Raw genomic sequence first — 57,170 nt, 5'->3', positions numbered from 1 at the left:
AAATTAATCTATTTTTTTTTAGGGTCCTGCTTCTTACCTTCTATTAAAAAAACAAATTTAGATAAAATATAACCAAAAACTGGTACCCAAAATCTTTCATAAAAAAATTTCATAAAAATTAAGCAGCTAATGATTCCTCATCTATAGTTTCATTTTTATTTATAAGCTTCAAATCTAAAGAATTAAATAAATATTGCATAAGAAGAAAATCAAGTTCCCCTTTTAATAAATTAACATCGGATGAAAGTAGATCATCAACAAAATCATCAAAAGTATCTGAAAGAAGATTCACAATAAAAATTTATTTTTGCCATTATCATCGCATTCACAATAAAAGTCAACCAAATTTAAATATTAATTTTTGATCTTTTTTTGAAAATTAATTAATTAATACTTAAAAAATTAAATAATAAATATAAACAAGCAAAATAACAGGTTTAATATCAAGCTTAAGGTTTTTGAATTAAATTTCATTTATCTCGCTTTCCTTAATTTAATATCACTCCTAATGTGCATTATCAAAACGATAATACACATATTTGCTAAAAAGAAATTTAAAGAATGCATCAACAAACCTTTTAATATATTTATAGCAAGACTATTGATGTGCCAATTAGGAAAGAATCACTAAAAAATATTTTAAAAGTAATAAATTTTTATAGCAATAAAATTTGATATTAATAGCTAATTTTAAATATTATTTTTTAATTAGCTCGAAGTAACCATTTTTATTTAATAAGTACTTATCAAACCAAAGGATTAATAGATTGTCTAATCCTATTCCATTCATTTTATTTATTTGCGAAGTCTTATAGTCTGAGAGTGCAAGCAATAAATACGGAAAAATCAAATCAGAAACTCCTTTTGGCAGTTTTTCTAAAGGTACTCCATGCGCTCTATCCCATAAAATTTGCATATCCTGAGAGAACAAAGAACTCCAATAACTAAAATTACAATATAACTTTTCTGGAGGAAGTAGATTTACAGATAGAACTGGGAGGGATGAATTCATAGGAATAAATATTTTTATAGATTGTTGAATTTAGATTTTTGAAATGGTGAAATAATTTTTATATGAAAATCTCCTAGAAAGTACAAATTAAATTTAACGCACAGTGCATCACTTATCAACACCTTATTAAGTGTTATATTTATCCATCATTTCCTGAAATTTTAGGAATGATAAAAACTTTTTATAAGTTTGCAAGTCAAAAGCCTCCTGATTCTCTTCATTTAAATAGGTTGATTTACTAGAAATAAAATGATTTCCTAAGTTAGTTTGCATTGAGAGTTTTGCATTATCTGGAAAGTCACCAGAATTATCAAATGAATTATTTGAAATATCCTCATTTGATTGATATGATTTGGTTACTTTACCATTTTTTTTATTAAATATACCTCTTTTAGAAAGTGCTTCTTCTACCAAAATACTTATTATTTTTGAATTACTTAAATTATTCTCTGTGCTTAACTTTTCAATTATTCTCATAACATCTTCTCTAGGAATAAAACCAACTCGTTTTTTCTTGGTAGGCATTTAAAAATTAATTAAAGTTCAGCACTTGACTGTAATAAGTGTTGCACTATATTCATTATAAGTCAATTTAATGCTAATGATTTTACCAACAACATTACTCTTAGGAGCCCTTGGATATCTATTCTATACTTCAAAAAAAGAACTTTCACTGGATAACCATGAACTTATAGAAAACCAAAAAGAGCATGATGATTTGTATAAAGATTTGGAAGATCTATTTATTTAAAATAACCTTATATGCATTAAAGAACTTTGTTTCTTGACTAAAGATATACAAAACCTTAAACATAATTAGAATTAAAGTAAAAAAGCTATTAATTCAATGACTGTCCATCAAGATTACGAAATAAAAATCAATCTAAATGAATTGATCGAGAAGAGAATCCCATGTTGTGATTTACTTCATCCAGATCATTGTCTAACAGAAAAACAAGTCTCTGAAATTGCACATGATATTCGTATGGATTTAAATTTGCATGATCTTTACAAGCAAGTGGATCGACATATTATGAATTATGTAAATGCAGCAGGAATTGATAACAAAGATCATTGGGTAGAACCTCATCTTCCAGATTTGGAGAGAGATTTAAAAGAAGAAGTTGGAATAGAATTTGATTAATCTTTTTTCTTATAAAAGAAATCAATATATGTATTTTTTTTCCAAATCATCTATTAATTTATAAATACTTTTAGCTGATCTCTTTCTTTTATTTAATATTCTCAATACTATAAATCCAATCAATAATGCAAAAATAGGTGTAAAAATAATAATTTCACGAATCATAACCCATCAAACAGAAGCCTATTATTTAAATTATTAAAATTTCTTCATCAATAAAATAGGTACTTTATACAAATATCCTTCGCTATAAATAATTAAGATATTCTATAAATAAGTGAATGGATACAAATTTTTTCATAAATTATGTAGAAATAAATTTTAAATCAATAAATATAATGATTAATTATTTTGCTTTAACAGTTACTGAGATGGGGATCGGTAAAATAGAGTTAGCAGTTATTGGCGCAGTAATTTTAATATTTCCAATTTTATTTATTTATGCTTCTAAAAACCTTGATGCCAAGGGAGTTTTCGAATGGATGATGGAGAAACCAAATGATTGGATAGGAAAAAAATAAGACTCATACAATATACATTTTCTAGTTAATCTTCAAATTTTCTAAATTACTAATATCGAAATCATAAACCTGGCAATTATTTTCTAAATCATTAACTATTGAATTTTTTAGTAAAGAATAATCTATCAACTTATTGAGTTTATTATTTTTAAATTCCTTATTAGTTTCTCCAATAGCAAATGCCAAAGCTCCTTCATAAGAAATACCGAAGTTGGAAGTGTTGCAGTAAGTTCTAGTGAACTTGCTAGAAATCTTTTTAGTATACTTTTCAAGAGTTTTTGAAGAAGTATCTAATGAGTGAACTGGACTACTAAATAGAAAAAGAAAAGTTAAAGTGAATATCGCAAAAACCCTTTTGATCATAAAATTTCAAAAATTGCAAATTTAATATAGTTTAAAATTTAACTTTGCCGACTATGTTTTATTAAAAATTATAGAAATTAAAAATTTATTAACCAGAACAGTTATTTCATATTTTGGATGATAAAAACTCTCTAAATGAGTATTTTATAGTTTGAATTTTTTTTGGTAATTTTTTTAAAAAACGCCTAAATGCTTTTGGCATCAAAAATCCATATCAATAATTAATAGATAACAAATAATACATGGGTATTCAATAAATATTTATATAAAATAAGTAAATTAATTATTAAATATATGTATTGAGCTATGGAAATGTATTTAAACATGAATTATTTTTAAATTAAGTATTAAATACAAAATTAATATGGCATTACCAGAACTTATTTATGCTCCTATAGATGGCGGAACAATACATAGATATGAAATTAGTGGTGGAAAGAGAAAATTTTTAAGATTTATAGGTTGTTATTTGGGTCAATGTAATTTCCACAAAAATATTGATGATGCTATTGATTACATAAAAAATTTGAAAGAATCACAAAAGATACAAAAAATATGAAATAAAGATACATAGATACGATAGAGACTCAATATTTTTCTATAGCTACATAAATATTGCTACAAATAATAGAGAATTTTCTTTTTATAAGAAATTGATTATTTACTTGGGTTATAGTTCCGAAAGATAAACAGTCATTTAAAAAAAGAAATTAATTTATGGAAAACAGACAAATTAATTTTTTTAAATCAAAAGACTTTAATACCGTTCTTAAGCCATTTAAAAAAGGAACGGTAGTAAAAATTGACTCGTTTGATATTAGAGAAACTCAAAAAGATTTAAATATAGGTTTATTTGGTTGGTATGCAATTTGTCCCTCTAAAGAACTAAAAAAAAATAAGTTATATTATTTTTCACTCTATGATGAGCCTCTTGTTCTTTATAGAGATGAAAATAAAAACGTTAGGTGCATTAAAAATATTTGTCCACATAGAGGGGCCTCCTTTTTTGGAGGGACATTATCAGATGGAGTAATAACCTGCCCATATCATGGAGCTAAATTTTCATCTAGAGGAAGTTGCCAAAATCTCGACAGAATAACATGTCGCCATATAGTTGATAATAACTACGATAACTACGCCAAAAGTATTCATTTATCTCAATACAAAACTTCAGAAAAAAATGGATATATTTTTGTACATTTTTCTAAAAAATCTGAGACTGATTTAAATAATATAAGTGAAGATACACCTATAAGTAACTACGAATTATATGAAAATGGTTTTTCATATATGGATTATGTCTTTGAGGAGGTATTAGTCGACTTCAAATGTGATTGGTCAAGGATCATTGAAAATCACCTAGATATCCTTCATATCTTTTGGGTTCATGGCGATACAATCCCAGATAAAGATGTGAATAAAAACGTATTAGTTAGTTTTACCCAGAAAATTAATATTAATCCCTCATACATTGAAAGTATTTATTATTACAAGAATGACCCTAAAAAAGAATTTATTCGCATTAAGTACATACCTCCAGGAAGAATATTAATTTACAAAGGCGATCCTTCCTCATCAAGATATTTACAAGTTTTAGATCATATCCCTCTAGGAAACAACAAAGCAAGAGTGATAGTAAGACATTACAGGAAATTTCTACAAAATAAACTACTTAATAACCTCTTATTATTTAAAGAGACTCAAAGAAAGATTTTTTATAAGATCTTCGATGAAGATTATATGATTTTAAAAACACAAACATATAATCACGATATGGGATTTATAAGTAAGGATGAAATAAAATTATTGGGAGAAGATAGGATAATAAATTATTTTTGGAAGTGGTACAAGAAGTCTGAAGATAAAGATGAACCATGGAAAAATATTAACAAAACCCAAAATCTTGATGTATATGACAAAGTTATATTGAAATATCCTCCTGAAATAAAGAAGTTAGAAATTGCAAATAATATAGATATTATTAGAAAAACATTTGTAAGATTTGCTGCTCCGCTTATATTTTTTATGTTAATAATATAATCCATGAAGAAAGTAGATAGACCTTCATGGTTGAATTGGCTTTATCTCTTTATATTTATTTTAAGCTCGATTCAATTGATTATATTTTGGAGTAATAAGTTTTAGTGTTTAATAAATTTTGGTTTGACGCAAAAAATATAAATTGTTTTAGAAATGGCTTTAGAGTAATTAAAGATTTAAATTTAAAGATATCTTATTCAGAAAATGTAATATTAATTGGACCAAATGGTTCAGGTAAATCATCTCTAATTGAAATAATTAATAGAAACTTATACCCAGTAGTAGCTAATGAATCGAAACTGAAGATATTTGACAAAGAACTTATAAATTTATGGGAACTTAGAAAAAAGATAAGTACCGTAAATAATGATATAAAAAATAGAATAAATCCAAATTTACAAGTATTTGATTTAATTTTAAGTGGACTGTATGGCAGATATTGTTACGTACAAAATAAATCTGATAGAGATTCTTATAAGGTGGAAGAAATCATGAAGAAAATGAATATATCAAATTTATCTAAAAAGAATTTTTCCTATTTATCTGATGGAGAAAAACAAATTTCCCTTATTGCAAGGGCATTAATCAAAAAACCAGAAATCTTAATCCTAGATGAACCAATTGCAAATTTAGATTATAAATCAAAGTTTTTTGTAGTTGATAAGGTTAATGAATTGTCAAAATTAAATACAAAAATTTTATGTGTCACTCATGATATTTCAACAATTACAAAAATTTATGATCGAGTCATAATGCTAAAAGATGGCAAAATAATCGCCGATGGAGATCAAAATGAGGTTATAAATAGTGAAAATCTTAATAAGTTATATAGTATTCAAGTAGAGGTTACTAATAATAATGGAATTTGGAATATAAACAGATTATCTAAATAACAATTATAAAAATAGCTATCGCAATAGCAAGAAATACTAATTTTTTACTTTTTAAAAATGAAGAGGATTTATTTTTAAATGAAGAAGATCCACATTTAGAGCATACAATCCTACCTCCTAAAGATCGATCTGAGACGAATGAAGAACTTCCACAATTAAAACAAACTCTATTTGCGCTCATAAAGAATAAAAAGTTTAGTAATTCTATCTAAATTATATTCCTAAAAACTATGTAAAGAAAAACATCAGAATTGTTATGATAATGAGAATCTATTGCAATAAGTAATTTTTTAGTCCATAATTGATAATAATTCTCATTATCAAATTTAAATTAATGAATTTCCATAGTTATGGAGAATCTCCGTCAAAATCGGTAAGGATAATAACTGGACAATCCGTATTAATAGATCCTTCATCAAGACCAAAAGGGACATGCTTAGAAGTTGAAAGTGGAATTGCAAGAGTTTATTGTCCTTGTGAAGAAACTGAAGGGATGACACTCGCATTTTTACAATCAGGTGATCAATTAAGAACGGACCTTTTATGTAGTGAAGGGGTCTGCGTTGAAGCACTAACAGATTTGTCGTTTCACAGCAATGTAAATATTGATGAGAATATCGGTTTCGATGCAGTAAATGAATGGACTTTGCAACTTCTTAGAATTAGACACTTAGGAAATGCAGAACAGCGATTACAAGCGTTGTTTTCAATACTAGTAAATCGTCTAGGTAGAAGATGTGGTCAATGGTGTGAGTTACCTTTTAGGTTAACTCATGAAAGGATTGGTGAATTAATCGGTTCTACACGAGTAACATCGACAAGATTAATTTCTAAATTAAGATCATCTGAGTTATTAATAGCTCCTATTGGAACCCAAACAGTAAGTGTTGCACCTTCTTTTATTGAAACATCGCCCCTATAAAAATATGAAGGAATCACAATCACTTACTAACAACTTGTTAATGGAAGTTGATGTTTTATCGAATAGACTCAGAAATATCAAGCAATCCTACAAAACCACAGAGAATAAAGCATTGAAGGGAAGGTTACTTACTGAAAACAAAAATATTTTTAAAAGAGTAAATGAGATTCATAAAATAGCTGAAACCTTAAATAAAAATAATGAGAAAATCAACTTTTCGAATTTACTTTTTGAAATAACCAAAAGGACATTGAATGAAAATAAATTTGAAAGTAATTTATTTTTTCTTTAAATCACTATCTATTAATAAGATCGCCGAAGGTTGATTAGAAGCAAACTTTACTTTGCCCAGTATGTTGGCAAATTCATCTTCTGATTGTGTTTGAGCCTCTATAATTGGATCTAAAAATACGTTAGTTCTTGTATCTGAAATTCTTTCTGATATTGAATAAAGTTGTTGTAGAGATGAAGTTAAATCAGCCTCCATGTTGAAAGAATAAGAAATCAGCTCCTCTATTGAATCCCATGTTTGAACGGGTGCAGGAATTTCATCTAATTTTACGCTTTGTCCTCTTGCGATTAAGTAATCTGCAAATTTCTGAGCATGTTCCATTTCACCTTGTGATTCACTTAGAAAATGAGAGGCAAATCCATTTAAATCACGTTCTTGAAACCATAGATACATAGAAAAATATTGAACATTGGCATATCTTTCCATTGTTAGATGTTCAAAAATGTTATCCAATAAACTATTGTCTATTGGTTGAGCGACAGCTCTTCCAGATGGACCAAAATTAATTAATTTCTTTGTTTTTAAATTATTTTCATTCATTTTCAGATAAGTATCTAACTAAATAATACAACATTTTGTATAAATTAGTAATTAATAAATACTTTAAATTAAATTAAATAATATGATAATGAAAATCACTCGCAATACTATAAATGAATTCAGAGTACAGTTTTTCTGAACTGCTATTAACTAAAAAAATATATAAAAGTAAAAAAAAGAAATGTAAAAAGAAAAAATGCTCTAATTGGAAGGGAGGCAAGTGTAATTGCCTATAAATAAATTCTATATATTTACCTTATGTGCTCCAGGATATAAAAAATAAAAACTATTTTTATTTATAGAAAGAGAACATTTATCACCATTATTTAGAAGATTATTAATATCAGTTCTAACCCGCAATATGTTTCCATTAATAGATACTTTATATATAAGAAATTCTCCAAGAAATTCTTTAGACATAACAATCGCCTCACCAGATTCTGATCTTTTAATTGAAATAAATTTAGGCGAAATTGACATACTTTTGATACCTGTATTTTTCAAATACTCTGAACAATTTATTTCACCTAAACAAGAAATATATGAATTACCATTTTTTTTGAGATTAATAATATTATTACCCAAAATAAAACTACTAACAAATATGGTCTTGGGATTATTTAGAAGGTTAATTGGCGTATCAATTTGATGTATTTTCCCATCATTCATAACGGCGACCTTATCACAAATTGACATCGCTTCTTCCGGATCATGAGTAACCATCAATCCGCTTGCATTACAACCTTTTAGGATATTAGGGAGTTCACTTCTCAATTTTAGTTTGACATGCATATCAAGACTACAAAAAGGTTCATCTAATAAAATAAAATTTGTACCTGGAGCAAGAGCTCTCGCAATTGCGAGTCTTTGTTTTTGGCCTCCAGACAGTTCATGTGGGTACCTTTCAACAAAATTATCAAGACCAACAACATTCAATAAATAGTCAACTCTAGATCTGTCTTTTTTGTTTTTCAACCCAAAAATTACATTTTCCAAAACAGTTAAATGAGGGAAAAGTGCATAGTCTTGAAAAACCATACCAATATTTCTTTTCTCAGGACTAAGAATTTTTTTCCTACTAGAAATTTCCTTATCATTTAGAGAAATCCTCCCTTTAGAGGGATATTCGAACCCCGCGATTAATCTTAAAAGAGTAGTTTTTCCGCAACCAGAAGGACCAAGTAACCCTAACAATTCGCCATTTTCAATTTTCAGATTAATTTCGTTTAATATCCAATTTGAACATTCTCTCTTATCGTATTTATGATGCAAATCATCAATTGTTAACGCATCATTTTTCACTAAGTTCTTCTTATTCAAATATATTAAGGTAGCAGAAAATATTCACCTAAAATATCCCATGTATAATTTTATACACCATTTTATTTTTAAATTTAATGAGAAAGTCTGAAAGAGCAGAAATAATACGCAAGGAACTCAAAAAGCTATATCCATCGCCTCCAATACCCCTTGATCATACAAATGCCTATACTCTTCTAGTCGCCGTAGTTTTAAGTGCTCAATCAACAGATAAGAAAGTTAATGAATTAACAAAAAGCTTATTTAAAGTTGCAGATAATCCAGAAAAGATGATACAGCTAGGTATTAATGGCATTTACGAATACATAAAATTTTTAGGTCTATCTAATCAAAAATCAAAGAACATCTATAACTTATCTAAATTATTGATTGAGAAGCATAATGGTACGGTCCCAGATTCTTTTGAGAAGCTTGAATCTCTTCCAGGGGTAGGTCATAAAACAGCCTCAGTTGTAATGTCTCAAGTGTTTAAAATACCCTCATTCCCAGTCGATACTCACATACACAGGTTGGCACAAAGATGGGGTCTATCAAATGGCGATAGCGTAGTTCAAACAGAAAAAGACTTAAAAAAAATATTTCCTGTTAATGATTGGAATAACTTACATTTGCAAATAATCTTTTATGGCAGAGAATACTGTACAGCAAGAGGCTGTGATGGAACAAAATGTTATTTATGTCGCACTCTTTATCCCAAAAGAAAAAAGAAATTTATATGTAAAAAGCCTTAAGAAATTTATATAATATTTAAATTAGTTCTTTAATCATGAAAATAGCAATTACTGGTGCATCGGGGAAAACAGGTTATAGAATTTCCGAAGAAGCAGTTAAGAAAGGATATAAAGTAAGGCAAATCATCAGAAAGAATTCAAAAGTCTCAGCAGGACTAGAGCGTTTAGAAACAATTAGGATTTCATTAGACAAAAAAGGAGAACTTGATGAAGCGTTAAAAGATATTGATGCTTTGATAATTGCGACTGGAGCGAGAGCATCATTAGATTTAACTGGTCCCGCAAAGGTTGATGCATTAGGTGTATACAGGCAATTAGAGAGTTGCAAAAGAGTTGGTATTAAAAGAGTTATTTTAGTTAGTTCCCTTTGTACTGGTAAATTATTTCACCCATTAAACTTATTTGGCTTAATTCTTATTTGGAAGAAATTAGGTGAAAACTTTCTACGCAATGCAAATTTTGAATGGACTATTATTAGACCTGGAGGATTAAAGGAAAATGAAGATATTAAATCAGAAAATATAAATTATTCAAAAGAGGATACTCAAATTAATGGATCAATCCCAAGGAGATTAGTTGCGCAATGTTGTATAGATTCTTTAAAAAACAAAGAATCCATAAATAAATTAATAGAAGTTACAAGTTCGAATGATAATAAAAAGATATCTTTTAAAAAAGCTATGCAAATGATTTAAAAGATGTAAATATATAAATTAAAACTATGAAAATAAATCCCAAAATTGATGCATTACAATTAATGCTTACTGATTTAAGAACTAGAAATGAGCCAATAAGACATAAAGCTGCATTTAAAGGCTGTCAACCAGAATTTCAAAGTCTTGTATCAAGATTAATAAAGCAGTTAGAGGACGAATTAGTTGCTGAAAAGCTTACTAATCGTGATATTTAAAAAATTTAGATTACTTAAATGAAATTAAGTTATCCAATTTTGCTTGTTCTGAAAGTTCATCATATCCTCCATAAAATTTATTATCCAAAAATATTTGAGGGAAAGTATTATGGCTACTTTGAGCCATAATTTTTTGAAAGCTCTCATCATTGTCTATTAGAGTAACTTCATGAGGGATAGATAAAGAATTAAGCAACCTAATTGCTCTTTTAGACCAAGGACAATCCTTTAAAATATATGCTTTTACACGTGATTCATTAGTGATTAAATCATGATTTGAGATATTAATAATTTTCTGTTCAAAAGAAAGTAATAATACATCAGTACCTTTTTTTACAATACATCCCTCCTCAAGATGCCCGCCAAACACATTACATCCCTCATCTGCAAAACTCAAATGTAAATGAACATCTCCTTTATTAAAATGTCCATTTAAAGAAACTATCTCTAGATTTCCTTCAAATTTATTTATCTCTTGATTACCTGGGCATTGAATACAAACTGTTCTAAGATTACCAACCACTCCAGAAACATACCCGTATAAATTATTCGATAAAGAATATTCTTTAATTGAATTTATCAAATCAGATTCTGGAGATAGCTTTAGGCTATGAGGCTGCATTAGATATAAGGAATAATTTTGTAATATAAAACATCATCATTCATAAAGAGAAGTTGAGTTTATAATCTTTAGGATTCATATTTAAATTAAATTTTAGAATCTAGAATCAAAAACCATCTAATATTTTTCCTAAAAAATTAAGCTTGTTGAGAGTGTAATATATTTTTTATATACAAAAACTAATTTGTTATTAAGAAAAAATCTTAAAAAATTGGCATTGAATATTCCAAATTTACTATCGATATCTCGACTTTTCCTTGTATTTCCATTAATACTTTTTTTAGAAACTAACAGACCTTTTTATGTCTTTATATTGATCATTATTGGAGGCTTAACTGATTATTTTGACGGGTTAATTGCAAGGAAATTTAATCTTAAAACCAGATTAGGAGCTATCCTTGATCCCTTAAGCGATAAAGTATTCTATTTAATTCCTTTGACCTTCCTTTGTAAAAATAATTTTATACCCTTCTGGTCTTTGTCATTAATTTTATTTAGAGAATTAATTATCTCTAGCCTAAGGAACTCTACAAAAGACGGTTTACCAGCATCAATGTTAGGAAAATATAAAACATTTTTCTTCTTCATTTCAGTAATTACCTTCTTTACACCATTAAAAATTAGCTTCTTTAATAATTTGGCTTTAATTTTTTATTGGTTAGGGTTCATCCTGACTTTTGTGACTTTATTAGGCTATTTAAGAATTAAAAAGAATATTATCTGAATTTTCATCAAACTCCTCACTCTTTTTAATATTAAAATCATTCACAAAACTATCCTTTAGACCATTAAGTAAATCAAAAGTAGGCGCCCACTCTAAATCACGTTTTATCTTAGATATATCAGTCTGATAATGATTTAATCTAATTGGAAATCCCTTTCTAGACTTAGGATCTAATTTTTGATAATCAAATGTTCTTAAAGAAATTTCATTTTGGTTTAATCCAAGAACATTTGCACAGAAATAAATTAAACCCTTGATTGTTACTCCTTTTTCACCTGAACAATTGTAAATATTATTTTTGGAATTTTCAAAATTTATGCACCTAATCATTACATCAGTTAGATCCGAAACATGGCCTAGCTGAGTAATTAAAGAACCGTCACCAGGAATTGGAATTGATTTTTTAGTAAATAACCTTTCAAAAAACCAATTTTCAATTTTATTATAATTTCCTGGTCCATAAATATAAGTAGGTCTAAAACTTGTAAAAGGAATTTTTTGGTTTTTTAACCAATTTTCTGTCTCAAACTTTCCTTTGTGCCTACTTTCTGGATCAATTGGATCAACTTCGGATAAGGGTAGTTCACAATTATCTTTATAAACACCTGCAGAGCTTACATATATGTATCTCTCGAAAGAGTTATCTAAATTTTCTAAAAGAAGTTTGGTTTGTTCTAACTCTCGTCCAGAAATATCAAAAACAACATCATACTTTTCATTTCTTAGCTTGACGATATCTTCTGAATTATTTCTATCACCCTTAATTAAATTTGTTTTTTCAGGATTACTTTTATTACCTCTCGTGAAAATATCAATATCATAATTTTTACTTAATAACTTTCCAACCAAAGACTTGCCAACAAATCTAGTGCCGCCCATTACAAGAATTTTCATATTCAAAAAATATTTAACTGAAGTAGTAATCTTAAATAGAATTACATATTGAATAGTACTACTAATAAGTAATTAATGAAAAGGATGATTCTATGGACCTAATACCAGCAATTGATTTAATGAATGGTAAGTGTGTAAGGCTTTTTAAAGGCGACTTTAATAAAAGAAAAGACTTCACAAAAGAGCCTCATGAGCAAGCTAAATTTTGGGAAAGCGAAGGAGCCAAATATATACATATAGTTGATTTAGATGCTGCAAAAACTGGATCCCCAACAAACGATAAATCAATAAAAAAGATTGCAAAAACAGTTAACATACCAATTCAAATAGGTGGGGGGATAAGGTCTCAAGAAAGGATAGAACAATTATTTTCTTATGGTATTGAGAAAGTTATCATGGGAACATCTGCAATAGAAAATAAAGAACTAGTTAAAGACTTATCAAATAAATTTCCAGGAAGGATAATTGTTGGGATAGATGCAAAAGATGGAAAAGTTAGTACAAGGGGTTGGCTTGAGCAATCTAATATTTTTGCCACAGATCTAGTAAAGGAGTTTTCTTCATTTAAAATTGCTAGTTTTATTGTTACAGATATAAATACAGATGGGACTTTAGAAGGGACAAATGAAGAATTCATAAAAAGCATACTTGAAATTACAGATATCCCAGTAATAGCCTCAGGAGGTATAGGTTCAATTTCTGATTTATTATCGTTACTAAAATATGAAAACTCTGGACTCTTTGGAGTAATAGTAGGTAAAGCTCTTTATGAGAATAAATTCACGATAAACGAAGCGAATAATATATTGTCAGAAGAGAGACTAAATGACTTTGATTTAAACACAAATTACTACGCTTAAAAGAGTATAAAAATTGATTTAAGGCTGGTGTTTGCAGTAATTGTTAGTTAATTTTGTATAAGAGATAAGAAATCTAGTCTTGGAATTAATTTCAAAAAAATCGATATTGATTATTGCTCCAAGCTTAATAGCAGAATCTTTAACGCTTAAGTTAACATCACTAGACCAAAATTTAGAAATTAATTTTAATAATGGAACAGGTGAAAAAACTCCAGATTTAGTTATATGGAATGTTCTTAATTTTCAATCAGAAGATCTTATAAGGTTAGAATTATTAAAATTAAGAGAAAGATATGATGAGTCAAAGTTTCTTATAATTCTCTCTGGCGAACTTGTTTATGAAGCAAATACCCCTCCATCGTTAAATGCTGAAGGTTTTCTTTTAAATCCCAGTGCAGAAAAAGTTCTTGAATCTATTGATACCATTTTAAATGAAGGAAGGGTATTTGATATTGAAAATAATTCCCAAGTTCAATTAAACAAAAATAAGCCTCTCTCTTTTAGTCAAAAAATTCTAACTTCAGGTCTTAAACAAATAGATTCTGAAATTAACTATATATTCAAATATGTCAACTCTGATTCAACACCAGAATTTTATAAATTCATTTTAAAAGGAAGATTAAGAGAACTTATTACTGCAAAATCTTTTCTAATTTTCTTATGGGGTAATTCACTAGAACTTTATACAGAGGCAGTTTACACTGAAAATAAAATTAATCTTGAAAATAAGAACACTGTTTTCATTAAAGATAAAAACACTGCAGAAATATGGAATTTGATTTTAGATAGACTAAAAGAAAGGTATAGCTCAACTAACTTACAGGTTGAATTTAATAATTCATCAATAATTCTCTCTGGAATAAAGAAAGAATTCATTTCGCGACTAATTTGCAAAATGTTAGATGAGTTAGATAATTTAGTAAAAAATATTAAGGAAAACTATAAGGCGAAAGATTTTAAAGATGACTTAAATTCTCTTATAAAAGAACTTAAAGTTAATACAATTTCAAATATCACAGACAGTTATTTTCGATTAAAAAAAGGAGGCGAATCGATTTCAATAAATGATTTTATTTATAGTGAGGTAAGTTGCGAAGAGATAGATAGAGAATCACATGAATCGATTATGTTTATTGAGCCAATTATCAAAAATGAAGCTCTTGACTATGATGGGAAATTACTCCCTCTATATGAAACAGAATCGTTTTTGATCCTTGAAAATATAATTTCAAACTGGACAATAAGGAACTGTAATTTATTAGCTTCTGAAATCTTTAATATTTGTTCTTCTTGGCCTGAATTAAGAACTGTACTTATAAATCCCGAATTACAATCCACAAGAAATTTTGAAAGATTTAGAAATAATATTAATAACTACAATCGCTGGCATGACTATATTTATATGCCTATCTACTTGTATGAGAGTAAACGAGAATATATTGATATTATCGATAAAAAATTTACCCGTTACTTTAAAAATGAAAATAGGGAAAAAGAATTAGAGAATCTAGAATGGCTACAAAAACAAGTTACATTGTTAGTTGAGATAAGAGATGCCGTAGCACCGCAGTTAGAAGTTGCTGTAAAATATATCGGTAATCTTTTCGTAACTTTCCTTACAAAGGTCGTTGGCAAAGCTATCGGTTTGGTTGGGAAAGGAATCCTTCAAGGATTAGGAAGATCAAGTTCAAAGTAAGTTTTTAAACTTTAATGAAAATAATTCAATGGATCCTAATAGCATTAATTTTCTTAAGTCCATATAAAGCAAATGCCTCTAGAGATTCTGATAGTTACGATGGCAACATCTTTCCTATATACGCAGGTAATGGGGCTATAGTTCCTCCCCAGACGACTCTTGATGAATCATTAAAAAATAAAAGAGTCGCAGTTTTATTTTTTTATCTTGATGATAGTTCAGATAGTAAAGCTATGGCTCCGATAATATCTGGTTTAGATTTGATATGGAGAAATAATGTAGATATCATTGCTCTAACTACTGATGAATTACAGGATAAAGAAAAGTCTGATCTTAGAAATGAACCTAATTATTATTGGAACGGATTAATTCCACAAACCATTATTTTAAATAGTGATGGAGAAGTTAAATATGACAAAAACGGAATGGTTAATATCGATGAATTAAACAAAGTTATAGGTGATCTAAAAGGAATAGATATAGAAGATACGACATTTTCTGTAGAAAGTTTTAATGAATACAACAGTATCATTTCTGAAAAAAAGATAAAAACAAAAATTAATTAAAAAAATGATATTAATAAATATCCTCTTACTTCTTTTAATTTTTTTAATTTTTTCAGATATATATATTAAATACTCACCCAAATCAAAGTTAAATTTGGTCCCTATAAATTACTTCATCAAAAAAAAGGATAGTTTAAGCGAATTAATTATTGATTTAAAAATAACTAATAAAAGTAAAACCAAAGAGACGATGGTATCTAATATAAATTTTGAATTAGATTTTTTTAAAAGTAAAGGGAACGAATATTGCCAAAATTTTAATTACCAAGAAAATATTTATATATATGAAAATAATAAAATTAAGAATTTAAATAATTACTGGCCAACAACAATTATCAAGTCAAATTCAGAATTATTTTTAAGAATCATATATAAATTTAGCAATAATAATTTTAGAAAAAAAATAAAATATCTATGGTTAAAAGTATATTGGGAGAACTATGGACATTTTGGTATTTCAAATAATAAGGATTGTTTGTTAATTAATTTAGATGGTCAAAAACAAAGGCCGAAAGAAGTTTTTGAAATTCCAATAAATAATAAATATAAAGCTTTTGCTATTAAAACTGATTTACTTGGTTGCTTTGATAACCCAGTAAATACTGTGATTGAATACTGCGAAGGAATTATAGAAAAAAATGATATTTTAACAATCGGTGAGAGTCCGCTAGCGATTATGCAAAAAAGATATATTTCCCCTCAAAATTTAGAATATAGTTTTTTTTCGAAAGCTTTATGTTATTTTTTTCACCCTACAAGCAGTCTTGCAACAGCTTGCGGCATGCAATTATTAATAAATAGAATCGGAGTCACAAGAATAACCTTTGCACTATTTGTTGGATTTCTCTTCAAATTACTTGGTATTAAAGGTATGTTTTATAGATTAACAGGCTCAGAATCATCCCTCATTGATGATATAAGCGGTACAGTTAAACCTTACGATAAGAGTATAGTTATGGGTCCTCTCAATGCAGATTTTTTTTGTAAGGAGGTCTCGAACTATCTAAATATAGATGTTGCTGTTGTGGATGTTAATGATCTTGGAGGTGTGAAAGTCTTAGCTAGTTCAAATAAAAAAGTAAATAAAATACTCAAAAGAAACTTAATATCTAATCCAGCTGGCAATGGAGATGAAAAAACCCCTATAGTATTAATAAGAGAAAAAAAGTAAATGAAAAAAGATACCTCTTATTCTTTTCAATCTAAAAAAGGAATGGAAGTAACTTTTGAAGAACTCCATATAAGGCATATTAACCTTTTAATAGATATAAAAAATAAGGAATTGAATAATTGGCTTTTAAAGATGGCAATTATAAATACCTTTGATGACTTAAAAATTTTTTTAAATAATCTAAAGAAAAATAAAAATAAATGCATAATTTCTATATATGGAAACGAAATTATTGGTTATTTGAATATTTTTCCATTAAACAAAAAAGAGACTTGCTTAAAAATATCTAAGCCAAATTTGATTAACGACAAGTGTTCCTTAACAGATAAACAATTAACTTTAGGATTGATAAAAAAATCTATCTCAATAAAAGAAATCCAAACTTCAAGTTGGATAATTAATTCTGATATAAATAATGTTGACCTCATATCAACCTCAAGAGAATTAGGCTTTCAACCTTTAGGAGAGATAATCCTTTGGGATGGTTCCGATCTAAATAAATCTATAAATCAAAATACCAATGCCTATCCTTTAATTAATGAATTCCAAAACATTAATAAACAAAATATAATAAAAATAGTTAATTTTATAAGATCAAATCAATCTCCCTTAATAAGAAATATTTTAGATTTTGATCAGGACGACATTCTTAAAAGAAATAACTCTAAAAGTGGTGCCTTAATATATGAAAATTCAGTTTTATGTACAATTTTAAAAGATATAAATTATCAAAATGAAGAAATTTATACTTTAACTATAAGTAGATATTGGGATAAAAGATTCAATTCTATTTTAAAAGAATTTATAAAAAGATTTTTTGAAAAATCACCTGTTTCATATTTAAAAACCTATAAAGAAAATTCTCAATTAAATCTTTTTCTCGAAGAATGTAATCTCAAAGAAAAAAATCAAGAAATAATTCTTATCAGGAATACAATAGTTAAGAATGAAGCCAAACAAGTAAATATAATAAATCAATCTTTGGAATCAATCTTTGAAAAATTAAGTCCACAAGGTAATCCATATCCATCTCCTTTTCCATTAAAAACAAAGTGAAATTTTGCAAACCCAAACCAAAGTCAATTTTGAGTTTGGATATAGGTACCAAAAGAATAGGTTTAGCTTATTGTGATCCCCTCTGCATAACATCAAATATACTTCCAGCAGTAAAACGGTTTGAAAATAATCAAGAGATTAAAATCATTAGAAATTATATAAATGAATTGAATTTGACTGGGTTTATTGTGGGTATTCCACTAGATGAGAAAGGTCAAATGACCACTCAAGCTATTGACTGTAAAAATTACGGTAAATTACTTTCAAATGAATTAAAGCTTCCATTTTCTTACGTCAACGAACATAGTTCAACTTGGGAATCTTCAGATAGATTTGGAATAAAAAAAGATAAATCGGGATTGATTGATAGTTTCTCAGCAAAAATAATTCTTGAGCAATGGATCAAAGAAGGTCCTGAAATAGAAGAAATAGCTGGTAAACGTCAGATAAAATATTAGTATTAAAAAGGATAGATAATTTTTAAATGAAAGAAGCCAATTCAAATGATAATTATGATGCACAGACTCTTTTATTAAATGACTCAAATGGAAACGAGCTATTTTGTTATCTTGAACAATTAGTAAGTGTTGAAGGCCAAGAATATGCTTTATTAACGCCAGTTGATACTCCGGTAAGTCTTTTTAAGATAAATGAAAAAGATGAACCTGAATTAATTGAGAAAATAGATAAAAATGAACAAATACTAAAAAATGCTGAAGCAGTTCTTCAAGAACATGATTTAAGACTTATCAGATCAGCAGTTACATTAACAGTATCAGGAGAACTTGAAGAACCAATTTATGATGAATTAGAAGAAGATTACGTAGATGATGATAGTGAGAGTTATGAATTGCTTGTTAACTTTAATCTTTTTGACCAAGAATATGGCTTATATATACCACTAGATCCTTTTTTTATTGTGGGTAAATTAAAAGACAAAGGTGCCTTACTGGTTGAAGATGATGAGTTCGATAAAATTCAACCTTTGATTGAAACTGAGCTTGAAAAAAGTAGTTCTTAAAATAAATGAGATCTATCCTAAAAGTCAATTGGGATTCAAACTTACCAATATATAATATTTCTCAATCTGAGTTGCAAAAAAAAGGAATTAATTCTTTATTGCTAGACGTGGATGGGACTCTAGTAAATAGAAAATCAAATATGATCCCAAAAGCTGTAAAAAATTGGATCATAGAATCTAAAAAACTTTTCTCCTTATATCTAATAAGTAATAATCCATCAAAAAAAAGAATCGCAAAAATAGCGAAAGAATTAAATTTAAGGTATAAATACAATGCCTCAAAACCAAGAAAAAAAGTAACTTTGTCTGCTATCAAAGAAATTGGCAGAGAGTCAAAAAATATAGCTATTATTGGCGACAGGATTTTTACAGATATTATTGTTGGGAATAGATGTGATATAAAAACAATATTAGTTAAGCGATTAAATAAAGATGGCTTGCCTATAAAATTTAATTTAACTTTGACTATAGAAAAATTAATTTCTCATTTTATAAAATGAAAACTTGGGTTATAAAAATTGGTACTAGCATTTTAAGAGGAACAGAGAAAACATCTACTGAAGAAGTTATTGAAAACCTTTCTAGATCCTTTACAAGTTTTCTTTCCAAAGGAAACAGATTAATTTTAGTAACTAGTGGAGCGGTTGGGTTAGGTTGCCAAAAATTAAATATTAAAACGAGACCAAATGATTTAAGTACCCTTCAAGCTACTGCTGCAGTAGGTCAAGTTAATTTAATGTCCTTATACGATAAAGTATTTAATAAATTAGGTCATAATATTGCTCAAATTTTAATAACTAAAGCTGATTTTAATTCACGAGAATCCTTTAATAACGCTTCTAAAACTTTAAAAAAATTAATTGATTTGAATGTTATTCCAATAGTAAATGAAAATGATACCGTAGCAAATGAAGAGCTTAAATATGGAGATAATGATACCCTCTCTGCTTTAGTTGCTTTGGCAATAAATGCTAACAAGCTTATTTTATTAACCGATATTGAAAATCTATACTCAAAAGATCCACGTAATAATAAAGATGCGCAACCTATTAAAGAAGTTCATAATAGTGAATTAAAGGAAATTAAAGATAAAAATATTCAAAACTCAAATAATGAATGGGGAACAGGAGGAATTTCTACAAAATTAATTTCTGCAGAAATAGCAACAAAAGGAGGAGTAGAAGTCCAACTAGTTGATGGAACTAATAAAAAAAACTTAATTGAAATTTTTAATGATAATAAAATTGGAACTTTATTTTATCCAGTAGAAAAACCTATTGGAAACAAAAAAAGTTGGCTTTCACATGCAATTCAAACAGTAGGGAAAATTACTTTAGATGATGGCGCTTCTTTTGCAATTAAAAAAAAAGGTGCCTCACTTTTAGCGGTTGGTGTTAAGAATGTAGAAGGAAACTTTACGATTAATCAGGCAGTTAAAATAGTAAATACAAATGATAAAGAAGTTGCAAAAGGTTTAGTATCAATAAGTAGCGACAAATTAAGAAGTATCTTAAATAATAATGAAAATAATAACTCCTCGATAATTGTCGTACACAGAGATGTTCTTGCTCTCTCTTAGAAAAAAATTAAAACTGAAAAATGCTTTTAAGTGATTTAGTTGATCTAATAAAAAAAGGAAATTCAAATTTTATTAGTGCCAATATTTTTGAAGATTTAAATATACAAGATGCTGCCTCACTTGATGCTGCAATTAAACATCAAATATCTTTTTTAGAAGAAAATAATATCCTCAAAGAAAAATTAGATCAAACTAAAGCATCAGCATTAATAACTAATAACAACGATGAAATCGTTAGTACACTAAAGAAACTCAATATATCAAACATAATCGTTAAAAATCCAAGAATTGCATTTGCAGAAGTATTAGATTGTTTATATAAAACTATCAATTTCAAACCAGGAATTCACGCTTCAGCGGTTATAGATAGAACAGCAATAATTGGATCAGATTGCCATATTGGACCTAATGTCTATATTGGAGAAAATACTGTAATTGGAGACAATAATCATATTCTTCCGGGATCATCAATTTTAGGCAATGTTCGAATAGGAAACAATAATATAATTCATCCAAATTGTGTTATTTACGAAAATACCACTCTAAAAAATAATTGTGTAATTAATTCAAATTCTGTTATTGGATCAGAGGGGTTTGGTTTTATTCCTAAAAATGGCAAATGGGTAAAAATGCCTCAAAAAGGTGGTGTAAAAATAATGAGTTTTGTAGAAATTGGAACGAATTGTTGTATTGATAGACCCGCAGTTGGCTTTACTTTTATTGATGAGGGAACAAAGTTGGATAATTTAATACAAATAGGTCATGGAGTAAAAATTGGAAAGAATTGTGCATTTGCAGCTCAAGTTGGTATCGCTGGAGGAGCAAATATTGGAGATGGTGTTATTTTGGCAGGGCAAGTAGGAGTGAATAATAGAGTAAAAGTTGGTAATAATGTAATAGCAAGTTCAAAATGCGGAATTCATTGTGACATAGAAGATGGCAAGGTAATTAGTGGTTTCCCCGCGATGGAAAATAAATCATGGCTAAGGAGTTCAAGCATTTTTAAAAAATTACCAGAATTAGCAAAAAAACTTAGACAATCAGACAAGCAATAATTTATTGTTCTATTAAACAAAAATTTAAATGAAGAAATATAAGATTGTTTTATTGTCAGGAGACGGAATTGGACCAGAGATTTCAGAAGTTTCAAAAAGAGTTTTAAAAAAGCTTTCAAAAAATCATAATTTCGATATTGAGATTATTGAAAAATTATTTGGAGGGATAGCTTATGAAAGATATGGGACTCCTGCCCCAGATGAGACAATAGATCAATGTAAAAAAAGTGATGCTGTACTTTTAGCATGTGTTGGAGATATTAAATATGACTCTCTTGCAAGAGAATTAAGGCCAGAAAGTGGGTTACTAAAGTTAAGATCTGCCCTAAACCTTTTCGCAAATATCAGGCCTGTCAAAATTAGAAAATCTCTATTAGATGCAAGTACATTAAAAAAAGAAATCGTTGAGCATGTAGATCTTATTGTTGTAAGAGAATTAATAGGGGGAATTTATTTTGGAAAGCCAAGAGGACATATAACAAATACAAAAATCCCAAAAGCTTTCAATACGATGATTTATGATTCGGCCGAGATAGAGCGAATAACTGAAATAGCAATAAAAATTGCTAACCAAAGAAATAAAAAAATATGTTCTGTTGATAAATCAAACGTCCTTGAGGTTAGTCAATTGTGGAGAGATACAGTTTTAAATATCACCTCAAAAGATAAAAATATATCTCTAAGCAATATGTACGTTGATAATGCAGCAATGCAATTAGTTAGAGATCCTGGTCAATTTGATGTAATTTTAACAAGTAATTTATTTGGAGATATCTTAAGCGACTTAGCCGCGATGTTAACTGGTTCTATTGGTATGCTTCCATCTGCTTCTCTAAACAATAATGGCCCAGGAGTTTTTGAACCTGTTCATGGTTCGGCTCCTGACATAGCTGGTAAAAACATAGCGAATCCTATAGCAATGCTTTTATCTGCTTCCATGATGTTAAAAATTGGATTAAATGAAGAAGAAGCTGCAGAAAATTTAGAAACTGCCATTGATAAAGTTTTATCAAAAGGATTTAGAACAGCAGATTTAGCTGATGGGTCTTCTGAAGTTTCATCTTGCAGTGAAATCGGAGATAAAATAATGGATGAAATTTAAAAAAAATTAATAAATAAAAAAATATTTTTAAGTAAAACATAAAGTTGGCATATGACCTGTCAGAATCATGAGATATTGTTTTTAAAAAATGTCAAAACGTCATCCAGTAGTTGCTGTAACAGGATCTTCAGGAGCAGGAACAAGTACAGTAAAAAGAGCCTTTGAGCATATTTTTGCCAGAGAAGATATTGTTCCCGCAGTTGTAGAAGGTGATAGTTACCACAGATTTGAAAGAATGCCTATGAAAAAAGCTATGGCAGACGCTCTTTCAAAAGGTGAAAATTTCTCTCATTTTGGTCCAGAGGCTAATCTTTTTGACAAGCTAGAAGAACTTTTTAAAATCTATGGTGAAACTGGAGGAGGAAAGAAAAGATATTATCTACATAGTCTTGAAGAAGCAGAAGAACATAATACAAGACTTGGGACAGCCTTGGAACCTGGACAATTTACTCCATGGGAAGATATTCCTGAGGGAACAGATGTACTTTTTTATGAAGGTTTGCATGGCGGGGTAGAAGGTGATGGATACAATGTGGCATCTTATGCTGATTTACTTGTTGGTGTTGTTCCAATAACAAATTTAGAGTGGATTCAAAAAATCCATAGAGATAACGCAGAAAGAGGTTATTCAGCGGAAACCATTGTGGATACTATATTGAGAAGAATGCCTGATTATATAAATCACATTTGCCCACAATTCAGCAAAACCGATATTAATTTCCAAAGAATTCCCACAATTGACACTTCTAATCCTTTTATATGCAGGAATATCCCAACCCCTGACGAGAGCTTTGTGATCATACATTTCAGAAAAGGGGCAAGAGAGAAATGGGGGATTGATTTTCAATACTTGCTTGGAATGATTAACGATTCATTTATGTCAAGTCCTACAAGTATCGTTGTAAATGGAGGGAAAATGGGTTTCGCAATGGAACTAATTCTCACTCCAATAATTCATAAAATGATTGAGGAGAAAAATAAATAATAATTAATTTTCGATTATCAACTCAAATAATTATATTTTTTAATTTTAGGAGTTTTTAATCTATAGGATCTCAAATTTTTATATATCTTTCTTGATAAAAGTACCTTATTTAGATTTAAATAGAAAAAACAGGAAACGTTGTGTCATTAATCGACTGGTTTGCCGCAAGGCGTAAAGATCAATTTGTTGGGAAAGTTTCGCAAGATACTGATGAGGGAGATGGTTTGTGGGTTAAATGTTCAGAATGTTCGCAAGTAGCCTATAGAAAAGACCTAATTTCAAATTACAATGTTTGTAGTAATTGTGGACACCACAATAGGATTAATAGCGATGAAAGGATAAATATAATTGCTGACAAAAATTCATTCGAGGAGTTTGATAGTTCACTAAGTCCTACAGATCCTTTAGGTTTTAAAGATAGAAGAGCATATGCTGATCGAATTAAAGAAAGTCAAGCAGGTACAGGTTTAAGAGATGGAGTCGTAACAGGTATCTGTTCTGTAAATTCAATGCCTTTAGCATTGGCTGTTATGGATTTTAGATTTATGGGAGGATCCATGGGTTCAGTAGTTGGTGAAAAAATTACAAGGATAATTGAGAGAGCAACTTTAGAAAATTTTCCAATTCTTATTGTTTGCGCATCAGGGGGAGCAAGGATGCAAGAAGGTATGTTAAGTCTCATGCAAATGGCAAAAATATCTGGAGCACTAAAAAAACATAAAGAAAAAAATCTTCTTTATATGCCCTTGTTAACTCATCCAACCACTGGAGGGGTAACAGCAAGCTTTGCAATGTTAGGTGATTTAATTTTGGCGGAACCTAAAGCTCTTATTGGATTTGCGGGAAGAAGGGTTATAGAACAAACATTAAGAGAAAAATTACCCGATAATTTTCAAACAGCTGAATATCTGCTTGAGCATGGTTTCGTTGATGTAATAGTTAAAAGGAAAGATCTCAAGGATACTTTGACTAAAATTTTAAAAATTCATGGTGTAAAAGAACTTGCAAAAGCAAATATATAAAATGAGAATTATTTCAAATTTCTTTTATTTTTCTTTAAGCCTTTTATTTTTTATTTTAAATTTTGCGCCATATTCTTATGGGATAGGTAATGTTGACTGGGTCCTACTAAAAGAGAATAATGAAGGGAAAGAATGGCTTGATAAAGGAAGTATTAAGCCGCTTCCAAATGGTGAAATAACTGTCTTAACAAAGTTCTTCAAAAATCCAACTGATTCTGATGATGATGGGGTGTTATCACTTTATGTAATGAGAATTAATTGCGATGAAAAAAAGTTTAAAGATACTTCCATAAATGGAATACCTCAATTCAATTCAAAATGGCAAACTTCCAATAATGATGAACTAATAGATGTAGTTATTGAAAATAGCTGTTCAGAGTTTATAAATGGATAAGAATGAATTCTAAAAATAAAAAATTAAAAATAGCAATCGCTGGTCTAGGTTTTGGTAAAAAAGTACATTTAGAAGCGTTAAAAGAGTCGAATTATTTAACGCCTGTTGCTATTTATCATTATGACAAAATGCAAAAATCAATTCTAGAAAAAGAAACTGGTTTAGAGTTTTTTCATGATTGGGAAGGCTTAGTTAAATCTCAAGAAATTGATGGGATTATTATTGCTACTCCTCCTGAATCAAGATTTGAATTAGCAAAACAAGCTCTTGAGAATAATAAAAATTTGCTACTAGAAAAACCTGTTTCAATATCGTCCTCTGAAATAGAAGAGCTTCAGAGGATATCTTTGATTAATAACTTAAGCGTATGTGTTGATTTCGAATATAGAGCAGTACCCCTTTTTCTTCAGACAAAAAAAATTATTGATGAAAATATTTTAGGAGAAATATATTTAGTCAAATTAGATTGGTTAATGGGTAGCAGATCCGACCCTAAAAGGGCTTGGAATTGGTATTCTTTGGAAGAAAAAGGTGGAGGAGTTATTGGCGCCTTAGGTACTCATGCATTCGACATGTTGAATTGGTTTTTTGGAGAATCAATAAATGTATCTGGCAAGTTAGCAACATCGATCAAAAAAAGACCTTTAGCTAATTCATCTGATTTTAATGATGTTACTAGCGAGGATGTTTGTCTGGCTAATATAGAAATATCAAACTTTAGCTCCAATCTTATTCCATGTCAGGTATCTCTATCATCGATTTCTAAAAATGGTAGAGGTTTTAGTTTAGAAATATACGGAAGCGAAGGTTCACTTATTCTTAAGAGCGAGAACCAAAAAGATTACGTCCATGGTTTTAATTTGAAATATTCAAACAATGAAAATAAAATACAAAATCTAACTGCAGATTCGAGATTTAATTTTGAAAAAACATGGTCAGATGGAAGAATAGCTCCAGTTTTAAGAATTCAAAATTTATGGGCTGAGAGTATTTTTAATCAAACACCTATCATTCCAGGATTATGTGAAGGACTTGCGAGTCATAAAGTTTGCGAAGCCATAAGAGAATCTTCGAAAAGCGGATTAAGAATCAAAATTTAAAGCTATACATCTATAAGTAGCAATTGTCACCTGATAAAGTATTCGATTGATTTTATTTTTTTTTCATATTCTGGAAAAATCAATTGAACTGAACTATTAAAGAATGGCTTTAAATTATTACAAAAATGAGCTTAAAGAGAATGCTCAATTACTAGCTTCTAAAGGGAAAGGGATATTAGCGGTAGATGAATCCACTAAAACAGTAGGTAAAAGACTTGCTGGAATTGGCGTTGAGAATACTGAAGACAATAGGAAAGCATATAGAGGAATGCTTTTTACTACAGAAGGTCTTGGGAAGTATATAAGTGGTGCAATCCTCTTCGAAGAAACTCTTTATCAGAATCACCAAGATGGCGAGTCAATGGTTAAAAAACTAAATGATTTAGGTATTATTCCAGGTATAAAGGTCGATAAAGGTCTAAATCCACTTCCTGGAGGAGGAGATGTAGAAACTTTTTGCTCTGGCCTTGATGGCTTAGTTGAAAGAGCAGCAAAATATTATGAACAAGGTGCAAGATTTGCAAAGTGGAGAGCAGTTCTGCAAATTACAAATGATGGTTGTCCTTCAAAACTATCAATTCAAGAGAATGCCTGGGGATTAGCAAGGTATGCAAGATCCGTTCAAGAATCTGGTTTGGTACCAATTATTGAACCTGAAATCTTAATGGACGGCGACCATACTATTGAAAAAACTGCTGAAGTCCAAGAAGAGGTAATAAAACAGGTTTATATTGCCTGTCAAGCAAATGGAGTTTTTCTAGAGGGAACTCTATTAAAACCTTCTATGTCTGTTAATGGAGCAGATTGTTCAACAAAGGCTGACCCTATGAAAGTTGCTGAAATGACAATAAGAACTATGGAAAGGTGCGTTCCTGCATCTGTTCCTGGAATAGTTTTCTTATCAGGAGGGTTAAGCGAAGAAGCTGCCTCTGTCTATTTAAATAATATGAACACTCTTTACAGGAAAGCTTTATGGAATGTTTCATTCTCCTATGGAAGAGCATTACAGCACTCATGCTTAAAAGCCTGGAAAGGAAGCGACGTTGAAGGTGGGCAAAAAGCATTAATAGCAAGAGCCCAGGCAAACTCTGAAGCTTCAAAAGGTGCCTATGTAGCAGGATCTCAACCTTCATCTGATGAGCAATTGTTTGTGGCAGGCTACACTTATTAACTAAAAAATCCTAAAAATATACTCTGGGTCATAAAATTAGTATCTTTAATTTAGTATTTTGTATATCTAATGACGTGACATTTGATACCTCTTTATACTAAACTCTCGGAAACATATGCTTTTTACAGCATTTAACTTATTTTAATTATGGCCCTCGTTCCACTAAGACTACTTTTAGATCACGCTGCTGAGAATGGTTATGGTATTCCAGCTTTCAATGTTAATAACCTTGAACAAGTTCAAGCAATCATGGAAGCAGCATATGAAACTGATAGTCCTGTAATCCTACAAGCTTCAAGAGGGGCAAGAAATTATGCAGGAGAAATTTTCCTACGTCATCTAATCCTTGCTGCTACAGAAACATATCCTAATATTCCAGTGGTAATGCACCAAGACCACGGTAATGAGCCATCAACATGTTATTCAGCAGCAATAAATGGTTTCACATCAGTAATGATGGATGGTTCCCTAGAAGCAGATGCAAAAACACCTGCTAGTTACGAATATAACGTTGCAGTTACTAAAAAAGTAGTAGATTTTGCTCATTCAGTTGGAGTTAGTGTTGAAGGAGAGTTGGGTTGCTTAGGTTCGTTAGAAACAGGTAAAGGAGAGGCAGAAGATGGTCATGGATTTGAAGGTGAACTTTCTACAGATATGCTTTTGACTGATCCTGAAGAAGCGGCAGATTTTGTTGCTAAAACAAAAGTTGATGCATTAGCAATTGCTATAGGTACAAGTCATGGCGCATATAAATTCACAAGGAAGCCTACAGGAGAAGTTCTTGCAATAAGCAGAATTGCTGAAATTCACAAAGCACTTCCAAATACGCATCTTGTAATGCATGGATCTAGTTCAGTGCCTCAGGAATGGTTGGATATCATTAACAAATATGGCGGTGAAATCCCTCAAACATATGGTGTTCCTGTTGAAGAGATTCAAGAGGGGATAAGAAATGGAGTTAGGAAAGTCAACATTGATACCGATAACAGACTTGCTTTCACTGCCGCGGTGAGAGAGGCAGCATTTGCTGACAAGGCAAACTTTGACCCAAGACATTTCAACAAACCTGCTAGAAAATACATGAAGCAAGTTTGTCTTGACAGATACAAGCAGTTCTGGTGTGAAGGTCAAGCAAGTAAGATCAAGCAAAACAGCACCAATTACTTTGCTGATCTTTACGCTAAAGGTGATTTAGATCCCAAAGTAAAAGCTACTGTTTAACTAATAACGGAATCAAACAAAAAAGACCTCTAAAATTGGGGGTCTTTTTTTATTTCAATATTAATGATTTTAATGTAAAGAGACCATCAGTCCCACCAATTGTCTCGTCACATGCTCTCTCTGGATGAGGCATTAAACCTAGAACATTACCCTTTTCATTAGTTATGCCTGCGATATCGAATGAGGATCCATTAGGATTATTTTTATATCTCAAAGCGATCAATCCATTATCTACAAGTTTTTTTAAAGTATCAGAATCACAATGATATCTTCCTTCCCCATGCGCTATGGGTAACTTAATAGTTTGTTTTTCACCTCCATCATTAAACCAACCTCCTTTTGAAGAAACAATATCAAGTTCAACATCATCACAGATGAAATTAAGATTTTTATTTGCAGTAAGGGCACCAGGCAAAAAGCCTGATTCTGTCAAAATTTGGAACCCATTACAAATTCCTAAAACTCTTCTTCCACTTTTCACAAAGTCATCCAAAGCATTTATTAATGGAGAGAATCTCGCTATTGCTCCGCATCTTAAATAATCACCATAGCTAAATCCTCCGGGTAAAACTATTGCATCTACATCGCTTAAATCTGAAGACTCATGCCACAAGTATTTTGTTCTTATATCTAAACAACCTTCCAATGCCCATGAAACATCACGATCACAATTAGAACCAGGGAAGACAACAACTCCTACAGTAAAATTATCCATCTTATAATTTTTCTAGTGAATACTCATAATCTTCAATAACAGTATTTGCGAATAACCTATCACACAATAAATCAATTTTTTCTCTTACTTCGTTTTCACCATTACCTTCTATTTTTACCTCAATCATTTTTCCTATACGTAATGATTTTATTCCCTCGGCTCCAAGTTTTATAGACGCAGATTTGGTAGCTTCCCCTGCTGGATCTAAAACTGAGGGTCTTAGTCTTACAAAAACTTTTACAGCAAATTGGTCCAATTAAAAATTAATTTCTACTAGAAGATTAGTTTAAATTTTAATAAAAAGAACTATTGATTAATAAACAAATATTTTTACCTTTAGGTTTTCTGAGTTATTAAATGTTTATGTAGCCTCTACCAAAACAAACTAAACAAGTTCTCCTTGAATTTTCATGTGTTTTAAAATTGCCTGCCCCTCCACATTTTGAACATTTTATTTTATCAATTGATGTAACTTCGTTAGAGATTATTTGTTTTAAAGTAATTTTTGGATTTTCCATCTTGGGCTGTCTACTGTAGTTAGTATCCCGACAGCTAACTATAAAGTCAAATTGCTATTTTTGGGGAACTTAAAATCTTAAATTTCTCTTTAATTTTTCTATTGAAATTTTTTATAGATTTTTCATCAAAGGATATTATTACTAATTCAAGCCCAGCATTATCATTTGGTCTCCAACAATTGTCTGGAGCTTCTTCAAACCAAGTATTAATTTTCTTTCCAACAATTTGTATTTGTAAAGGCAATGATTTGTTTGGTATCCAAATACGTCCTTTTATTCGAAGAATGTTTAATTCATCCAAGATTTTTGACATCTCATTTTCAAAGTCATTTTTTTCAAGGAAATAATTTAATTTAAATGAATCTGATACAAGCTCAACATGATTATGGTCATGTTCTTCCGTTAAAAATTCTTTAAAAGTCTCTTTTTTAAAATTAAAGTCAAATAGATAATTTAAATCAATTTTGCCATTCTTGGATTTAAGGACTGGTGTAGATGAGTTTAGACTTGCTTGAATTTTATTTTTTACAACTTCAAACTGATCATGATTTAAGATATCTGATCTTGAGACTAAAACGATATCAGAAACTTCTAGTTGCTCCTCAAAAAGTTCATCTATAGTGGCGTTGTGATCAATTTTATCTGTTTCACTATATTGTTTTGTTATTTTATTTAAATCATTAATTGGTGAACCATTAAGCATTGATTCTCCATTAACGATACCAACAACTACATCAAGATAGATGGAAGACCTAATCTCAGGCCAGTTAAGTGCTTGAATTAAGGGAATTGGTAGTGCCAAGCCACTTGTTTCGATAATTATTGATTCGATGGGAGGATTAAATTCTAGTAGAGCTTTTATTGATGGAACAAAATCATCTTGAACAGTACAACATAAACATCCATTGTTTAATTCGATAACGCAGTCGTCTTCAGATTCATCACATTTATCACAACTTTTAATCAAATCACCGTCAATTCCAACATCACCAAATTCATTAATTATTAAACCAAATTTTTTATTACTCTCTTTTAATAGATATCTTAGAAAAGTTGTTTTACCCGAACCAAGAAATCCCGAAACAACAATAACTGGAATTTTTTTTTTCATCTTTGATGATTAACAACCTAAACTATATTCTGTACTCTCTCCTGTAGAACTATTTGTGCCATTAGCAATCGCACATAATTGTTTTTGTTGTGTACGACTAAGAACAGCATCAGTAAAATCTGCACCATCTATTTTTGCTCCTTCAAAATTACTCTCCATTAATAAGGCATTAGTAAAATTAACATCCGAAAGATCAGCATCTGTAAAGTCTGTTGCATAAGCTAGTGCATCTCTTAAATTTGCTCCAGTAAACTTTGAGTTTTGCAATTTACTATTATTGAACACTGCCCCTTCTAAATTACTTTCACTGAAATTAAACCCATTCAAATCAAACTTAACGTATTCGTTACCGCTTAAGTCTTGACCATGCATATCTGGCTCTAAATTAAGGTCTTGCTGGTTTCTAATCTCAGGAGGTCTTTTAGCCCATGCAGAATTTACAGAATTGAAAAATAAAATTCCAACGAATAACAAAGTAATTAATGCATTCTTTAGTGAGGGGAAAACAATTGATTTAATCATAATAAGACTGTATTTTAGAACTTAAGTATTTAAAGTTTGTAAGAGTATCTTAAAGGAAAATATATGGCAATGTCACTAAAGGTTATTGTTCCTCCTCATCCATTAATAAAACATTGGCTTTCAATATTGCGAGAAAAAAATACTCCAAATATTTTGTACTCAACAGGATATGAGCAATTAGGGAAATGGCTTACATATGAAGCATTACGTAATTGGCTGCCATATAAAAAAGAAATAGTAAATACTGATAATGGAGACGCAGATGGATTCTTTATTAATAATGATTATCCAATAAAAGTGCTCGCAATGTTGCCCGAAGGGTTATCTCTTTGGTTTGGATCTAAAGAAGTAATTCCTAATTCAACTGTCTCATTAGGAGAACTTCCTAAAACTATTGAATCAAATGAAGGAGTTATATTTTATTCAGAACAAATAACAACAAAATCAGCAACATTAGAAACTTTAATTAAATTAAAGGAATTAGGTGTTGATTCAAATAGGATTCTTTTAATAACTGCTATTTGCTCAAATAAAGGGTTAAATGAAATTGCGAAATTACTCCCTAATCAGGTAATTTACACTTCTTGCATAGATGAGGAAGACGAAAAAACACAATTATTAGTACCGGGTATTGGGAATCCTCTTTTGCGTTTAAGTACTATATTTCAAGATAAGAACTAATATAGAATATAGGAGTAAATATTTTACCAATGTCTGAATACAGAGATTCGTCTTCAAATAATCTTTTATCATTAATAAGCGGTGCTTTTATTGGAGCAGCAGGTCTAGCTTGGTGGTTAATATCCGAAGCAGACAAAAGAAAGGAGGAAAAAAAACAAAAAGCAATGATGTATTCCTCTAGAATTCAAGACGGCTCAGAAGCGATTGATTCAAGTGAAAATATAAATGAAGCTGAAGGAGAGAATCTGGAGAAGAAAGTTGAGCAACTTAATTCTGCAATTGCTGATGTGAGGAAGCAACTTGAAGAGTTGGGGCAATAGAATAAAAAAGGTTCTCAAATAATATGAATAAACTCAGATCATCTGCAATAACCCAAGGTGTGCAAAGATCCCCTAACCGATCGATGTTAAGAGCTGTTGGATTTAATGATGAAGATTTTAATAAACCTATTATTGGAGTTGCAAATGGATACAGCACCATAACACCATGCAATATGGGTTTAAATAAGTTAGCTCTAAAAGCTGAAGAGTCAATAAAAAGATCAGGTGGGATGCCTCAGATGTTTGGGACTATAACAGTAAGTGATGGCATTTCTATGGGAACAGAGGGCATGAAATATTCCCTAGTTTCAAGAGAAGTTATTGCTGATTCAATTGAAACAGCATGCAATGCTCAGAGTATGGATGGAGTACTTGCTATAGGTGGATGTGATAAAAATATGCCGGGTGCCATGATTGCGATTGCAAGAATGAATATTCCCTCAATTTTCATTTATGGAGGGACAATAAAGCCTGGGAAATTGCATGGAGAAGATCTTACTGTTGTTAGTGCATTTGAAGCTGTTGGACAATTAACATCAGGCAAAATTAATGAAGAAAGGCTAATCCAAGTTGAGAAAAATTGTATTCCTGGTGCAGGTAGCTGTGGAGGAATGTTTACAGCCAATACAATGTCTGCGGTTATAGAAGTATTAGGGTTAAGTCTGCCTCACAGTTCCACTATGGCTGCTGAAGATCTTGAGAAAGAACTAAGTGCAGATAAAAGTGCTGAGATATTAGTCTCTGCAATAGAAAAAGATATAAGACCTCTAGACCTAATGACAAAGAAAGCATTTGAAAATGCAATATCAGTAATTATGGCAATTGGCGGATCAACAAATGCGGTATTGCACATCTTAGCTATTGCGAATACTGCAGGAATAGATATCAACATTAATGATTTCGAGAGAATAAGACAAAAAGTACCCGTTATTTGTGACCTTAAACCGAGTGGTAAATATGTGACGGTGGATCTTCATAAGGCAGGTGGGATTCCACAAGTAATGAAAATACTTTTGAATGCAGGATTAATTCATGGCGATTGCAAAAATATTGAAGGGAAAACCATCTCAGAATACTTACAGAATATTCCAGACAAGCCTCCAACAAATCAAAATGTCATAAGAGAAATAGATGACCCTCTTTATAAAAAAGGACATCTAGCTATATTAAAAGGTAACTTAGCGAGCGAAGGTTCTGTAGCCAAAATTAGCGGAGTAAAAAACCCTGTATTAACAGGTCCCGCAAAGATTTTTGAAAGTGAAGAAGATTGTTTAAAATCGATATTAAATAACGATATCAAAGCTGGTGATGTTGTTGTTATTAGAAACGAAGGTCCTGTAGGAGGCCCAGGCATGAGAGAAATGTTAGCTCCAACATCTGCGATTGTTGGTCAAGGGCTAGGAGAGAAGGTGGCTTTAATTACCGATGGCAGATTTAGCGGGGGTACCTATGGTCTAGTTGTGGGTCACATAGCTCCAGAGGCTGCTGTAGGAGGAAATATTGCTCTAATAAAACAAGGTGATTTAATTACAGTAGATGCTGTAAAACAACTAATTGAAGTTGATTTAACCGACGAAGAATTAGAAAAAAGAAAAAAAGATTGGGTAAAACCTATTCAAAAATACAAAAGAGGAATACTTTCAAAATATTCGAGAATCGTAAGCACATCAAGTTTAGGGGCTGTTACTGATTTATAAATCAGCTCAATTTTTATTTTCTTAATCAATAAAACTTTTTATCCTATTTGCTAAATTTTCCAATCTAGCGCTGTATTTTGGTGAGTTGCATTTTTTCCCATTATTGCTATCCATCCATAATGTTTTAACTCCACACCATAATATTGGTTCATTAGGGAAGTTAAGCTTAGAGATTACTAAAACCAACTCTTTATTTGATTTAAAAAGTTCTAATTCAAGATCATAAATTTCTAATCTTTTACCTTCTTTATCACGACATAAGATATTAACTGTTAAATCAATATCTTCATCTTCGAATTCGTATTCGCCATTTATTTTTACTACAGAATGAACAAAAGGTTTATTTGTTAAATCTGCTGACTTAGCGATTAAGCTCTCTATATTTTTAGGCGGATTTTCAAATAACACTTATTGATTTAATTAAAACTTTTATGGAACCCTGTCTAAACTCATTATTAAGTAATCCATCATCACCGAACTTAGAGTGTAGTAGTTGCAATCTTTTAATTTTAGATGGCTTGAATTTAAATGGAAAACGTACTTTATTAGCTCTTACTGAAGGTTTTAACTCACTAAAAGGAATTTGAACATTTGTTGTCCCGAATTTTTTTGTTGGGAATGATTTAATCCATCTAAGTCCACCCGGAATAAATTCGGTTAGTCCTAGTAGATCATCTTCACAAGCGACAGCAAATTTAAAAGTTCTTCCTTGTCCATCAATATTTAATTCAAAGGATGAATAATCAGATACATTTAAAGAAGGTTTATATATAGACGATCTACAACTAACAAATCCTCCTGCTTTCTCGACAATATTACCCTTTAATATCAAACCAGAATTTGAAATTTCACAAAAAGCTGAACTTGATCCGCCCATAACAGTATCATTTAATGTTTTCCAACCATCGAACTCCTTTTTCTGGAATAAAAATTTTTTCTTACTCATTAAATAATTTAAATTATTAATAGACTTTAACTAAATTTCTAATTCTTTTGCTGATTCTTGATCACAAAATATTGAAATTTGATTAATAGATTTTATTAATTTTGATGGTGTTCTATTTGGTGGCTCTTTTTCATCTAATAACCTCTCAAGAGCAATTCTTTTAGAAGCTCCACTAACTAAAAATACTATCTTTAAAGAAGCTGAAAGAACCTTTGGAGTTAATGAAATTCTTTTTAAACCCTTACCTTCATTAAAAATAACAAAATCATCTACATTATTATTTTTTTGATAAGGGAATAATGATGCTGTATGACCATCGTCTCCAAGACCTAATAATGTTAAATCAAAAATTGGAGGATTTGATCCGCATTTTTCAAATAGTTTAGAAATAAATTGATTTTTTGTAGCTTCATCATCAGTATTTAAATCATTGAAAATTTCATAAAAAAAAGCTTTGGATCCAAAATTAGTCAACAATGAATTCTTCAACATTAACGAGTTACTCAATTCTGAATTTGGATCAACACATCTTTCATCCCCTAAAAAGACGTCAACCATATCCCATCTAAGATCACTTTTTGATAAAAGCTTATAGACAGATTTAGGAGTTGAACCTCCACTTACACAAAATTTGAACCTGTCTTTCTTTTTTAAAGTATGAATAATGTGACTTTCAATAAACTTAAAAACCGCTTTAGATAGCTCTAACTTGTCTTTGTAAATGTTAAGTGTATATCCATTTTTAACCTTTTCAATCATTTCATCCATTCAGTATGAAAACTACCTTCCTTATCAATTCTTTCATATGTATGAGAGCCAAAACAGTCTCTCATTGCCTGAACAAGGTTCTGAGGAAGTCTATTGGTTCTATAACTATTCAAATAATCTAGGGTACTGGATAAACATGGGACTGGTATACCAGCTTTTGTGGATAAAGAAACAACTTTAGCTAAGTTATCTAATCTTGTCGCAATTTCAATATTGAACCAATCATCAAAAATTAAATTTTTTAGATTAGGATCTTTGTTATAAGCATCTTGAATTTTACTTAATAATTTTGATCTAATTATGCAACCACCTTTCCATATTTGAGCAATTGACGGCATATTCAAACCATAGTTATATACTGCAGATGCTTCTCTTAAAATGTCCATACCCTGGGCATAGCTAGCTATTGTTGCAAGGACTACAGCATCAAATAAAGGTTTCATTCCATCTGATATATTTCCTAAATCAAAATCTTCTATCTCTTTAGATGGAATAGTTTTTTCAATCTCACTACGTTGCTCTTTTAAAGAACTCATTACTCTTGCATTTAAAGATGCATAAATAGTTGGGACTGATACCCCAAGTTCTAGAGCACTTACAACAGTCCATAACCCTGTACCTTTCTGGCCAGCTTTATCTAATATTTTTTCCACAACATCATCTCCAGTTATCTCATCTTTTGTATTTAGACAAATCTCTGTTATCTCAACAAGATAAGAAGCTAATTCATCAGTATTATTCCAAATACCAAAAACCTCTGACATTTGCTGACCGTTCATACCTTTGACTCTCTTCATAAGGTCATAAGCTTCTGCAAGTATTTGTTCAATTCCATATTCAATTCCGTTATGAACAGTTTTCACAAAATGACCTGAGCCTCCTGGTCCAACATATGCAACACATGGTCCGTCTTCAACTTTGGCAGCCATTTTTGTTAATAAGCTTTCTATTGCATCATATGAAGCCTTAGTACCACCGGGCATCATACTTGGACCCTCTAAAGCTCCTTTGGCCCCTCCAGAGACTCCCATTCCAATGTATCCAAAACTTTTACTTTCAAGAGTATTCACCCTTCTTTCTGTATCTTTAAATTGAGAGTTGCCGCCATCTATTAACAAATCTCCTTCCTCGAGATATTCAGAAATATTATCAATGACAGCATCTGTTGCGGGCCCAGCTTTTACCATCATTAGAATTCTTCTAGGTCTCTCTAGCTTATTAACAAATTCTTGAAGAGTTTCAGCTCCTTCTATATTCTTCCCAAGGCCACGACCTTGTAAAAATTCTTCAGTTTTTGAATAAGTCCTATTAAAAACTACACTAGAAAATCCATTTCTCTCTGCGTTAAGAACTAAATTTTCGCCCATAACACCAAGACCTATTAAACCAAAATGTGCCTTGGACATAAAAAATTAAAAAACTCAATAAATACAGTGTGCCTGCAACTCAAAAAAATTGCTCAAAAAAAATACTTATGTCAGCGAAAAATGATGGAAAAGATTTAAATAACAGTTCCGTTTGCAATAGTTGCATTTTTAACTACTACAACAATTCCATTTCTGATATAAAAGCCTAATTCTGGCTTATCTGCTTCTTCTACTCGATCTTTATTAATGATCACGACATTATCACCAATTCTAGTATTTTTATCAAGAATTGCTCTTTTGACAGTAGTCCCTTCACCTACTCCAAGAGGCGTTCCGCCCCCTTTTCTTAATTCAATCCTCTCTTCAGGAGATTCAAAGAAATCGGCTCCCATAACAAGAGTATCCTCAAGAACCGAGTCACTTTCAATCCTGCTTCTTACACCTAATACACAATGTAAAATACTGCATGACTTCAAGATTGTGCCTTCACAGACAATTGAATCAGTAATTTGAGCATCTACAAGTTTAGAAGGGGGTAAAAATCTAGGCCTAGTATAAATTGGAAATTTCTCATCATAAAAACTGAATGGAGGTTTTGGTTGCTCAGTCAATGCAAGGTTTGACTCAAAGAATGCCCCAATTGTGCCGATATCTTCCCAATAATCATCGAATACATAACTTTTAAGAGTATCGCCTCTATTGAGGGCTTCTGGAATTATGTCCTTACCAAAATCCGTATAATTTGGAAATTTATTTAGAAGATCGAAGAGAGTATTTCTACTAAAAACGTAAATCCCCATAGAGGCTAGATATGGTTTTTCCGCAGCTGACTCCTTACTTAATCCAAATTTTGAAGTATCTACTGCCATAGCCTTCAACTTCTCTCCAGTAGGCTTTTCACTAAATTCTTTTATATTTCCTACATCATCGGTTCTCATTAGGCCGAAACCTTCTGCTTGAGCTTCATCAACAGGCAAAGCTGCAACAGTTAAATCAGCACCATTATCTCTATGATGTTGAACAAATAAACTGTAGTCCATTCTGTACAGTTGATCACCTGACAATATTAAATATTCATCAACATCCCATTCTTGAAATAACCATTGGTATTTTCTTACAGCGTCAGCAGTACCTTCAAACCATTTAGGACTATCTGGAGTCTGTTGTGCAGCTAAAACCTCCACAAATCCTTGGCCAAAGGGGCCATTTAAATTATAGGTTCTTCCTATATGTCTATTTAGAGATGCACTATTGAACTGGGTCAATACGTACATTTTTTCAATGCCTGAATTTATACAATTACTAATCGGAATATCTATCAAACGATACTTACCTGCCAATGGCACAGCAGGTTTAGCCCTCATTTTTGTTAGAGGGTAAAGTCTAGAACCTTTTCCTCCTCCGAGGATTATGGCCAACACACGCTTCATTCAATCTAATGGAGGTAGATATACAATTATTTAAAGTAACTGATTATGGGCATATTTAGAAATACAAATGGTCAGTTTACAAAGGTATTTCGATAAATCACTGGAAAAACTTAATATAAACCGAAGAAAGTTAGTTATTTTTATCCTCTTCTACCAAAGAAAACAATTTTTCAACGATTTTCAAAGAAACTTGTCTTTCTTCTCTTGATTGAGGACTTCTCAACTTGGTGACAGGCGTATGAAGTATTTTATTAATAATTCCTTTAGTCAGAGCTTCCACAACTTTTCTTTCTCTAGCCGAAAAATCTGGTCCCATTCTGCTAAGTGCTTTTTGCAATTCCTCTTTTCTAATTAACTCCAAATCTGATCTAAGTTTATTAATTACTGGAACGGCCTCTAAACTTGCCCACCATTCTAGAAAAATGATCCTTTCTTCTTCTACTAAAGATTCCGCTTCCTTTGCTATTTTCTGTCTAAATTCTTGATTTCTTGAAACGACCTCTTGTAAGTCATCAACATCAAATGATTTAACAAATTCATGTTGTTTGACATCATTAGATATATTTCTCGGTACACCAATATCAATAAATTTCAGTCTATTACTCAAATTAATTTTTTCAATTTTTGTGAGATCAATAATTGGCTCTTCAGAAGCAGTACTGGTAAAAACAAGTGAAGATAATGATATGTTTTCTTCTAATTCGTTTAACCCTTTACAAACAATCTCTAAATCAGGGAAGTCTTGAGCAAGATTTAATGCTCTATCAATATTTCTATTTAAAAGGATAAGTTTATGACATCCTTTTGATTTTAAATGAGTTATCAAAAGCCTACTCATTCGTCCGGCGCCAACAACAAGAACGTTCTCTGATTCCAAACTTACAAGACTATCAAAACCCTTTTCTTGTCCAATTTTTAATTGAGCTAGTTCTACCGCTGCTGAACTGATTGACACAGCTCCAGTTCCTAAATTTGTTTCGGATCTTACTTTTTTACCTGTACTAACTGATTGAGTTAATAATCTATTAAGAATTGGTCCAGTAGATTGATTCTCTTGACCTAATCTCATCATTTTTTTTACCTGCGAAAGGATTTGTCCTTCCCCTAAAACGAGGCTATCGAGTCCTGCCGAGACTTTCATCAAATGCAAAACTGCTTCTTCCTGTCTAAAGCAAAAAAGATGTGGATTTAAATCTTCAAAAATAATTCCAGAATATTCTGATATGAATTCTTTTATAGATGAAATTCCAGTATTTTTATCCTTTACTAGCGCATATATTTCCAGCCTATTACAAGTACTTAAAATTGACACCTCTAATACATCAGAGAAAGCTTTTAATGCTTTCAATGACTCTGTTATGGATTGGTCAGGAATACTTAACTTCTCACGCACTTCGACAGGTGCCGTGCGATGACTCAGTCCGACGACAACAATATGCATAAAATCAAAAGTGAATTTTTAAAGGCTGATACTCTTAGCACCATCTTTTATATGGACAGTATTTGTGAACCTTGCAGTACTATCTAATGTACTAATAACTAGACTACTTGTTCTAACACAATCCCTTTCAAATTTAACTCCATCAAATAATAATCCATCAGTTATTCCACTTCCAGCGAAAACAACATTTTCTCCAGATGCCAATTCATTTGCTTCATAGATTTTATCTATATCTGTTATGCCCATTTCATTAAGACGTTTTATATTTCCTTCTTTTGTGTAATCAGCCCATTCAGAAGTTTGAGCGATTGCCGGATCATAAACTAGTTGTCCTTGAAAGTGTCCGCCGAGAGCTCTCATCGCAGCAGCTGAAATAACACCCTCTGGAGCTGCTCCTATACCCATCAAGCAATGTGTTCCAGTTCCTGCAAAACCGCATGCAATCGCAGCTTGAACATCACCATCAGAAATCGGTTGTACTTTTGCACCACATCCTCGAATCTCTTTAATTAAATCTTTATGTCTAGTTCTATCCATTACAACTACAGTAAGCTCATCAATAGAAAGGCCCAAGCAATCACTTAGTATCTTCAAGTTTTCAGTAGCTGAATTTCTAATATCAACTTTACCTTTGGCCGCAGGAGGCGCTGCTAATTTGTTCATGTAAAAATCAGGAGCATTGAAAAGACCACCCGTATCAGAGGCAGCCAAAACCGCCATAGAACCTCTTTGATTATTCGCACAAAGATTAGTTCCTTCGCAAGGATCTACTGCAAAGTCAACCCCTGGGCCACTTCCACTACCAACCTCTTCACCTATATAAAGCATGGGTGCTTCATCTCTTTCACCTTCTCCAATAACAATTTTCCCTTTCATTTCAATTTTGCCCATTCGCAATCTCATTGCTTCGACAGCTGCAGCATCAGCTTCATCTTTTTGACCAAGTCCTGTTAGTTTTGCTGAGGCAATAGCTGCTTGCTCGACAACTTCGAGAATTTCTTGAATTAAAGTTTGATTCACAATTAAATTTTGAGGTTTTTCTAAAAGGTTTTGAGTATGATCTCATATAAAATGCAATTTTTTATGAGAATTATTATGCTAGTAAGCTTTTTTTAACTCTTTACAGCTGTTACTTTATCAGGCCGTGACTTGAAATTAGGAATAAACAACTAAATATAGTATCTTTATTAAATATTTTAAAAATTAAATGACTGAGTCAAATCAAGCAAATTTAACTGGTGCAAATAGACCAATTCAAATAATTCCTTCAGTTTTACCAGCAGATTGGGCAAATATGGGGGCATGTGTGAAAGAGCTCGAGGAAGCTGGGGTAGATAGAATTCAGTTTGATGTAATGGATGGAAATTTCGTACCAAATCTTACATTTGGTCCTGAAATGATTGCTGCATGCAGGAAATATTGCAATGTCCCTTTTGAAACTCAATTAATGGTAAGCCAGTACAACTGTGAAACAATGCTTGAATCTTATGTAAACGCTACAAAAGGGGTAAATGGTGAACCAGGAGTAGTAATAGCTCATGCCGAAGCAAATATTCATTTGCATAGAGTTCTTGGAAGAATAAGAGATTTAGGAGGATCTCCTTCTGTTGCATTGAACCCTCATACTCCTTTTGAAATGATTAAAAATATAATGGATATGGTTGATCATGTTTTGGTTATGACAGTTAATCCAGGCTTTGGAGGACAAGCTTATATACCAACAATGCTTAATAAAATAAGAGAAATAAGAAACTTTATTATCGAAAAAAACTTAGATGTCGACATTGAAGTTGATGGGGGGATAAAAGCAAATTGGACTATTTCACAATGTGCCGATGCTGGTGCTAATTGTTTTATTGCAGGTAGCGGAATGTTTGCTTACCCAACATTAAAAGAAGGATGTGATGACTTGAGAAAAGTTGCACAAGAAGCACAAAAAGGGAATGTTCTTTCAGAACCTCAATAAATATTCTGGATGATTAAGAAATCACCCAAATATCCATCCATAACTATGCAAACCTATTCCTAAAAAATTAACTCCTAAATAACATACTAAAACAACTAAAAAGCCTGTAGATGCTAATAATGCTGGTTTGCGTCCTTGCCAACCCTTGCTTATTCTCATGTGTAGATAAGCGGCATAAAACAACCATGAGATAAATGCCCATGTTTCTTTTGGATCCCAACTCCACCATGTGCCCCAGGCCTCATTAGCCCAAACTGCACCTGAAATTAAACCGAGAGTCAAAAGAACAAAACCTACCAATATAGAACGATAACTTAATGTATCTAATTCTTCTGAATGAGAAAATTCAATAGGCTCAACTAAATCATTTACGGGATAGCTATTTGAAAGTTTAAATCCTCCTATACCTGTAGAACTACTTCTGATTTGAAGTGGCTTATTTTTATTGATAAACAAAACAGACATTGAAAGTAAAGAACCTATTATTAATGCTGCATAACTAAGCATTACGACGCTAACGTGCATTACTAACCAACTAGACCTTAAAGCTGGAACTAAATTGGATGATAATTTCAAATCCTCAGGTAAAACAAAACAAGCAAAAGCCACAGTCAGTAACTCAATAGGTATAGCAATTGAAGGAATTATTGGTGCTTGGTATTCTCTTTCAACCAATAGTTGACCTAATGTGATACCCCAAGTAAGGAAATAAAGAGATTCATACAAATTGCTGATAGGAAAGTGCCCAGAAATTGACCACCTAAAAAGTAACTGTAATGTTATTAATAAGTTCACTAAAATCGTAATGAGTCTTACAGCAGCAGAAGACTTTTTTTTAAAAACTGCACCCAAAGATAATGGTAAGTTAATTAATAATAAATAAAAAACTAAAAGACCTAAGACTGAAACCGGTTCATATATTAAATTTTTAAAAAAATTATCTAGTAACATTTCTAGAAATTTCTCAAGTTTTAATATTTAATGACAACCAAATAATAATTAAAATCATTCTCATATGAGTAAATTTTTAATAATAAAGTTTTAATTTATTTTAAAAAAGCATTTCAAAGTTTGAAATTATCTCCTAGATAATACTTCTTGACTATTGGATTATAAGCCAATTCACTTGATGAACCTTTAGCTAAAATTTGTCCTTCACTTAATACATATGATTTGTTAGTAATTAGAAGGGTTTCCCTCACATTATGGTCTGTAATGAGAATCCCCACCCCATCACTACTTAATTTTAGAATTAGTTTCTTTAGATCATTAACAGCTAGAGGATCTATCCCAGCAAAAGGTTCGTCTAATAACAAATATTTAGGTCCTTTTCTGCCTACAGTGAGAGCCCTTGCAATTTCACACCTCCTCCTCTCTCCTCCTGAAAGTTGATAACCATAATTATCTACAAAGTTATTCAAATTAAATTCATTAATTAATTGTTCTCTTCTATTTCTTATAGCTGCTCTACTATAAGATGAATTTTGTAAAGCCAAATCTATATTATCCTTAACTGTGAGGTCTCTAAATATACTCGCTTCCTGAGTTAAGTACCCTAACCCAAGTCTTGATCTAATTGGTAGAGGAAGATTGGTTATATTTTTCCCATTCATTAAAATTTCACCTTTATCTGGTTTTATATTCCCAACTGCAAGATTAAAAGTTGTAGTTTTCCCAGCACCATTAGGTCCCATCAAACCTACAACTTCCCCTGGATTAACAGTTATGGAAACATCATTTACAATTAATCTTCCTTTAATTGAAAGGGATACATTATGAATATTTAGGTTCATTTTCCTTGAGATCGATTAGTTTTCTCACTTTCTTGAAAAAAAATTAAATACATAATAGTAATTTAATTGAAGATAAAGATATATTCATCAAAGAGGTTTCAAAAAAGGCTTATCGTTCTCGTTTAATAGTTCTCTATATTGTAATTTCCTTAATAAATCTTCCAAACATTGGCAGAAGGATTCAAGATCAATCCCTAAATCAATCTTGGTTCTAGTTTTTATTCTGCCTAAACCCTCTCCAAGCAAAATAGTAGCTCCATTTAAATTACCTTTACTTAGGTGAAACTGAGAAACAGATACTTGTAAAATTCCTTGGATAACTTGTCTTTCGTCACCATCTACGGAATTCCATATTTCTTCAAAAGCATCATGAGCCTCGTACCATTCATGATTGTTAAAAAGATTTAAAGCTGTAAAAAGGGAATCTTGAAAACTTTTTGCACTTTCTTCGTTCATTAAAGCAATTACTAATTTTTTTTCTTTTTATTTATTTTTCTCATTCTTATTGAATCCGGTGTTACCTCTAGCATTTCATCTGGACCAATATATTCGAGCGCTCTTTCAAGGGTAATATCCACAGGTGACTGCAAAGTATCAAGTTCTTCTGCCCCTGCAGATCTCATATTAGTCAACTGCTTAGTTTTACATATATTCAACTCAAGATCTTGAGGTCGATTATTCTCACCAATTATCATTCCTTTATAAACTTTAACTCCAGGTTTAATGAAATATACTCCCCTATCTTCAGCATTCTTTAAAGCATAAAATGTGGCTACACCTTCCTCAAAAGCTATAAGAACGCCATTCCTTCTGGTTTCAAAGTCTCCTGTTTTAGGTTTATATTCATAAAACGAATGGCTCATGATACCTTCACCTCTGGTGATCCTTACAAACTCCCCGCGAAATCCAATTAATCCTCTTGATGGTACTAGAAATTCTAATTGAGTTCTACCATCAGAACTTGTCTGCATGTTTTTCATCTCTGCCTTTCTAGATCCAAGTTTTTCGATGCAAGAACCAACAGATACTTCAGGTACATCTAAAACCAAAGTCTCTATAGGCTCACATTCAACATTATCAATTTCTCTGAAAATTACTTGAGGTTGTGAGATTTGAAACTCAAAACCCTCTCTTCTCATAGTTTCAATCAATATCCCTAGATGTAATTCTCCTCTTCCTGAAACTGAGAACCTGTCAGGAGAATCAGTTTCTTCTACTCTTAGGGCAACATTTGTTAGAAGTTCCCTCTCCAATCTATTTTTTAATTGTCTACTGGTAACAAATTTCCCTTCCTTACCCGCGAATGGTGAATCATTGACAACAAAAGTCATATTTAAGGTAGGTTCATCAACTTTGATTAATGGAAGAGGATGAGGAGAATCGGGACATGCTATGGTCTCACCAATATTGACGTCATCGAAACCAGAAACAGCAACAATATCACCTGCAAATGCTTCATTTATATCAATTCTTTGTAAGCCTTCAAATCCTAAAAGCTTACTAACCTTACCTTTAATAGTTTTTCCGTTTTCTTTAATTAAACTAGCCTGTTGGCCATTTTTTATAGTTCCATTATGGATCTTCCCAATTACTATTCTGCCTAAGAAATCAGAATAGTCCAAAGTAGTTATTTGTAGCTGAAGAGGCTTATTAGAATCACCTACTGGAGGAGGAACGTGTCTAATAATAGCTTCAAAAAGAGGCATCATATTGTCACTATTAGATTCCATCTCTTCTTTTGCGAAACCAGATAAGCCACTCCCAAAAAGATAAGGGAAATCACATTGATCATCATCAGCACCTAACTCCAAAAACAAATCAAGGACCTTATCAATTGCTATTTCTGGTACTACTCGTGGTCTATCAATTTTATTTACAAAGACTATAGGCCTAAGTCCTTTTTCTAATGCTTTTTTTAAAACAAATCTTGTTTGAGGCATAGGTCCCTCATTTGCATCAACAATAAGCAGGCAACCATCAACCATTCCCAAAACCCTTTCAACTTCTCCTCCAAAATCGGCATGTCCAGGTGTATCTATAATATTAATTCTGGTATCTTTGTAGTTAACTGCAGTATTTTTTGAGAGAATTGTTATCCCCCTTTCTCTTTCAAGATCATTTGAATCCATTACACATGTAGGAATAACTTCATTGTCTCTAAATATTCCTGATTGAGATAACAATGCATCTACAAGAGTTGTCTTCCCATGATCTACGTGAGCAATAATTGCAACATTTCTAATTTCTTTTATCGAAGATGACATTTATAGAATTTATACAAATATTAGATTAACTTTATTAAGGCTAACTCAAAGTATGCTTATTATGAGAATTTTCTCTTTAAGACTTTGAAAAATATAATTTATTGAATAATTAAATTAATCAATTAGATTTATAATTTTCTATTTGAGCTTTCAAAAACTTTTAATGCTTCAATTGACCCCTCATATCTCCAATGCCAGGGTTCGTAATCTATATATTTATTATCTTTGGTGAACGATAACTTAAAGTGAAACTTAGCTGCATTTTTTATTAACCATCTGAAGGCGTCAGTATTTTCGAAGTCGGTTTCAAAGTCTGTCTCTCTTTGAGTAGCATCACCAATATCGATTGCGAAACCTGTACTATGTTCGGAATACCCTGGAGGGGCTGAAACTCTAGCTCTTTCTGCCGCTTCTTGATTTCTAATAGATTTTAAAGAATAAAAGATATCGTTTTGCAAATTTATTGATCTATAACCACTCAAGAAGACTAAATATATCCCATCCTTTTTGGCTTCTTCTCTCATCCTTAGTAGAGAATCGCGCATATCCATATGAACTTCAATATTAGGCTCAATTAAAACTAATTTCTCCTTAGAAATTTCCGCATAGGGTAAATGACCTAAAATTCTATGGTCGTGATTTATCTGAGCCTGAAAATTGAGATTATCAAGTGATCCTATTTCTATATTTTTAATTAATCGCAAAGCAGCGACAGAAAAGATAAGAAAAAGAAATGGAGAAAATATTAATAGTTTTTTTAATAATGTTGAATTTGGATTATTTAGGTAAGTTCTTTTGGCAAGTGGTATATCAAATTGATCGATATCTTTGTTTAGTTCCAATATTTAGAAGTGAATTTGGAAAAGATATTTCGATATTAACTATTATTTTAAGAAATGCACTTTTATAAGCAAAAAAGATGTAGTTTTTATATACAGTAATATTTTTTTTCATATGTTGAGGGTAGCTGTTATTGGTGGAGGTCCAAGTGGTTCATGCGCGGCAGAAATACTTGCTAAAGCTGGAATAAAAACTTGGCTCTTCGAGAGAAAATTAGATAATGCGAAACCATGTGGAGGAGCAATTCCACTTTGCATGGTCGAAGAATTTGATTTGCCTGAGTCAATTATTGATAGAAAAGTAAGGCATATGAGAATGATATCTCCATCAAATAGAGAAGTAGATATAAGTTTAGATAGAGTTTATGGAAAAAGTGATAATGAGTTTATTGGAATGTGTAGAAGAGAAGTTATGGATGCCTTTATGCGCAACAGAGCATCAGATCTTGGTGCTACATTAATAAATGGATTAGTTACTTCTATTGATACTGGCGATAATAATCAAGGGCCATATAAGCTTTCCTACTCAGATTTTACGAATGGAGATAAAAAGGGGGAACTCAAAGAGCTTACTGTTGACCTTTTGATCGGAGCTGATGGAGCCAATAGCAGAGTAGCAAAAGCCATGGATGCAGGTGATTACAAAGTTGCTATAGCATTTCAGGAAAGAATTAAATTGCCTAAAGAAGAAATGAGTTACTACGAAGATCTTGCTGAAATGTATGTTGGAACTGATGTTTCTCCTGATTTTTATGGGTGGGTATTTCCAAAATATGATCATGTTGCTGTGGGCACTGGAACCATGCAAAAGAATCAGTCATTAATTAAAGGACTTCAAGAGGGTGTAAGAAATAGGGCAAAGAAAAGACTTGTTAATGGTGAAGTAATAAAAGTAGAAGCTCACCCTATTCCTGAGCATCCAAGGCCAAGAAGGGTAGTTGGGAGAATGGCATTGGTTGGTGATGCAGCTGGTTATGTTACAAAAAGTTCTGGAGAGGGTATTTATTTTGCTGCAAAAAGCGGAAGAATGTGTGCTGAAGAAATTGTTGAAGCATCAAAAAAAGGCCAAGTAATTCCATCAGAAAAAGATTTAAAAAACTATCTTAAAAAATGGGATAAAAAATATGGCACAACTTATAAGGTGCTAGAAATCCTTCAAAATATTTTCTACAGAAATGATTCTGCTAGAGAAGCCTTTGTTGAGATGTGTGATGACATGGATGTACAAAGACTTACTTTTGATAGTTACTTATACAAAAAAGTTGTCTCCATGAAACCATTACAACAACTTAAAATTACAATGCTTACACTTGGTTCGATTTTAAGAGGGAAAGCCCTAGCGCCTCTAAAATATAAACCCGTTGATAGTGCTGTTAGGGAAAATAAAGAAGTAGAAAAAATGCTAGAAAATTATTCAATAAAGGGAGGCATTAAAGTTAAGAGTTCAAAAGTGTAAAGTCGGCTATTTTTAGAGAATAATTTCTAATTAAGCTCAACAAATTGAGTCTATTGTTTCTTATTTTTAAATCCTCTGACATTATTAGGACTCCCTTTTCATTATCAAATAAATCCTCGATAGTGTTTACATTAATCTCAAACAAATTTAGAAGTTCCAAATAATTGCAATAGCCTTTAGAAAAGAGTTTTTCTAATTCTTTAATAAATTCAAAAACTTTGAATTCACAATCTTTTTCAAAAAGTTTTGTGTTTACATAATCTTTTGTTGAGAGAACCTCTCTTGAAAGATCACTATTATTTGCTAATTTGCTTACCCTAGTAATCACCTTTTGGATTTCAACAAAATTATCCTTTTCGTTAAAATTGATAATGGAATTAATCCTATTTTTAAGATCAACAATATTCATTACTCTTTTTTGAGGTAATTCATCAGAAGAGCAAACGGCCTTTATTAATTCTTTACTTAGTGATATTTCTTCTAGATGACTAACAATTCTTTGAACTAAAAATTCATTTAAATCATAAAATACTTTTTCTCTTGAGAAGTTTAAATTCGGAAATAAGATTTTCCAAAAATCAATAAGTTCTTTGAATAATTTATCTAAAGGTAAATCAATTTCATAATCCCAAATTATTTTAATCACTCCATTCAAATTTCTTCTTAAAGCATAAGGATCAGATGATCCACTGGGACGTTTACCAGAAATAAATATACTTATTAAAGTTTCGACCTTATCTGCTATGGAAACTATTGCACCATATTTTGTGGAGGGCAACGCATCTTTATAAAAAGAAGGTAAATAATGTTCAGCGACAGCCAAGCAAACATCCTCACTAAATCCCTCATATTTAAGATATTTACCACCCATTATTCCTTGCAGCTCAGGGAATTCGAAAACAATTTCGCTACATAAGTCGTTTTTACAGTATTTAGCAGCCTCTATTATTTTTTTTTCTTCTAAAGACCTATCATTTAAAAATTTAAGAATTTTTTTAGTAACTTCCTCTATTCTTTCTACCCTCTGGAATATATTTCCAAGTCCTTTCAAATATGAAACAGATTTAAGCTTTTCATTTCTTTCGATTGAAGCAACTTTTTTGTCACTTTCTACGAAAAACTTTGCATCTGAAAACCTTGCCCTTAATACTTTCTCATTACCTTTAGTAATATTATTATTTGATTCTTCAAGACCATTTGAAATAACGCAAAAAGTTGTACTAATATTTTTTTCAGAGCTTAAATCTAGTTTAGAAAAACTTTTATTTTTCAATAAAAGAGGAACGTATCTCTGATGATTTTTCATGACTGTTGAGAGAACTTCAACCGGAAGATCAAGAAATTCCTCACTAAATTTGCCAATAATTAAGTCTGGCCATTCAACTAAATCAGTTAGTTCATTTAGTAATCCTTCTGAAAGGTCTGGTTTCAGATTTAAAGATTTAGATGCCTGATTTATTAAACTTTCAATTTTTTCTTTTCTTTCTTTTCGAATAGCTATTACTCTATTTCGTTTCAATAATTCAAAAAAATCATCAGGATTCTGAACTTCTAAAACTTCATTTATTAATCTATGACTTTTTGATTTATTACTTATTTGAATTTTTGGATCACATTCATCAAATTCAAAATCAAGAATTTCATCATTATAAATAGAGGCAATCCATCTAATAGGTCTTGAAAATTTTATATTCCCAGCACCCCATTTCATAAATCGAGGGCCTTGAAGACTCTTTATTAATTTTGGGATAATCGAATACAAAGAAATTCTTGTTGATTGTCCTTTCTCAATTTTCTTTCCAAATACAAAATCACCCTTTTCTGTACTTTTTATTTCTAGTTCGCCTACATCTATATCTAAGCTATTAGCAAATCCTAAAGCAGCATTAGTAGGGCATCCATTTAAATAAGCTGAATTTGCTTTAGGCCCTTTTCTTTCTATTATCTTATCTTCTGCATAATCAACTAAACCTTCGATAAGTAGAATTATCCTCCTTGGTGTGGATGTAACAACTATATGTTCGAATTTGATTAACTTTTTATCCAATTCAAATTCTATTAGAGTTTTAAATTGCTCTAGAACAGAATGAGAAAATTTTGCGGGCAACTCCTCTGTTCCTATCTCAAGTAAATATTTAGACAAGAAAAAAATATGACTTTACTTACTATAATTTACTACCAGTTAAATAAGCTTTTCGCTAATGTATAAAAAGAGATATTTTTTGGTCCTTTGATCAAGGTTGAGAAAGTAAAAAAGAAAAAAGATCCTGCCAAGGAAGAAACTGTTTGTTTGGCAAATGGACTAGAAGTTTCTAAATTTGAAAATTTTAAAAAAAGTAGCAAATTTCTTAAGGAGCCACTAGCTACAGAATTAGTCAATGAGAGCGATCATTTTACCAATGATGCAGTTCAGTTATTAAAATTTCATGGTAGCTATCAACAAGATAACAGAGAAAATAGAAGGCCTGGCAAAAGTAAAGATTGGCAAATGATGCTTAGGTTAAGAAATCCGGGCGGTGAAGTCCCTGGGAAATTATTTTTAGCATTAGATGAATTATCTGACAAACTAGGCAATGGAACACTAAGGGCCACTACAAGACAAGCCTTTCAAATGCATGGAATTAGAAAGGAGAACCTAAAGGAAGTAATTCAAACAATCGTAAATTCAATGGGCTCCACATTAGCTGCATGTGGAGACATAAATAGAAACGTTATGGCACCCGCGGCTCCATTTGATTCGCCAGACTATAATATTGCAAGAGCATTGGCAAAAAAAGTTGCAGATCTCCTCACCCCAATGGCTGGCCAGGGAACTTTTTTAGAGCTTTGGGCTGATGGAGATTTAGAGTACACCATAAAGCCTGACAAAGATATTGAAGCAATTAGGAAGCTCCAATTCAAAGATAATGTTTTTAGTGGGATAAAAGATGAGCCTCTCTATGGTTCAACTTATTTACCGAGAAAATTCAAATGTGCTGTTACAGTTCCTGGGGACAATTCTGTTGATCTTCTTACCAATGACATAGGAATAGTTGCCTTTACCTCTAAAGATGGAAAGTTAGAAGGGTGCAACTTCTATGTTGGAGGTGGTATGGGCCGCACACATAATAATGAAGAGACCTTTGCCAGAATTGCAGATCCACTTGGATATGTTGAAGAACCTGATGTTTATGAATTAATACAAAGCATTGTGGCTATTCAAAGAGATTATGGTGATAGAAAATCAAGAAAAAATTCAAGAATGAAGTATCTTCTTCATAGGAAAGGTATTAAATGGTTCAAAAAGATACTTTCTGATAAGTATTTCAAAAAAGAAATTAAAAAAATTAGAAAAGAACCTGATAAGGCTCTTATTGATTACCTAGGTTGGCATAAACAAAATAAAACCTCCCATTTCGTAGGTTTACCATTATTATCAGGGCGATTATCTGGAGATAAGAAGAATACCATCACAAGTATTGTTAAAAAATATAATTTAGATTTAAGGCTCACACCAAATCAAGATATTTTACTTTGTAATATCGCCAATAAAAACAAAGGTGAAATTCAAAAATCTCTATCAAAAATTGGATACGATAATTTAGAAAACATTAATGAAATACAAAGACACGCTTTAGCTTGTCCTGCTTTACCACTTTGTGGTCTTGCAATGACTGAAGCTGAAAGAATATTACCTGATGTATTAAAAAGGATTGAAAATTTACTATTAGAACTAAAAATACAAAAGACAATATTATTCAGAATGACAGGATGTCCGAATGGATGTACCAGGCCTTATATGGCCGAATTAGCACTTGTTGGAAGTGGGCAAAACAAATACCAATTATGGTTGGGAGGAAGTAAAAATCTACAAAGGCTTGCTAAACCATTTTTACAAAGAATGGAACTTAACGATTTAGAAAAAACTCTTCAACCATTATTTGATAATTGGAAGAGTAATTTAGATTTGGATTTCGGAGATTTTATAAATACTCAAGATGAAAATTATATATTAAATTTACTAAATGAAAATCAATAGAATTTAAATTTTTCCATAAAGGGCATTTGTTTTTTTATTTTTCCAAGCCCATAATTGATCACCATAACTAAAATGCCACCATTCATTAGGATGTTGAGCAAATCCGAATTTAGTCATAATTTCCCTTAATAAATTTCTTCTACTATTCCAAATAATTGCTTCTTCATTCTTTATGTTTGCATAAAAATATGGATTTGAGGTCTCATCCATTTGATCAACCATGCTTCCCATTTCAACAAGATTTCCGTCTTTATCAGATAAACAAACATCCAATGCACCCCCAGTTGAATGAGGGGGGGGACACCTAGTGTCATAAGAAGGATATGCCCAAAATTTTTCCACTTTTTTTAAAATGGATGGATAAGAATTTATGTTTTCAAAAGAAATATCAATATCTGATTTTTCACACTCTAATGAAAATGCTCTTTTAAACATAAATTCCTGGACTTCTAAAGGTCGCCAACTGTCATAAATTAAAAGGTTAAAACCACTCTTTGATATCAAATAATCATTTACTTTTACTAATCTATTTACTACCTCCTCTCTTAATTTCCAAATAGAAGTTTTATCTTTGTAAGGTGCTCCTAAATGAGAGTAAGGGTGGGGATCTAAAAACTTTAGACAGCTAGGTATAGCTATTAATTTATCTCCATTATCTTTAATTGGTATTTTATTCCAAATTTTCAATTAAAATTTGCAATTGATTCATAGTGGCATATATATCTAAAATTACAATGATAGTTTTTAATTTAAGAAATCATGAATGAATTTATTATCAGAATTATCGATAAGTATATTCCTTAAAACAATATTTTCTTTTAAATCAGGATCATCACTAATAATCTTAATAGCCTCTTCACGAGCCTTATCAATAAGAAATTTATTGTTAGGTAAATTGTCCAGTACAAAATCAGGCAATCCGGATTGTCTATATCCTAAAATCTGGCCTGGTCCCCTAAGCTCCAAGTCTTTTTCAGCGATATAAAAGCCATCATTAGATTTTTGCAAAACACAAAGTCGTTTATTTTCTAATCCATTTTTATCGGGGGTTACCAGATAACAAAAAGATTTTGTTGATCCTCTACCAACTCTCCCCCTTAATTGATGTAGCTGGGACAATCCAAATCTGTCAGCATTATAAATAATCATAATTGTGGCGTTAGGCACATCAATGCCAACCTCAATTACTGTGGTTGAAACCAATAAATTAATTTCATTCTTTAAAAAAGAATTAATTACTTCATTCTTTTCTTGTGGACTTAATTTGCCATGTAATAATCCAACTTTTTTGTTAAAAAAGACCTCTTCTGATAAATGTTTAAATGTTTTCTTCGCGGAGCTTAAATTCATTTTTTCTGAATCTTCTATAAGTGGCAAAATCACATAAGCTTGCTTTCCCTTATTAATCTCATCTTCAACAATCTTGAACAACTTAGTTAAATCGTCTTCTGATATTATTTTTGTTGTTATGGGAACTCTCCCAGGAGGTAGTTCTGTAATTTGACTCACATCTAAATCACCATAAATAGAAAGCGCAAGAGTTCTTGGAATTGGTGTTGCTGTCATTGATAACAAGTTAGTATTTTCTCCTTTATTTAGTAATCGATTTCTTTGAGTAACCCCAAATCTATGTTGTTCATCAATTACGACCATGCCTAATGCATTAAAGATGACTTTATCCTCAAATAATGCATGAGTACCTACGAGGATATCAACTAATCCATTGTTCAAATTAGAGAAAATTTCTTTTCTCTTTTTTTGAGGAGTATTCCCAGTAAGTAGTTCAACAGAAACTAAAAGGGGGTTCAAATATTTCAATAAATTTTTATAATGCTGTTCTGCCAATACCTCAGTTGGGACCATAAATGCACCTTGCAGGTTTTTTTCAATGACAAGTAAAAGAGACGCTATTGCAATTATGGTTTTACCACTTCCCACATCTCCCTGAAGCAATCTAGACATTGGTTCGGGATTAGATAAATCTTTCTTAATTTCATTTAAAACATTTTCTTGAGATTTTGTTAATTCAAAAGGAAAGGTATTTAAAAATTCTTTTAATAAAGATTTCTTTTGAGGTAATTGAAGGGAAGTTAAATTTTTATTCGTCTTTCTTTTTCTAAGTAGGAACTTTATTTGAAGTAGGAATAACTCATCAAAAACCAAACGTTTTTTTGAATCAATAAGTGCCTGTTGAGTTGGTGGAAAATGAATATTAATCAACGACTCTCCTTTTGATAGTAAAGATAATGAATCAAGTTGCTTTTTATTTAAAATTTCTGGATATTGCTTTGCATAAATTAGTACCTTTTTCATAAGTTTTATAAAACTCATATTTGATAATGCTTCACCTAATGAATACAAGGGTAATATTTTGCCTGAGAAATTAAAATTATCATTATTATCCTTAAGAATTTCAATTTGCGGATCTACAAAAGTTTTGCCATACTCTGTCAATTTAACCTTACCGGAAATTGCTAATTTGGTACCAGTAGTATACAAAGATTTTTGAGATGTGAAGAAGGAGTAAGATCTAAATCTTCTTCCTAAAAAAAATTTTGTAACCTTTATTGAAGACGTTTCATCAGAAACTACAATATTCATTATTGATAAATTACTATTTTTTTTACTCTTATGAATATAAAATCTTTTAACGATTGCAATGCACGTGTATAAATTATCTGGTTTTAAATTTATTATCTTGACTCTATTCGTATAGTCTAAATATGTTCGTGGGAAATAATTAATTAGATCTTTTATATGAAATATCCCTAATTCATTAAGCTTATTTTTATAAACTTTTCCTACATTTTTTATTAATGAAATATCTGAATCAAAAGACAAACTTGAATCAGCTTTATTCAGAAAAACATTATTAGAAATATTATTAGAACTCTCTATTTCTAGAGTTTTACCTAGTTTATAAAGATTTTTTCTTGTATCTATAATTAATCTTTTTCTTTGATTTTCATCTAATTTATTATATTCATTATATTTTTTAGAAAATTCATAAAATATCCTTAAATATTCGTCTGAGAGATTTAGATTATCTAGTTTTTTTAATGATTCATGCAAATAATCATTAAAATATTTTTCTCTTCCTAAAGTATTAATAAATTTGTTTTCAGTTTCAATAGTAAGAGATTTTTGAAGAGGTCTTATCCAATCTTTAATTAATTTATTATTATTCCCGCTAATAGTCACATTTGAAAAAAGAGTTATTTTTTCAACGTATCCTATTCAAAGTTATTTCTTTTTGCCTCCAATATGTCTCTTTTTTAATCAAACGCTGAAATTGATTTTTTAGCTCATTTATTTTGTTCCTTTGAATAGAAAGATTTAAATTTTTAAACTCTAACTCAACAGTAGATATATTGAAGAAAATAATGCTTGGAAAATTATTACCGGTTAATGATGACCGATTTAAGTTTAATTCGAAATTAATAACAAAAGGATATGGATGTTTTATCATAAAATTTTTGCCTACTAAGTAAACAAAAGAATCTTTAGATATCATCTTTTTTATTAGATTTGCCTTGAATAATTCTTGGTTAATATCATATGAAAGATTCAATAGTAAATTTTCCAATGACTTGTCTATTAAATCAAAATTATTAAGAATCTGATTTTTTGGTAAATTATCCATTTGATTGATATTTTCTTTTTCTTGATGTATTGATTTTTCCACCTTTTCTTCTCCTATTAATTCAATTAAGGAGGAAATAAATTTTTTTTCCACTCCTAAATCTTCAAAAATATTATTTTTAGATAAATAATTATTATGGTGGTTATTATCTAAATCAAGTGATACTAATCTCTCATAATTATGAGCTTTATAATATTCAGAAGTATTTGGAAAGTCTTCAGTAATCTTGAACTGAGTGGGTTCTTTTAATTGACAACCATCTTCATATTGAAATTTTTCTTTATGATCATCCTTTATTTTTGTGGAACTATTAAAAATAGTAAAATTAATTTCCTTATTTATATTTTTTTCAATTTCATTTATCTTTAATTGTTCTACTGTTAAAAAGGGCAAATTCGTAAATATTAATTTACTTATTTTTTTTTCAAAATGACTATAGAATTCATTTTCATTCAAGAAATTATCATTAATTAATGGATAACTATATATTTGATTAAGGCCTTTTTCTACAGAGATGAAAAGTAGATCTCTTATTAGATTAAGATAAAGTTCATATTCCTTGTAGATATTTCTAGTTAATATTCTTTTTTGTATGTCTGCTCTCTCTATTTGAGAATTAATTTTATCTATATCTATGTAATTATTGTAATTATTCAAATCATTCAAGTGACTAGTTTGTTTGCATTGATGCGACCTCTTCAGCAAAGTCCATCTGATTTTTTTCGATACCTTCACCCAACGTATATCT

Annotated in this window: 66 protein-coding genes (1 of these 66 only partly in view); 35 read left to right on the top strand and 31 right to left on the bottom strand. The window is 30.8% G+C overall.

Annotated features, from left to right (window positions below):
• Nucleotides 1-118: 118 nt before the first annotated feature.
• From HA152_RS04415 to HA152_RS04405, 3 genes are all read right to left on the bottom strand, one after another.
• Nucleotides 119-292: a hypothetical protein gene (locus tag HA152_RS04415; protein WP_209133955.1), complete on the bottom strand. Its 174-nt coding sequence runs from the start codon at nt 290-292 to the stop codon at nt 119-121.
• Between the two features lie 405 nt (nt 293-697).
• Nucleotides 698-1,012, bottom strand: a complete 315-nt coding sequence (locus HA152_RS04410; RefSeq protein WP_209133953.1) for a hypothetical protein — start codon at nt 1,010-1,012, stop codon at nt 698-700.
• 126 nt (nt 1,013-1,138) lie between these two features.
• Entirely contained in the window at nt 1,139-1,537 is a 399-nt protein-coding gene (locus HA152_RS04405) for a hypothetical protein (RefSeq protein ID WP_209133951.1), read from the bottom strand.
• A 76-nt stretch (nt 1,538-1,613) separates the two neighbouring features.
• Here HA152_RS04405 and HA152_RS04400 point away from each other — a divergent pair, with 76 nt between their 5' ends.
• The 3 genes from HA152_RS04400 to HA152_RS04390 all read left to right on the top strand — a co-directional run bounded on the left by HA152_RS04400 (nt 1,614) and on the right by HA152_RS04390 (nt 2,677).
• Nucleotides 1,614-1,763, top strand: coding sequence for a hypothetical protein (locus tag HA152_RS04400; RefSeq protein ID WP_209133948.1), 150 nt, complete (start codon nt 1,614-1,616; stop codon nt 1,761-1,763).
• A 96-nt stretch (nt 1,764-1,859) separates the two neighbouring features.
• The gene (locus HA152_RS04395) at nt 1,860-2,156 is read left to right on the top strand and encodes a hypothetical protein (RefSeq protein WP_209133946.1); all 297 of its coding nucleotides are present in this window, start codon (nt 1,860-1,862) and stop codon (nt 2,154-2,156) included.
• Between the two features lie 281 nt (nt 2,157-2,437).
• Nucleotides 2,438-2,677, top strand: coding sequence for a hypothetical protein (locus HA152_RS04390; RefSeq protein WP_245211202.1), 240 nt, complete (start codon nt 2,438-2,440; stop codon nt 2,675-2,677).
• A gap of 21 nt (nt 2,678-2,698) precedes the next feature.
• Here the strand turns inward: HA152_RS04390 and HA152_RS04385 are convergent, their stop codons facing one another.
• Nucleotides 2,699-3,040 carry an RNA-binding protein gene (locus HA152_RS04385; protein ID WP_209133944.1) on the bottom strand — a complete coding sequence of 114 codons (342 nt, stop codon included), beginning with the start codon at nt 3,038-3,040 and terminating at the stop codon, nt 2,699-2,701.
• A gap of 364 nt (nt 3,041-3,404) precedes the next feature.
• Here HA152_RS04385 and HA152_RS04380 point away from each other — a divergent pair, with 364 nt between their 5' ends.
• From HA152_RS04380 to HA152_RS04370, 3 genes are all read left to right on the top strand, one after another.
• The gene (locus tag HA152_RS04380; protein ID WP_209133942.1) at nt 3,405-3,599 is read left to right on the top strand and encodes a hypothetical protein; all 195 of its coding nucleotides are present in this window, start codon (nt 3,405-3,407) and stop codon (nt 3,597-3,599) included.
• A gap of 158 nt (nt 3,600-3,757) precedes the next feature.
• Entirely contained in the window at nt 3,758-5,080 is a 1,323-nt protein-coding gene (locus HA152_RS04375) for a Rieske 2Fe-2S domain-containing protein (protein WP_209133940.1), read from the top strand.
• Nucleotides 5,081-5,184: 104 nt separating this feature from the next.
• Nucleotides 5,185-5,973, top strand: coding sequence for an ABC transporter ATP-binding protein (locus HA152_RS04370; RefSeq protein WP_209133938.1), 789 nt, complete (start codon nt 5,185-5,187; stop codon nt 5,971-5,973).
• Here HA152_RS04370 and HA152_RS04365 read toward each other — a convergent pair.
• A complete protein-coding gene (locus tag HA152_RS04365) occupies nt 5,966-6,154 on the bottom strand; it encodes a hypothetical protein (RefSeq protein ID WP_209133936.1) in 189 nt (62 codons plus the stop codon). The genes HA152_RS04370 and HA152_RS04365 overlap by 8 nt on opposite strands.
• Nucleotides 6,155-6,307: 153 nt before the next feature.
• Here HA152_RS04365 and HA152_RS04360 point away from each other — a divergent pair, with 153 nt between their 5' ends.
• Nucleotides 6,308-6,895: a Crp/Fnr family transcriptional regulator gene (locus tag HA152_RS04360; RefSeq protein ID WP_025933439.1), complete on the top strand. Its 588-nt coding sequence runs from the start codon at nt 6,308-6,310 to the stop codon at nt 6,893-6,895.
• A gap of 4 nt (nt 6,896-6,899) precedes the next feature.
• A complete protein-coding gene (locus HA152_RS04355; protein WP_209133934.1) occupies nt 6,900-7,187 on the top strand; it encodes a hypothetical protein in 288 nt (95 codons plus the stop codon).
• Here HA152_RS04355 and HA152_RS04350 read toward each other — a convergent pair.
• The gene (locus tag HA152_RS04350) at nt 7,173-7,727 is read right to left on the bottom strand and encodes a ferritin (protein WP_209133931.1); all 555 of its coding nucleotides are present in this window, start codon (nt 7,725-7,727) and stop codon (nt 7,173-7,175) included. The genes HA152_RS04355 and HA152_RS04350 overlap by 15 nt on opposite strands.
• A 243-nt stretch (nt 7,728-7,970) precedes the next feature.
• Nucleotides 7,971-9,029 carry an ABC transporter ATP-binding protein gene (locus HA152_RS04345; RefSeq protein WP_209133928.1) on the bottom strand — a complete coding sequence of 353 codons (1,059 nt, stop codon included), beginning with the start codon at nt 9,027-9,029 and terminating at the stop codon, nt 7,971-7,973.
• 95 nt (nt 9,030-9,124) lie between these two features.
• Between HA152_RS04345 and nth the strand changes: the two genes are divergently transcribed.
• From nth to HA152_RS04330, 3 genes are read left to right on the top strand one after another with little or no spacing between them, the layout of a single operon-like run.
• Complete coding sequence (nth, locus tag HA152_RS04340; protein WP_209133926.1) at nt 9,125-9,778, top strand: endonuclease III; 654 nt, start codon at nt 9,125-9,127, stop codon at nt 9,776-9,778.
• Between the two features lie 35 nt (nt 9,779-9,813).
• A complete protein-coding gene (locus HA152_RS04335; protein ID WP_209133923.1) occupies nt 9,814-10,473 on the top strand; it encodes an SDR family oxidoreductase in 660 nt (219 codons plus the stop codon).
• 26 nt (nt 10,474-10,499) lie between these two features.
• Nucleotides 10,500-10,688: a hypothetical protein gene (locus HA152_RS04330; RefSeq protein WP_032518806.1), complete on the top strand. Its 189-nt coding sequence runs from the start codon at nt 10,500-10,502 to the stop codon at nt 10,686-10,688.
• Nucleotides 10,689-10,698: 10 nt separating this feature from the next.
• Here the strand turns inward: HA152_RS04330 and HA152_RS04325 are convergent, their stop codons facing one another.
• Nucleotides 10,699-11,310 carry a PCC domain-containing protein gene (locus tag HA152_RS04325; protein WP_209133921.1) on the bottom strand — a complete coding sequence of 204 codons (612 nt, stop codon included), beginning with the start codon at nt 11,308-11,310 and terminating at the stop codon, nt 10,699-10,701.
• A 184-nt stretch (nt 11,311-11,494) separates the two neighbouring features.
• Here HA152_RS04325 and pgsA point away from each other — a divergent pair, with 184 nt between their 5' ends.
• Nucleotides 11,495-12,034 carry a CDP-diacylglycerol--glycerol-3-phosphate 3-phosphatidyltransferase gene (pgsA, locus tag HA152_RS04320; RefSeq protein ID WP_209133910.1) on the top strand — a complete coding sequence of 180 codons (540 nt, stop codon included), beginning with the start codon at nt 11,495-11,497 and terminating at the stop codon, nt 12,032-12,034.
• Here the strand turns inward: pgsA and HA152_RS04315 are convergent.
• Nucleotides 12,008-12,928, bottom strand: a complete 921-nt coding sequence (locus tag HA152_RS04315; protein ID WP_209133908.1) for an NAD-dependent epimerase/dehydratase family protein — start codon at nt 12,926-12,928, stop codon at nt 12,008-12,010. The genes pgsA and HA152_RS04315 overlap by 27 nt on opposite strands.
• 92 nt (nt 12,929-13,020) lie before the next feature.
• Between HA152_RS04315 and hisA the strand changes: the two genes are divergently transcribed.
• From hisA to fba, 17 genes are all read left to right on the top strand, one after another.
• The gene (gene hisA / locus HA152_RS04310) at nt 13,021-13,788 is read left to right on the top strand and encodes a 1-(5-phosphoribosyl)-5-[(5-phosphoribosylamino)methylideneamino]imidazole-4-carboxamide isomerase (RefSeq protein WP_209133906.1); all 768 of its coding nucleotides are present in this window, start codon (nt 13,021-13,023) and stop codon (nt 13,786-13,788) included.
• Nucleotides 13,789-13,867: 79 nt separating this feature from the next.
• Nucleotides 13,868-15,484, top strand: a complete 1,617-nt coding sequence (locus tag HA152_RS04305; protein ID WP_209133904.1) for a DUF3685 domain-containing protein — start codon at nt 13,868-13,870, stop codon at nt 15,482-15,484.
• A gap of 14 nt (nt 15,485-15,498) precedes the next feature.
• Nucleotides 15,499-16,050 (top strand): thylakoid membrane photosystem I accumulation factor, encoded by a 552-nt coding sequence (locus HA152_RS04300; protein ID WP_209133902.1) that lies wholly within the window; start codon nt 15,499-15,501, stop codon nt 16,048-16,050.
• A 4-nt stretch (nt 16,051-16,054) separates the two neighbouring features.
• Complete coding sequence (locus HA152_RS04295; RefSeq protein WP_209133900.1) at nt 16,055-17,221, top strand: hypothetical protein; 1,167 nt, start codon at nt 16,055-16,057, stop codon at nt 17,219-17,221.
• A complete protein-coding gene (locus HA152_RS04290; RefSeq protein WP_209133898.1) occupies nt 17,222-18,277 on the top strand; it encodes a hypothetical protein in 1,056 nt (351 codons plus the stop codon). It begins immediately after the preceding gene.
• Complete coding sequence (gene ruvX, locus HA152_RS04285; protein WP_209133896.1) at nt 18,274-18,735, top strand: Holliday junction resolvase RuvX; 462 nt, start codon at nt 18,274-18,276, stop codon at nt 18,733-18,735. The genes HA152_RS04290 and ruvX overlap by 4 nt, the downstream gene beginning before the upstream one ends.
• Nucleotides 18,736-18,761: 26 nt before the next feature.
• A complete protein-coding gene (locus HA152_RS04280) occupies nt 18,762-19,298 on the top strand; it encodes a DUF3727 domain-containing protein (protein WP_011818296.1) in 537 nt (178 codons plus the stop codon).
• A gap of 5 nt (nt 19,299-19,303) precedes the next feature.
• The gene (locus HA152_RS04275) at nt 19,304-19,798 is read left to right on the top strand and encodes a YqeG family HAD IIIA-type phosphatase (RefSeq protein WP_209133894.1); all 495 of its coding nucleotides are present in this window, start codon (nt 19,304-19,306) and stop codon (nt 19,796-19,798) included.
• Entirely contained in the window at nt 19,795-20,877 is a 1,083-nt protein-coding gene (gene proB, locus HA152_RS04270; RefSeq protein WP_209133892.1) for a glutamate 5-kinase, read from the top strand. Before HA152_RS04275 ends, proB begins: the two co-directional genes overlap by 4 nt.
• Nucleotides 20,878-20,897: 20 nt before the next feature.
• On the top strand, nt 20,898-21,932 hold the full coding sequence (gene lpxD / locus HA152_RS04265; protein ID WP_209133890.1) for a UDP-3-O-(3-hydroxymyristoyl)glucosamine N-acyltransferase: 1,035 nt from the start codon (nt 20,898-20,900) through the stop codon (nt 21,930-21,932).
• A gap of 28 nt (nt 21,933-21,960) precedes the next feature.
• Nucleotides 21,961-23,034, top strand: a complete 1,074-nt coding sequence (gene leuB, locus HA152_RS04260; RefSeq protein WP_209133888.1) for a 3-isopropylmalate dehydrogenase — start codon at nt 21,961-21,963, stop codon at nt 23,032-23,034.
• A gap of 88 nt (nt 23,035-23,122) precedes the next feature.
• Nucleotides 23,123-24,019, top strand: a complete 897-nt coding sequence (locus HA152_RS04255; RefSeq protein ID WP_209133886.1) for a phosphoribulokinase — start codon at nt 23,123-23,125, stop codon at nt 24,017-24,019.
• Between the two features lie 140 nt (nt 24,020-24,159).
• A complete protein-coding gene (accD, locus tag HA152_RS04250) occupies nt 24,160-25,041 on the top strand; it encodes an acetyl-CoA carboxylase, carboxyltransferase subunit beta (RefSeq protein WP_209133884.1) in 882 nt (293 codons plus the stop codon).
• A gap of 1 nt (nt 25,042) precedes the next feature.
• A complete protein-coding gene (locus HA152_RS04245; protein WP_209133882.1) occupies nt 25,043-25,435 on the top strand; it encodes a hypothetical protein in 393 nt (130 codons plus the stop codon).
• A gap of 2 nt (nt 25,436-25,437) precedes the next feature.
• Nucleotides 25,438-26,535, top strand: coding sequence for a Gfo/Idh/MocA family protein (locus tag HA152_RS04240; RefSeq protein WP_209133880.1), 1,098 nt, complete (start codon nt 25,438-25,440; stop codon nt 26,533-26,535).
• Nucleotides 26,536-26,638: 103 nt separating this feature from the next.
• Nucleotides 26,639-27,706, top strand: a complete 1,068-nt coding sequence (locus HA152_RS04235) for a class I fructose-bisphosphate aldolase (protein WP_209133878.1) — start codon at nt 26,639-26,641, stop codon at nt 27,704-27,706.
• 147 nt (nt 27,707-27,853) lie between these two features.
• Nucleotides 27,854-28,927: a class II fructose-bisphosphate aldolase gene (gene fba, locus HA152_RS04230; protein ID WP_011376344.1), complete on the top strand. Its 1,074-nt coding sequence runs from the start codon at nt 27,854-27,856 to the stop codon at nt 28,925-28,927.
• Between the two features lie 49 nt (nt 28,928-28,976).
• Here the strand turns inward: fba and purQ are convergent, their stop codons facing one another.
• The 5 genes from purQ to HA152_RS04205 all read right to left on the bottom strand — a co-directional run bounded on the left by purQ (nt 28,977) and on the right by HA152_RS04205 (nt 31,793).
• Nucleotides 28,977-29,642, bottom strand: coding sequence for a phosphoribosylformylglycinamidine synthase subunit PurQ (gene purQ, locus HA152_RS04225; RefSeq protein ID WP_209133876.1), 666 nt, complete (start codon nt 29,640-29,642; stop codon nt 28,977-28,979).
• A 1-nt stretch (nt 29,643) separates the two neighbouring features.
• Nucleotides 29,644-29,898 carry a phosphoribosylformylglycinamidine synthase subunit PurS gene (gene purS / locus HA152_RS04220; protein ID WP_011376342.1) on the bottom strand — a complete coding sequence of 85 codons (255 nt, stop codon included), beginning with the start codon at nt 29,896-29,898 and terminating at the stop codon, nt 29,644-29,646.
• A 97-nt stretch (nt 29,899-29,995) separates the two neighbouring features.
• Nucleotides 29,996-30,160, bottom strand: a complete 165-nt coding sequence (locus HA152_RS04215; protein ID WP_209133874.1) for a hypothetical protein — start codon at nt 30,158-30,160, stop codon at nt 29,996-29,998.
• 46 nt (nt 30,161-30,206) lie between these two features.
• Entirely contained in the window at nt 30,207-31,271 is a 1,065-nt protein-coding gene (locus HA152_RS04210) for a GTP-binding protein (RefSeq protein WP_209133872.1), read from the bottom strand.
• Between the two features lie 9 nt (nt 31,272-31,280).
• Nucleotides 31,281-31,793, bottom strand: coding sequence for a pentapeptide repeat-containing protein (locus HA152_RS04205; RefSeq protein ID WP_011862813.1), 513 nt, complete (start codon nt 31,791-31,793; stop codon nt 31,281-31,283).
• Between the two features lie 63 nt (nt 31,794-31,856).
• Here HA152_RS04205 and HA152_RS04200 point away from each other — a divergent pair, with 63 nt between their 5' ends.
• The 3 genes from HA152_RS04200 to ilvD are packed head-to-tail and all read left to right on the top strand — an operon-like array spanning nt 31,857 to nt 34,491.
• Nucleotides 31,857-32,474, top strand: a complete 618-nt coding sequence (locus HA152_RS04200) for a uracil phosphoribosyltransferase (RefSeq protein ID WP_209133870.1) — start codon at nt 31,857-31,859, stop codon at nt 32,472-32,474.
• Between the two features lie 29 nt (nt 32,475-32,503).
• On the top strand, nt 32,504-32,794 hold the full coding sequence (locus tag HA152_RS04195) for a hypothetical protein (protein ID WP_209133868.1): 291 nt from the start codon (nt 32,504-32,506) through the stop codon (nt 32,792-32,794).
• 23 nt (nt 32,795-32,817) lie between these two features.
• A complete protein-coding gene (gene ilvD, locus HA152_RS04190) occupies nt 32,818-34,491 on the top strand; it encodes a dihydroxy-acid dehydratase (protein ID WP_209133866.1) in 1,674 nt (557 codons plus the stop codon).
• A 21-nt stretch (nt 34,492-34,512) separates the two neighbouring features.
• Here ilvD and HA152_RS04185 read toward each other — a convergent pair whose 3' ends face one another.
• The 7 genes from HA152_RS04185 to glpX form a co-directional block, all read right to left on the bottom strand.
• The gene (locus HA152_RS04185) at nt 34,513-34,899 is read right to left on the bottom strand and encodes a coat-like protein (RefSeq protein ID WP_209133864.1); all 387 of its coding nucleotides are present in this window, start codon (nt 34,897-34,899) and stop codon (nt 34,513-34,515) included.
• A complete protein-coding gene (locus tag HA152_RS04180; RefSeq protein ID WP_209133862.1) occupies nt 34,889-35,437 on the bottom strand; it encodes a CIA30 family protein in 549 nt (182 codons plus the stop codon). The genes HA152_RS04185 and HA152_RS04180 overlap by 11 nt, the downstream gene beginning before the upstream one ends.
• Before the next feature lie 30 nt (nt 35,438-35,467).
• Complete coding sequence (gene pgl, locus HA152_RS04175) at nt 35,468-36,205, bottom strand: 6-phosphogluconolactonase (protein ID WP_209133860.1); 738 nt, start codon at nt 36,203-36,205, stop codon at nt 35,468-35,470.
• Nucleotides 36,193-37,611: an NADP-dependent phosphogluconate dehydrogenase gene (gene gndA, locus HA152_RS04170; protein ID WP_209133858.1), complete on the bottom strand. Its 1,419-nt coding sequence runs from the start codon at nt 37,609-37,611 to the stop codon at nt 36,193-36,195. The genes pgl and gndA overlap by 13 nt, the downstream gene beginning before the upstream one ends.
• A 95-nt stretch (nt 37,612-37,706) precedes the next feature.
• The gene (locus tag HA152_RS04165; RefSeq protein ID WP_025894390.1) at nt 37,707-39,002 is read right to left on the bottom strand and encodes a glucose-1-phosphate adenylyltransferase; all 1,296 of its coding nucleotides are present in this window, start codon (nt 39,000-39,002) and stop codon (nt 37,707-37,709) included.
• A 130-nt stretch (nt 39,003-39,132) separates the two neighbouring features.
• On the bottom strand, nt 39,133-40,443 hold the full coding sequence (locus HA152_RS04160; protein ID WP_209133856.1) for a glutamyl-tRNA reductase: 1,311 nt from the start codon (nt 40,441-40,443) through the stop codon (nt 39,133-39,135).
• Between the two features lie 18 nt (nt 40,444-40,461).
• On the bottom strand, nt 40,462-41,463 hold the full coding sequence (glpX, locus tag HA152_RS04155) for a class II fructose-bisphosphatase (protein WP_025890675.1): 1,002 nt from the start codon (nt 41,461-41,463) through the stop codon (nt 40,462-40,464).
• A 187-nt stretch (nt 41,464-41,650) separates the two neighbouring features.
• Here glpX and rpe point away from each other — a divergent pair, with 187 nt between their 5' ends.
• Entirely contained in the window at nt 41,651-42,409 is a 759-nt protein-coding gene (gene rpe / locus HA152_RS04150) for a ribulose-phosphate 3-epimerase (protein ID WP_209133853.1), read from the top strand.
• A gap of 21 nt (nt 42,410-42,430) precedes the next feature.
• Here the strand turns inward: rpe and ccsB are convergent, their stop codons facing one another.
• From ccsB to HA152_RS04125, 5 genes are all read right to left on the bottom strand, one after another.
• Nucleotides 42,431-43,360, bottom strand: a complete 930-nt coding sequence (ccsB, locus tag HA152_RS04145; RefSeq protein ID WP_209133851.1) for a c-type cytochrome biogenesis protein CcsB — start codon at nt 43,358-43,360, stop codon at nt 42,431-42,433.
• A 113-nt stretch (nt 43,361-43,473) separates the two neighbouring features.
• Entirely contained in the window at nt 43,474-44,202 is a 729-nt protein-coding gene (lptB, locus tag HA152_RS04140) for an LPS export ABC transporter ATP-binding protein (protein ID WP_209133849.1), read from the bottom strand.
• Nucleotides 44,203-44,289: 87 nt separating this feature from the next.
• A complete protein-coding gene (locus HA152_RS04135) occupies nt 44,290-44,658 on the bottom strand; it encodes a DUF309 domain-containing protein (RefSeq protein ID WP_209133847.1) in 369 nt (122 codons plus the stop codon).
• Between the two features lie 11 nt (nt 44,659-44,669).
• Nucleotides 44,670-46,466, bottom strand: coding sequence for a translational GTPase TypA (typA, locus tag HA152_RS04130; RefSeq protein ID WP_025894383.1), 1,797 nt, complete (start codon nt 46,464-46,466; stop codon nt 44,670-44,672).
• A 128-nt stretch (nt 46,467-46,594) separates the two neighbouring features.
• Nucleotides 46,595-47,308 (bottom strand): M15 family metallopeptidase, encoded by a 714-nt coding sequence (locus HA152_RS04125; protein WP_209133845.1) that lies wholly within the window; start codon nt 47,306-47,308, stop codon nt 46,595-46,597.
• Between the two features lie 112 nt (nt 47,309-47,420).
• Between HA152_RS04125 and chlP the strand changes: the two genes are divergently transcribed.
• On the top strand, nt 47,421-48,761 hold the full coding sequence (gene chlP, locus HA152_RS04120; RefSeq protein ID WP_209133843.1) for a geranylgeranyl reductase: 1,341 nt from the start codon (nt 47,421-47,423) through the stop codon (nt 48,759-48,761).
• On the opposite strand, the gene glyS is transcribed toward chlP, so the two are convergent.
• Complete coding sequence (gene glyS, locus HA152_RS04115) at nt 48,742-50,904, bottom strand: glycine--tRNA ligase subunit beta (RefSeq protein ID WP_209133841.1); 2,163 nt, start codon at nt 50,902-50,904, stop codon at nt 48,742-48,744. The two genes, chlP and glyS, sit on opposite strands and share 20 nt — an antisense overlap.
• A gap of 87 nt (nt 50,905-50,991) precedes the next feature.
• On the opposite strand from glyS, the gene HA152_RS04110 reads away from it, so the two are divergent.
• Nucleotides 50,992-52,779, top strand: coding sequence for an NADPH-dependent assimilatory sulfite reductase hemoprotein subunit (locus HA152_RS04110; protein ID WP_209133838.1), 1,788 nt, complete (start codon nt 50,992-50,994; stop codon nt 52,777-52,779).
• A gap of 3 nt (nt 52,780-52,782) precedes the next feature.
• Here HA152_RS04110 and HA152_RS04105 read toward each other — a convergent pair whose 3' ends face one another.
• The 4 genes in view from HA152_RS04105 to tsf are tightly spaced (at most 57 nt apart) and all read right to left on the bottom strand, a layout consistent with a single transcriptional unit that may run on beyond the window.
• Nucleotides 52,783-53,466 (bottom strand): M15 family metallopeptidase, encoded by a 684-nt coding sequence (locus tag HA152_RS04105; protein WP_209133824.1) that lies wholly within the window; start codon nt 53,464-53,466, stop codon nt 52,783-52,785.
• 57 nt (nt 53,467-53,523) lie between these two features.
• Complete coding sequence (recG, locus tag HA152_RS04100) at nt 53,524-55,980, bottom strand: ATP-dependent DNA helicase RecG (RefSeq protein WP_209133822.1); 2,457 nt, start codon at nt 55,978-55,980, stop codon at nt 53,524-53,526.
• 22 nt (nt 55,981-56,002) lie between these two features.
• Nucleotides 56,003-57,088: an adenylate cyclase gene (locus HA152_RS04095; RefSeq protein ID WP_245211200.1), complete on the bottom strand. Its 1,086-nt coding sequence runs from the start codon at nt 57,086-57,088 to the stop codon at nt 56,003-56,005.
• Nucleotides 57,089-57,092: 4 nt separating this feature from the next.
• Nucleotides 57,093-57,170: the end of a translation elongation factor Ts gene (gene tsf / locus HA152_RS04090; protein ID WP_025923057.1), read on the bottom strand. The gene runs 579 nt beyond the window's last position; the window shows 78 of its 657 coding nt (coding positions 580-657); its start codon lies off the right edge, out of view; the stop codon is at nt 57,093-57,095.

It is taken from the genome of Prochlorococcus marinus XMU1412 (genome assembly GCF_017696315.1).
Lineage (GTDB): Bacteria > Cyanobacteriota > Cyanobacteriia > PCC-6307 > Cyanobiaceae > Prochlorococcus_A > Prochlorococcus_A marinus_AF.
This window is presented reverse-complemented; position numbering and strand designations above follow the sequence as displayed.

What these genes read in the sequence shown, in the direction of transcription:
- fba (WP_011376344.1), top strand. Translation starts at nt 27,854, where the DNA reads ATGGCCCTCGTTCCACTAAGACTACTTTTAGATCACGCTGCTGAGAAT.
- purQ (WP_209133876.1), bottom strand. Translation starts at nt 29,642, where the DNA reads ATGGATAATTTTACTGTAGGAGTTGTTGTCTTCCCTGGTTCTAATTGT.
- HA152_RS04215 (WP_209133874.1), bottom strand. Translation starts at nt 30,160, where the DNA reads ATGGAAAATCCAAAAATTACTTTAAAACAAATAATCTCTAACGAAGTT.
- HA152_RS04325 (WP_209133921.1), bottom strand. Translation starts at nt 11,310, where the DNA reads ATGCAGCCTCATAGCCTAAAGCTATCTCCAGAATCTGATTTGATAAAT.
- HA152_RS04200 (WP_209133870.1), top strand. Translation starts at nt 31,857, where the DNA reads ATGGCAATGTCACTAAAGGTTATTGTTCCTCCTCATCCATTAATAAAA.
- nth (WP_209133926.1), top strand. Translation starts at nt 9,125, where the DNA reads ATGAGAAAGTCTGAAAGAGCAGAAATAATACGCAAGGAACTCAAAAAG.
- HA152_RS04360 (WP_025933439.1), top strand. Translation starts at nt 6,308, where the DNA reads ATGAATTTCCATAGTTATGGAGAATCTCCGTCAAAATCGGTAAGGATA.
- HA152_RS04350 (WP_209133931.1), bottom strand. Translation starts at nt 7,727, where the DNA reads ATGAATGAAAATAATTTAAAAACAAAGAAATTAATTAATTTTGGTCCA.
- gndA (WP_209133858.1), bottom strand. Translation starts at nt 37,611, where the DNA reads ATGTCCAAGGCACATTTTGGTTTAATAGGTCTTGGTGTTATGGGCGAA.
- HA152_RS04205 (WP_011862813.1), bottom strand. Translation starts at nt 31,793, where the DNA reads ATGATTAAATCAATTGTTTTCCCCTCACTAAAGAATGCATTAATTACT.
- ilvD (WP_209133866.1), top strand. Translation starts at nt 32,818, where the DNA reads ATGAATAAACTCAGATCATCTGCAATAACCCAAGGTGTGCAAAGATCC.
- HA152_RS04135 (WP_209133847.1), bottom strand. Translation starts at nt 44,658, where the DNA reads ATGAACGAAGAAAGTGCAAAAAGTTTTCAAGATTCCCTTTTTACAGCT.
- hisA (WP_209133906.1), top strand. Translation starts at nt 13,021, where the DNA reads ATGGACCTAATACCAGCAATTGATTTAATGAATGGTAAGTGTGTAAGG.
- HA152_RS04235 (WP_209133878.1), top strand. Translation starts at nt 26,639, where the DNA reads ATGGCTTTAAATTATTACAAAAATGAGCTTAAAGAGAATGCTCAATTA.
- HA152_RS04255 (WP_209133886.1), top strand. Translation starts at nt 23,123, where the DNA reads ATGTCAAAACGTCATCCAGTAGTTGCTGTAACAGGATCTTCAGGAGCA.
- HA152_RS04290 (WP_209133898.1), top strand. Translation starts at nt 17,222, where the DNA reads ATGAAAAAAGATACCTCTTATTCTTTTCAATCTAAAAAAGGAATGGAA.
- HA152_RS04355 (WP_209133934.1), top strand. Translation starts at nt 6,900, where the DNA reads ATGAAGGAATCACAATCACTTACTAACAACTTGTTAATGGAAGTTGAT.
- lptB (WP_209133849.1), bottom strand. Translation starts at nt 44,202, where the DNA reads ATGAACCTAAATATTCATAATGTATCCCTTTCAATTAAAGGAAGATTA.
- HA152_RS04240 (WP_209133880.1), top strand. Translation starts at nt 25,438, where the DNA reads ATGAATTCTAAAAATAAAAAATTAAAAATAGCAATCGCTGGTCTAGGT.
- HA152_RS04375 (WP_209133940.1), top strand. Translation starts at nt 3,758, where the DNA reads ATGGAAAACAGACAAATTAATTTTTTTAAATCAAAAGACTTTAATACC.
- leuB (WP_209133888.1), top strand. Translation starts at nt 21,961, where the DNA reads ATGAAGAAATATAAGATTGTTTTATTGTCAGGAGACGGAATTGGACCA.
- HA152_RS04330 (WP_032518806.1), top strand. Translation starts at nt 10,500, where the DNA reads ATGAAAATAAATCCCAAAATTGATGCATTACAATTAATGCTTACTGAT.
- HA152_RS04410 (WP_209133953.1), bottom strand. Translation starts at nt 1,012, where the DNA reads ATGAATTCATCCCTCCCAGTTCTATCTGTAAATCTACTTCCTCCAGAA.
- HA152_RS04275 (WP_209133894.1), top strand. Translation starts at nt 19,304, where the DNA reads ATGAGATCTATCCTAAAAGTCAATTGGGATTCAAACTTACCAATATAT.
- pgl (WP_209133860.1), bottom strand. Translation starts at nt 36,205, where the DNA reads ATGGATGAAATGATTGAAAAGGTTAAAAATGGATATACACTTAACATT.
- HA152_RS04165 (WP_025894390.1), bottom strand. Translation starts at nt 39,002, where the DNA reads ATGAAGCGTGTGTTGGCCATAATCCTCGGAGGAGGAAAAGGTTCTAGA.
- HA152_RS04300 (WP_209133902.1), top strand. Translation starts at nt 15,499, where the DNA reads ATGAAAATAATTCAATGGATCCTAATAGCATTAATTTTCTTAAGTCCA.
- HA152_RS04245 (WP_209133882.1), top strand. Translation starts at nt 25,043, where the DNA reads ATGAGAATTATTTCAAATTTCTTTTATTTTTCTTTAAGCCTTTTATTT.
- HA152_RS04280 (WP_011818296.1), top strand. Translation starts at nt 18,762, where the DNA reads ATGAAAGAAGCCAATTCAAATGATAATTATGATGCACAGACTCTTTTA.
- HA152_RS04365 (WP_209133936.1), bottom strand. Translation starts at nt 6,154, where the DNA reads ATGAGCGCAAATAGAGTTTGTTTTAATTGTGGAAGTTCTTCATTCGTC.
- HA152_RS04405 (WP_209133951.1), bottom strand. Translation starts at nt 1,537, where the DNA reads ATGCCTACCAAGAAAAAACGAGTTGGTTTTATTCCTAGAGAAGATGTT.
- HA152_RS04390 (WP_245211202.1), top strand. Translation starts at nt 2,438, where the DNA reads ATGGATACAAATTTTTTCATAAATTATGTAGAAATAAATTTTAAATCA.
- HA152_RS04295 (WP_209133900.1), top strand. Translation starts at nt 16,055, where the DNA reads ATGATATTAATAAATATCCTCTTACTTCTTTTAATTTTTTTAATTTTT.
- typA (WP_025894383.1), bottom strand. Translation starts at nt 46,466, where the DNA reads ATGTCATCTTCGATAAAAGAAATTAGAAATGTTGCAATTATTGCTCAC.
- lpxD (WP_209133890.1), top strand. Translation starts at nt 20,898, where the DNA reads ATGCTTTTAAGTGATTTAGTTGATCTAATAAAAAAAGGAAATTCAAAT.
- HA152_RS04210 (WP_209133872.1), bottom strand. Translation starts at nt 31,271, where the DNA reads ATGAAAAAAAAAATTCCAGTTATTGTTGTTTCGGGATTTCTTGGTTCG.
- HA152_RS04160 (WP_209133856.1), bottom strand. Translation starts at nt 40,443, where the DNA reads ATGCATATTGTTGTCGTCGGACTGAGTCATCGCACGGCACCTGTCGAA.
- ccsB (WP_209133851.1), bottom strand. Translation starts at nt 43,360, where the DNA reads ATGTTACTAGATAATTTTTTTAAAAATTTAATATATGAACCGGTTTCA.
- HA152_RS04385 (WP_209133944.1), bottom strand. Translation starts at nt 3,040, where the DNA reads ATGATCAAAAGGGTTTTTGCGATATTCACTTTAACTTTTCTTTTTCTA.
- HA152_RS04180 (WP_209133862.1), bottom strand. Translation starts at nt 35,437, where the DNA reads ATGAGTAAGAAAAAATTTTTATTCCAGAAAAAGGAGTTCGATGGTTGG.
- proB (WP_209133892.1), top strand. Translation starts at nt 19,795, where the DNA reads ATGAAAACTTGGGTTATAAAAATTGGTACTAGCATTTTAAGAGGAACA.
- HA152_RS04315 (WP_209133908.1), bottom strand. Translation starts at nt 12,928, where the DNA reads ATGAAAATTCTTGTAATGGGCGGCACTAGATTTGTTGGCAAGTCTTTG.
- HA152_RS04195 (WP_209133868.1), top strand. Translation starts at nt 32,504, where the DNA reads ATGTCTGAATACAGAGATTCGTCTTCAAATAATCTTTTATCATTAATA.
- rpe (WP_209133853.1), top strand. Translation starts at nt 41,651, where the DNA reads ATGACTGAGTCAAATCAAGCAAATTTAACTGGTGCAAATAGACCAATT.
- HA152_RS04400 (WP_209133948.1), top strand. Translation starts at nt 1,614, where the DNA reads ATGATTTTACCAACAACATTACTCTTAGGAGCCCTTGGATATCTATTC.
- HA152_RS04395 (WP_209133946.1), top strand. Translation starts at nt 1,860, where the DNA reads ATGACTGTCCATCAAGATTACGAAATAAAAATCAATCTAAATGAATTG.
- HA152_RS04380 (WP_209133942.1), top strand. Translation starts at nt 3,405, where the DNA reads ATGGCATTACCAGAACTTATTTATGCTCCTATAGATGGCGGAACAATA.
- chlP (WP_209133843.1), top strand. Translation starts at nt 47,421, where the DNA reads ATGTTGAGGGTAGCTGTTATTGGTGGAGGTCCAAGTGGTTCATGCGCG.
- HA152_RS04335 (WP_209133923.1), top strand. Translation starts at nt 9,814, where the DNA reads ATGAAAATAGCAATTACTGGTGCATCGGGGAAAACAGGTTATAGAATT.